The 47,474-nt window shown below is 71.5% G+C and carries 37 protein-coding genes; 23 read left to right on the top strand and 14 right to left on the bottom strand.

Going from position 1 to position 47,474, the window contains the following annotated elements:
- From KUF83_RS28400 to groL, 3 genes are all read left to right on the top strand, one after another.
- Positions 1-596, top strand: a 596-nt coding sequence (locus KUF83_RS28400; protein ID WP_254644518.1) for a polysaccharide deacetylase family protein, incomplete at its 5' end; no start/stop codon positions are given.
- A 264-nt stretch (positions 597-860) separates the two neighbouring features.
- Positions 861-1,169 (top strand): co-chaperone GroES, encoded by a 309-nt coding sequence (gene groES / locus KUF83_RS28405; protein ID WP_037688098.1) that lies wholly within the window; start codon positions 861-863, stop codon positions 1,167-1,169.
- A gap of 120 nt (positions 1,170-1,289) precedes the next feature.
- Positions 1,290-2,915, top strand: a complete 1,626-nt coding sequence (groL, locus tag KUF83_RS28410; protein WP_217457825.1) for a chaperonin GroEL — start codon at positions 1,290-1,292, stop codon at positions 2,913-2,915.
- 98 nt (positions 2,916-3,013) lie between these two features.
- Here the strand turns inward: groL and KUF83_RS28415 are convergent, their stop codons facing one another.
- From KUF83_RS28415 to KUF83_RS28425, 3 genes are all read right to left on the bottom strand, one after another.
- The gene (locus KUF83_RS28415; RefSeq protein ID WP_217457826.1) at positions 3,014-3,721 is read right to left on the bottom strand and encodes an ester cyclase; all 708 of its coding nucleotides are present in this window, start codon (positions 3,719-3,721) and stop codon (positions 3,014-3,016) included.
- Positions 3,722-3,847: 126 nt separating this feature from the next.
- Positions 3,848-4,621, bottom strand: a complete 774-nt coding sequence (locus KUF83_RS28420) for an SDR family oxidoreductase (RefSeq protein ID WP_217457827.1) — start codon at positions 4,619-4,621, stop codon at positions 3,848-3,850.
- A 185-nt stretch (positions 4,622-4,806) separates the two neighbouring features.
- On the bottom strand, positions 4,807-5,499 hold the full coding sequence (locus KUF83_RS28425; protein ID WP_217457828.1) for an MOSC domain-containing protein: 693 nt from the start codon (positions 5,497-5,499) through the stop codon (positions 4,807-4,809).
- A gap of 79 nt (positions 5,500-5,578) precedes the next feature.
- Here KUF83_RS28425 and KUF83_RS28430 point away from each other — a divergent pair, with 79 nt between their 5' ends.
- Positions 5,579-6,475 (top strand): LysR family transcriptional regulator, encoded by an 897-nt coding sequence (locus tag KUF83_RS28430; protein ID WP_217457829.1) that lies wholly within the window; start codon positions 5,579-5,581, stop codon positions 6,473-6,475.
- 133 nt (positions 6,476-6,608) lie between these two features.
- Here KUF83_RS28430 and KUF83_RS28435 read toward each other — a convergent pair whose 3' ends face one another.
- Positions 6,609-6,932: a WhiB family transcriptional regulator gene (locus tag KUF83_RS28435; protein WP_217457830.1), complete on the bottom strand. Its 324-nt coding sequence runs from the start codon at positions 6,930-6,932 to the stop codon at positions 6,609-6,611.
- 380 nt (positions 6,933-7,312) lie between these two features.
- Between KUF83_RS28435 and KUF83_RS28440 the strand changes: the two genes are divergently transcribed.
- The 4 genes from KUF83_RS28440 (at position 7,313) to KUF83_RS28455 (ending at position 12,001) form a co-directional block, all read left to right on the top strand.
- Entirely contained in the window at positions 7,313-7,924 is a 612-nt protein-coding gene (locus tag KUF83_RS28440; protein WP_003948568.1) for a response regulator transcription factor, read from the top strand.
- 271 nt (positions 7,925-8,195) lie between these two features.
- Positions 8,196-8,783 (top strand): sigma-70 family RNA polymerase sigma factor, encoded by a 588-nt coding sequence (locus tag KUF83_RS28445; RefSeq protein ID WP_217457831.1) that lies wholly within the window; start codon positions 8,196-8,198, stop codon positions 8,781-8,783.
- Between the two features lie 461 nt (positions 8,784-9,244).
- Positions 9,245-10,750 carry an IMP dehydrogenase gene (gene guaB / locus KUF83_RS28450; RefSeq protein WP_217457832.1) on the top strand — a complete coding sequence of 502 codons (1,506 nt, stop codon included), beginning with the start codon at positions 9,245-9,247 and terminating at the stop codon, positions 10,748-10,750.
- Between the two features lie 126 nt (positions 10,751-10,876).
- Positions 10,877-12,001: a GuaB3 family IMP dehydrogenase-related protein gene (locus KUF83_RS28455; RefSeq protein ID WP_217457833.1), complete on the top strand. Its 1,125-nt coding sequence runs from the start codon at positions 10,877-10,879 to the stop codon at positions 11,999-12,001.
- Between the two features lie 169 nt (positions 12,002-12,170).
- On the opposite strand, the gene KUF83_RS28460 is transcribed toward KUF83_RS28455, so the two are convergent.
- Positions 12,171-13,376 carry a nucleotide sugar dehydrogenase gene (locus KUF83_RS28460; RefSeq protein ID WP_217457834.1) on the bottom strand — a complete coding sequence of 402 codons (1,206 nt, stop codon included), beginning with the start codon at positions 13,374-13,376 and terminating at the stop codon, positions 12,171-12,173.
- A gap of 272 nt (positions 13,377-13,648) precedes the next feature.
- Here KUF83_RS28460 and KUF83_RS28465 point away from each other — a divergent pair, with 272 nt between their 5' ends.
- Entirely contained in the window at positions 13,649-15,355 is a 1,707-nt protein-coding gene (locus KUF83_RS28465; protein ID WP_217457835.1) for a glycerol-3-phosphate dehydrogenase/oxidase, read from the top strand.
- Between the two features lie 245 nt (positions 15,356-15,600).
- On the opposite strand, the gene KUF83_RS28470 is transcribed toward KUF83_RS28465, so the two are convergent.
- Entirely contained in the window at positions 15,601-16,878 is a 1,278-nt protein-coding gene (locus tag KUF83_RS28470; protein ID WP_217457836.1) for a serine hydrolase, read from the bottom strand.
- 178 nt (positions 16,879-17,056) lie between these two features.
- Between KUF83_RS28470 and KUF83_RS28475 the strand changes: the two genes are divergently transcribed.
- From KUF83_RS28475 to KUF83_RS28495, 5 genes are all read left to right on the top strand, one after another.
- Positions 17,057-19,174 carry a serine/threonine-protein kinase gene (locus KUF83_RS28475; RefSeq protein WP_217457858.1) on the top strand — a complete coding sequence of 706 codons (2,118 nt, stop codon included), beginning with the start codon at positions 17,057-17,059 and terminating at the stop codon, positions 19,172-19,174.
- A 154-nt stretch (positions 19,175-19,328) separates the two neighbouring features.
- Complete coding sequence (locus KUF83_RS28480) at positions 19,329-22,094, top strand: protein kinase (protein ID WP_217457837.1); 2,766 nt, start codon at positions 19,329-19,331, stop codon at positions 22,092-22,094.
- Between the two features lie 297 nt (positions 22,095-22,391).
- Positions 22,392-24,281, top strand: a complete 1,890-nt coding sequence (locus KUF83_RS28485) for a serine/threonine-protein kinase (protein ID WP_217457838.1) — start codon at positions 22,392-22,394, stop codon at positions 24,279-24,281.
- Positions 24,282-24,542: 261 nt separating this feature from the next.
- On the top strand, positions 24,543-26,195 hold the full coding sequence (locus tag KUF83_RS28490; protein WP_217457839.1) for a serine/threonine-protein kinase: 1,653 nt from the start codon (positions 24,543-24,545) through the stop codon (positions 26,193-26,195).
- 121 nt (positions 26,196-26,316) lie between these two features.
- Positions 26,317-28,059 carry a protein kinase gene (locus tag KUF83_RS28495; protein WP_217457840.1) on the top strand — a complete coding sequence of 581 codons (1,743 nt, stop codon included), beginning with the start codon at positions 26,317-26,319 and terminating at the stop codon, positions 28,057-28,059.
- 90 nt (positions 28,060-28,149) lie between these two features.
- Here the strand turns inward: KUF83_RS28495 and KUF83_RS28500 are convergent, their stop codons facing one another.
- Positions 28,150-28,992: a hypothetical protein gene (locus KUF83_RS28500; protein ID WP_217457841.1), complete on the bottom strand. Its 843-nt coding sequence runs from the start codon at positions 28,990-28,992 to the stop codon at positions 28,150-28,152.
- A gap of 121 nt (positions 28,993-29,113) precedes the next feature.
- Between KUF83_RS28500 and KUF83_RS28505 the strand changes: the two genes are divergently transcribed.
- The 3 genes from KUF83_RS28505 to KUF83_RS28515 all read left to right on the top strand — a co-directional run bounded on the left by KUF83_RS28505 (position 29,114) and on the right by KUF83_RS28515 (position 34,318).
- Entirely contained in the window at positions 29,114-30,529 is a 1,416-nt protein-coding gene (locus KUF83_RS28505; RefSeq protein ID WP_217457842.1) for a diacylglycerol kinase family protein, read from the top strand.
- 308 nt (positions 30,530-30,837) lie between these two features.
- On the top strand, positions 30,838-32,463 hold the full coding sequence (locus tag KUF83_RS28510; protein WP_217457843.1) for a succinic semialdehyde dehydrogenase: 1,626 nt from the start codon (positions 30,838-30,840) through the stop codon (positions 32,461-32,463).
- A 76-nt stretch (positions 32,464-32,539) separates the two neighbouring features.
- Positions 32,540-34,318: a GMC family oxidoreductase gene (locus KUF83_RS28515; protein WP_308403176.1), complete on the top strand. Its 1,779-nt coding sequence runs from the start codon at positions 32,540-32,542 to the stop codon at positions 34,316-34,318.
- A 183-nt stretch (positions 34,319-34,501) separates the two neighbouring features.
- On the opposite strand, the gene KUF83_RS28520 is transcribed toward KUF83_RS28515, so the two are convergent.
- Entirely contained in the window at positions 34,502-35,500 is a 999-nt protein-coding gene (locus KUF83_RS28520) for an LAETG motif-containing sortase-dependent surface protein (protein WP_217457845.1), read from the bottom strand.
- Between the two features lie 294 nt (positions 35,501-35,794).
- Here KUF83_RS28520 and KUF83_RS28525 point away from each other — a divergent pair, with 294 nt between their 5' ends.
- Together KUF83_RS28525 and KUF83_RS28530 are read left to right on the top strand one after the other, a co-directional pair.
- On the top strand, positions 35,795-36,964 hold the full coding sequence (locus KUF83_RS28525) for a hypothetical protein (RefSeq protein WP_217457846.1): 1,170 nt from the start codon (positions 35,795-35,797) through the stop codon (positions 36,962-36,964).
- Between the two features lie 26 nt (positions 36,965-36,990).
- Positions 36,991-37,758 carry a hypothetical protein gene (locus tag KUF83_RS28530; RefSeq protein WP_217457847.1) on the top strand — a complete coding sequence of 256 codons (768 nt, stop codon included), beginning with the start codon at positions 36,991-36,993 and terminating at the stop codon, positions 37,756-37,758.
- A gap of 599 nt (positions 37,759-38,357) precedes the next feature.
- Here KUF83_RS28530 and KUF83_RS28535 read toward each other — a convergent pair.
- Positions 38,358-38,663: a chorismate mutase gene (locus tag KUF83_RS28535; RefSeq protein WP_217457848.1), complete on the bottom strand. Its 306-nt coding sequence runs from the start codon at positions 38,661-38,663 to the stop codon at positions 38,358-38,360.
- A 319-nt stretch (positions 38,664-38,982) separates the two neighbouring features.
- On the opposite strand from KUF83_RS28535, the gene guaA reads away from it, so the two are divergent.
- Positions 38,983-40,557 (top strand): glutamine-hydrolyzing GMP synthase, encoded by a 1,575-nt coding sequence (gene guaA / locus KUF83_RS28540; RefSeq protein ID WP_217457849.1) that lies wholly within the window; start codon positions 38,983-38,985, stop codon positions 40,555-40,557.
- Positions 40,558-40,580: 23 nt separating this feature from the next.
- On the opposite strand, the gene KUF83_RS28545 is transcribed toward guaA, so the two are convergent.
- A complete protein-coding gene (locus tag KUF83_RS28545; protein WP_217457850.1) occupies positions 40,581-41,063 on the bottom strand; it encodes a pyridoxamine 5'-phosphate oxidase family protein in 483 nt (160 codons plus the stop codon).
- Positions 41,064-41,122: 59 nt separating this feature from the next.
- Complete coding sequence (locus tag KUF83_RS28550) at positions 41,123-41,671, bottom strand: hypothetical protein (protein ID WP_217457851.1); 549 nt, start codon at positions 41,669-41,671, stop codon at positions 41,123-41,125.
- Positions 41,672-41,917: 246 nt separating this feature from the next.
- Here KUF83_RS28550 and KUF83_RS28555 point away from each other — a divergent pair, with 246 nt between their 5' ends.
- The gene (locus KUF83_RS28555; RefSeq protein ID WP_217457852.1) at positions 41,918-42,712 is read left to right on the top strand and encodes a class II aldolase/adducin family protein; all 795 of its coding nucleotides are present in this window, start codon (positions 41,918-41,920) and stop codon (positions 42,710-42,712) included.
- A 40-nt stretch (positions 42,713-42,752) separates the two neighbouring features.
- Here the strand turns inward: KUF83_RS28555 and KUF83_RS28560 are convergent, their stop codons facing one another.
- Complete coding sequence (locus KUF83_RS28560; RefSeq protein ID WP_217457853.1) at positions 42,753-43,661, bottom strand: DUF4429 domain-containing protein; 909 nt, start codon at positions 43,659-43,661, stop codon at positions 42,753-42,755.
- A 198-nt stretch (positions 43,662-43,859) separates the two neighbouring features.
- On the opposite strand from KUF83_RS28560, the gene KUF83_RS28565 reads away from it, so the two are divergent.
- Together KUF83_RS28565 and KUF83_RS28570 are read left to right on the top strand one after the other, a co-directional pair.
- On the top strand, positions 43,860-45,161 hold the full coding sequence (locus tag KUF83_RS28565) for a hypothetical protein (RefSeq protein WP_217457854.1): 1,302 nt from the start codon (positions 43,860-43,862) through the stop codon (positions 45,159-45,161).
- A gap of 238 nt (positions 45,162-45,399) precedes the next feature.
- Positions 45,400-45,918, top strand: a complete 519-nt coding sequence (locus KUF83_RS28570; protein WP_374106184.1) for a DoxX family protein — start codon at positions 45,400-45,402, stop codon at positions 45,916-45,918.
- Positions 45,919-45,961: 43 nt separating this feature from the next.
- Here KUF83_RS28570 and KUF83_RS28575 read toward each other — a convergent pair whose 3' ends face one another.
- A complete protein-coding gene (locus KUF83_RS28575; RefSeq protein ID WP_217457856.1) occupies positions 45,962-46,204 on the bottom strand; it encodes a hypothetical protein in 243 nt (80 codons plus the stop codon).
- On the bottom strand, positions 46,191-47,456 hold the full coding sequence (locus tag KUF83_RS28580; RefSeq protein WP_217457859.1) for a PspC domain-containing protein: 1,266 nt from the start codon (positions 47,454-47,456) through the stop codon (positions 46,191-46,193). Before KUF83_RS28580 ends, KUF83_RS28575 begins: the two co-directional genes overlap by 14 nt.
- Positions 47,457-47,474 lie beyond the last annotated feature (18 nt).

Below are 47,474 nucleotides of genomic sequence, written 5' to 3' on the forward strand. Positions count from 1 at the left end.
CCGCACCGGGCCCGCCCGGGCGGCGGTCCGCCGCACGTGCGGCCGAACCCGGCCTGCCGCCCGTCGTGGACCGCGTCCCGACCCGCGACAAGGTCGTCTTCCTGACCTTCGACGACGGCGCCGAGAAGGATCCGCGGTTCGTCGACATGGTGCGTGAACTGCGGCTGCCGGTCAGCGTGTTCCTCACGGACAGTGTCGTCGGACCGGGGTACGCGCACTTCGGCCGGCTGCGCGCGGTCGGCGCGAGCGTGCAGAACCACACCCTCGACCATCCGTACCTGCCGAGCCTCCCGTACGCGGGCCAGCGGGCCGAGATCTGCGGCCAGCAGGAGAAGATCAAGCAGCGCTTCGGCATCCGCCCCACGCTCTTCCGCCCGCCCTACGGCGCCTACGACGACGACACCCTGCGCGCGGCGGCCGCCTGCGGAGTCGCCGCGATCGTCCTCTGGCGTGAGGCGGGTCCGCTCCGCCCGGGCGACATCCTCCACTGCCCCGAGGGCCGGGGCGGGGCGAGCCTGACGCGGGCGACGACCGACCTCCTGAAGCGCGTCCAGAGGGCGGGCTTCACCGTGGCGCGCCTGGAGGACTACCTGTAGAGGGCTGCCGGGAGAAGGGCCGGCGGCGCGGTTCTCAGGGGGTGCGCTCCCCGCGTTCCGACCCGCCGAGGACCCCCTGTCCGCCGACGTCGACTGGCACTCCGCTTGACCGAGTGCTAATCGCAGTCATAGTCTCGGCTCTGGCACTCACCACAGGAGAGTGCCAATAGCGACGGGCAGGTCCGGCACCCGCGACGACGGATCCACCTGGTCGCCACCTCAGACAGTTAACCCCGTGAGATCTCCGAAGGGGGAGGTCGGATCGTGACGACCACCAGCTCCAAGGTTGCCATCAAGCCGCTCGAGGACCGCATTGTGGTCCAGCCGCTGGATGCCGAGCAGACCACGGCCTCTGGCCTGGTCATCCCGGACACGGCGAAGGAGAAGCCCCAGGAGGGCGTCGTCCTTGCCGTTGGCCCGGGCCGCTTCGAGAACGGCGAGCGCCTGCCGCTCGACGTGAACACCGGCGACATCGTGCTGTACAGCAAGTACGGCGGCACCGAGGTGAAGTACAACGGCGAGGAGTACCTCGTCCTCTCGGCTCGCGACGTGCTCGCGATCATCGAGAAGTAATTCACCCGGTTTTACCAGCATTGCAGTGAACTGCGCCCCTGGCCCCAGCGAAGCATGAAGCCGGGCGTCGGGGGCGCAGTTCGTTTCACCCACGTTTTCCGAGAGGGCTGAACCGCTCCCATGGCGAAGATCCTGAAGTTCGACGAGGACGCCCGTCGCGCCCTCGAGCGCGGCGTCAACAAGCTTGCCGACACGGTCAAGGTGACGATCGGCCCCAAGGGCCGCAACGTCGTCATCGACAAGAAGTTCGGCGCCCCCACCATCACCAACGACGGTGTCACCATCGCCCGTGAGGTCGAGGTCGACGACCCGTACGAGAACCTCGGCGTCCAGCTGGTGAAGGAGGTGGCGACCAAGACCAACGACGTAGCGGGTGACGGTACGACCACCGCCACCGTGCTGGCCCAGGCGCTCGTACGCGAAGGCCTGAGGAACGTGGCCGCCGGTGCGTCCCCCGCCCTCCTGAAGCGCGGCATCGACGCCGCCGTCGCCGCGGTCTCCGAGGAGCTCCTCGCGACCGCGCGCCCGATCGACGAGAAGTCCGACATCGCCGCCGTCGCCGGTCTGTCCGCCCAGGACAGCCAGGTCGGCGAGCTCATCGCCGAGGCGATGGACAAGGTCGGCAAGGACGGTGTCATCACCGTCGAGGAGTCCAACACCTTCGGTCTGGAGCTGGACTTCACCGAGGGCATGGCCTTCGACAAGGGCTACCTGTCGCCCTACATGGTGTCCGACCAGGAGCGTATGGAGGCCGTCCTCGACGACCCGTACATCCTGATCCACCAGGGCAAGATCGGCTCGATCCAGGACCTGCTGCCTCTCCTCGAGAAGGTCATCCAGTCCAACGCCTCGAAGCCGCTGCTGATCATCGCCGAGGACGTCGAGGGCGAGGCCCTGTCGACCCTGGTCGTGAACAAGATCCGCGGCACGTTCAACGCGGTGGCCGTGAAGGCCCCCGGCTTCGGCGACCGCCGCAAGGCCATGCTCGGTGACATCGCCACCCTCACCGGCGCCACGGTCATCGCTGAGGAGGTCGGCCTCAAGCTCGACCAGGTCGGCCTGGACGTGCTGGGCTCCGCCCGCCGCGTGACGGTCACCAAGGACGACACGACGATCGTCGACGGCGGCGGCAACAGCGCCGACGTGGCCGGCCGTGTCAACCAGATCAAGGCCGAGATCGAGTCCACGGACTCCGACTGGGACCGCGAGAAGCTCCAGGAGCGCCTCGCGAAGCTGGCCGGCGGCGTGTGCGTGATCAAGGTCGGCGCCGCCACCGAGGTGGAGCTGAAGGAGAAGAAGCACCGTCTCGAGGACGCCATCTCCGCGACCCGCGCCGCGGTCGAGGAGGGCATCGTCTCCGGTGGTGGCTCCGCGCTCGTCCACGCCGTGAAGGTCCTCGAGGGCAACCTCGGCAAGACCGGCGACGAGGCCACCGGTGTCGCCGTCGTCCGCAAGGCCGCCGTCGAGCCGCTGCGCTGGATCGCCGAGAACGCCGGCCTGGAGGGTTACGTCATCACCTCCAAGGTCGCCGAGCTCGACAAGGGCCAGGGCTTCAACGCCGCGACCGGCGAGTACGGCGACCTGGTCAAGGCCGGCGTCATCGACCCGGTCAAGGTCACCCGCTCCGCCCTGGAGAACGCCGCCTCCATCGCCTCCCTGCTGCTCACGACCGAGACCCTGGTCGTCGAGAAGCCGGCCGAGGAGGAGCCCGACGCGGGCCACGGCGGCCACGGCCACTCCCACTAGGAGCATTCGCCCGGACGGTACGTCCGGGCAGGCGCCCCGCGAAGGCCCGGCACCCCGTCTCGGGGTGCCGGGCCCTCGTGCTTCCGGGACCCGCCCGCTCAGATCTCCAGCTGGTCCAGCACTCCGAGCTGGGCCATCAGCCCCAGCCGGTCGTACTGCCACCAGCCCTCGGCGATCCTGCCGCTCTCGTCGAACCGGTGGATGTTCGTGCCGGTCATGGTGACCTGTCTGCCGGTGGCCGGAATCCCCATGAAGTCGCCCTTGTGGGTGCCGCTCCAGGTCCAGCGCGTACAGACCCGGTCGCCGTCGGCGATCTGGTCCTCGATGGTGAACGCGAGGTCGAATCCGGCCTGCCACATCTCGACCTGGCGGCGCATGGCGTCCCTGCCGATCACGTCCTGCTCGCTGGACGGATCGTGGTCGTGGTAGTTCTCGGCGACGATCTCGTCCCACGACGGCAGCGCGCCCTTGCCGGAGATCAGCCCGTAGAGATTGCGTACACCGGCCCGGTAGAGCCGCTCGTCGCGTACCACGTCCAGATCGGTGAACGTCGGCATCTCGTCGCAGAGCGCCACCATGTCCCGGAAGATCCTGTCCGTCTCGGGAAGGTTCGAGTTCCGCATCGCGTCCTCGTACGAGGGGAACTCCACGATCTCGATGAAGTGCGACGCGTCCGAGCGGTCCTTGCCGATCACACTGTGCGTCGCGGTCCGCTTGCCCTTGGTCTGCTCGACCCAGGTGTCCATCAGCCGGTTCATCTCGTCGAACCGGCTGGTCTTGCAGTCGATCAGCTGTACGAATGTCATGGCGCCGCCCTCCGACCCCCCATGTCCGGTGGAATACGCCCATATTAGTGAAAATCCCCTCCGCCTGTCGGTCGAAGGGGATTCACCGGAGCCACCGCCGGACAGGGCCTAACGGCACCGCCGGGCTCACTTCGGCCCGTACTTGCGGCCCGTCCTCGAACTGATCCCGCCGAGCAGCCCCCGCGGGGTCACCTTCACCACGCCCATCATGACCTTGTAGCGCGGGTCCGGAACGGACAGCGTCCTGCCCCGCGCCAGGTCGGCGAGCGCGGACGTGACCAGCTTGTCGGCGTCCAGCCACATCCAGTTGGGGATGTTGTCCGTGCCCATCCCGGCCCGCTCGTGGAACTCCGTCCGGACGAACCCGGGGCACAGCGCCATCAGCCGCACACCACTGCCGGCCAGGTCCTTCGCCGCCCCCTGCGTGAACTGCACGACCCACGCCTTGGACGCCCCGTACGTGCCGCGGGGCAGGAACGCGGCCACCGACGCCACGTTGACGACGCCCCCGCGCCCGCGGGCCCGCATGGCATCGGTCGCCGCCGAGGTCAGCCGCAGCACCGCCTCGCAGTGCACCTTGAGCATCTTCAGCTCGTCCGCCATGGGGACGTCCAGATAGACGCCCTTGTTGGCGAAGCCCGCGTTGTTGATCAGCAGGTCGACCGCGTGCTTGCGGTCCGAGAGGCGGGCGGCCACCGCCTCGATGCCGTCGTCCGTCGCCAGATCCGCGGTCAGCACCTCCGCCTCGATGCCGTGCCGGTCGTGCAGTTCCGTCGCCTGCTCGCCGAGCCGCTTGGTGTCACGCGCCACCAGCACGAGGTTGTGGCCGTCGGAGGCCAGCCGCCGCGCGAAGGCGGCACCGATGCCCGCGGTCGATCCCGTAATCAGAGCCGTTGTCATGGCCCAAGGTTAGTGACCTGGCTCATGCTCTCCGTGCGGCGAGTGACCCGAAAGAGCACCCGTCCGTTGTCCCTTCCCCACAACCGCGAACTGCCCTGCGGTCCCCGGCTTTCGGGGCAGGGCACGGGACGGGCGCCGGGGCGAAGCGTCCGGACCGGCCTCGCCGCCGAGGCGGAACACCGGCGTCACCGCCGCCCGTTCACCCCATTCGCCCCGCCGTACTTCTCGACGTACTTCCGCGCCACCTCCCGCGCCTCCGGGTGCAGGGCGTCCCCCGCCGCCAACACCCTTGGCAGCAGCGTCCGTTCGAGTGTGACCGCGCGGAACTGGAAGGCGGCCGTCACCTCGTGGTCCGGCCGGTGCACGATCTCGACCGGATCGCCCGCCCGTATCTCCCCGGGCTCGATGACCCGCAGGTACGCGCCGGACGCGCCCTTCCGCGTGAACCGCCTGACCCACCCCTTCTCGCCCAGGTGGCCCTGGAAGGTGAGGCAGGGGATGCGCCCGGACGTGACTTCGAGCACGACGTCGGAGCCGACCCGCCAGCGCTCCCCGATCTTCGCGCCGGACACGTCGATGCCCTCCGTCGTGAGGTTCTCACCGAACATGCCGCTGGTCAGAGTCCGTCCCAGCTCGCGCTCCCAGTCGTCCAGGTCCTCGCGCGCGAAGGCGTAGACCGCCTGGTCGTTCCCGCCGTGGTGCCGCCGCTCGCACACGGAGTCCCCGGCGAGACCGCTCCCGCCGACGCCCTTGGGTCCGGGCGCCGCCACCCGCACCGGGCCGTCCACCGGCCGCTTGTCGATCCCGGTCACGCCCTCGGCCTGGTCCGTGTAGCCGACGGCCTTGGGTCGGCCCAGGTTCACAGAGAGAAGCTTCATGGCGGCACGCTAGGCGATGCGAGCCAAAGCGTCGATGCAATATTCATCGCCATATCCAAGAATCGCTTATGCTCGAAGGGTGATCGAGGCCCGCCATCTGCGCGTCCTGCGCGCCGTCGCCGCCACCGGCTCCTTCTCGGCGGCGGGGCGCGAACTGGGCTGCACCCAGCCCGCCGTCAGCCAGCAGATGAAGGCTCTCGAAGCCTCCGTCGGCACCCCGCTCCTGATCCGCACCGGCCGCGAGATGCGCCTGACCCAGGCCGGTGAAGCCCTGGTCCGGCATGCCGCGGGCATCATCGCCGGCCTCACCGCCGCGGAGGAGGAGGTCGCCGCGATCGCGGGCCTGCGCGCGGGCCGGGTGCGCCTGGTCTCGTTCCCCAGCGGAAGTTCCACGCTCGTACCGACCGCGCTCGCCGCCCTGCGCGCCGCGCACCCCGGCACGCGCGTCTCCCTGGAGGAGGCCGAGCCGCCGCGCTCCGTCGGGATGCTGCGTGAGGGCGACTGCGACGTGACGCTCGCCTTCCGGTACGAGGGCGCGGCGGGCGCCGAGGAATGGGACGACCTGGTGGTCCGCCCGCTGCTCACCGACCGGCTCGTCGGTCTGGTGCCGGAGGGGCACCGGCTGGCCCGGGCGGGATCGGTCGCCATCGGCGAGCTCGCCGACGAGCCGTGGATCGCCGGCTGCCCCCGCTGCCGGGGCCAGCTGGTGGAGGTCTGCGAGAGCGCGGGCTTCACACCACGCATCGACTTCGCGACCGACGACTATCCGGCGGTGGTCGGTCTGGTCGGCGCCGGTCTCGGGGTCGCCGTCCTGCCGGAGCTGGCCATCGAGTCCGTACGCCCCAAAGGTGCACGCACAGTGACGGTGGAGCCCGCGCTGCGGCGGGAGATCGTCGCGCTCACGCTGCCGGACCTGGCCCAGGTGCCCGCGGTGGCGGCCACTCTGGACCAGCTGGCCAGGGCCGCGGCCCGCTGAGCGCCGTACGGAACCGGCGCGCGGGCGATCGTGCTCCGTCGGGGCTTTCAGGGCCCCTGTGGGGCGAGAGGTATGCCGTGGGGGACGAAAAATAGGCGCACGCGTGCGCGTGCCTGTTCGCAGGAACGTTCCTTCAGTTGTGGGACGGGTCGCCTCCGCTCGACGCCGAGACCAGGCGGTTGCGCGCCCGTCCCATGAGTTCCTCGCGCTCGTCCTCGGTCAGCCCGCCCCACACTCCGTACGGCTCGCGCACCGCCAGGGCGTGGGCCGCGCACTCGGCTCGCACCGGGCACCTCATGCAGACCTCTTTGGCCGAGTTCTCACGAGCGCTCCGTGCCGCACCGCGCTCGCCCTCCGGGTGGAAGAAGAGCGAGCTGTCGACCCCGCGGCAGGCCGCGAGGAGCTGCCAGTCCCACAGATCCGCGTTCGGTCCGGGAAGGCGGGAGAAATCTGCCATTGCGTTGTCCCCTTGTAGCCGTTTTGGTCGGTTACGTGCCCATGACCGTACATCTACGATCTAAGGAGATGAAAATATGACTCATTGCGAATCTAGCCTCAGACACCAGGAAAGGGGAAGAAAAGCGGCTAAATGGGGCATGGCTTGTGATGAAAGCTTGAGGGTCTGTTGTGGGTGTCTGCACCGTGTCCGCCCCCTCACGTAGAGTGCCGAACGTGGCTCGCGGCCCCGTAACTCTTTCGAGTGACCGTCGTTGAGAGTGCGAGGCGGTTGAAAGAACAAGCGCTCGGGCAAACGTCCGAGGCGGTCGACCGCACAGGTGACGATTTCGTACCAGCCTGGAGGCTCAAGGTGACGCGCATCAGCTGCGGAGGACGGCCATGACATCCGTCCTCGTCTGCGACGACTCCCCGCTTGCCCGAGAGGCGCTCCGCCGCGCGGTGGCGACCGTGCCCGGCGTAGAGCGCGTGACCACGGCGGCCAACGGCGAGGAAGTCCTCCGCCGCTGGGGTGCCGACCGTTCGGACCTGATTCTGATGGACGTACGCATGCCCGGTCTGGGCGGCGTGGAGACGGTCCGGCGGCTGCTGTCCGCCGACCCTGGTGCGCGCATCATCATGCTCACCGTCGCCGAGGACCTGGACGGTGTCGCACTCGCGGTCGCCGCCGGTGCCCGCGGCTATCTCCACAAGGACGCCTCCCGCGCGGAGCTGCGTGCCACCGTCACCCAGGCCCTCGCCGACCCGACCTGGCGGCTCGCCCCGCGCAGACTGCGGTCGGCCGAGATGGGCGCGGCGCCGACGCTCACCGCGCGTGAGATCCAGGTCCTGGAGGGCATGAGCCACGGACGGTCGAACGCGGAGATCGGCCGTGAGCTGTTCCTCTCCGAGGACACCGTCAAGACGCACGCCCGGCGGCTCTTCAAGAAACTCGGCGCCTCGGACCGCGCGCACGCGGTGGCGCTCGGGTTCCGATGGGGCCTGGTCCGCTAGGTGAACCGCCGCGGGGGTACGGGTGTCCCCGCCCGCCGGAGGGCGGGCGGGGCCGGGCCCGACGGGAGATCGAACACGGCCTTTCGGGCGTCCGATCCCCGTTTCCCGGCGGATGCCGCATCCTTGAGGTGTGGAGTTCCTCGGGAACGAGTCGGTCGAGCGGGAGGGGAGGGCGCAGGAGATGAGTTCCGGCGCACCTGCTCATAACGCTTCGGTGCACAACTACGGACGCGGTGCCACGGACAGGACGACGCCAAGGCACCATGGACCGATGCGTGACGACGATGCGGCTCATGCCCACGGGGCGATCGGTTCGCTCGTTCATCGCGCGGTCGACGGAGACGAGCAGGCCACGCACGATCTGCTCGCGCATGTCCATCCCCTCGCGCTGCGCTACTGCCGCACCCGGCTGTCCCGACTTCCGGGTGACGCACGGCACTTCGTGGAGGACCTGGCGCAGGAGGTCTGCGTAGCGGTGCTGCTCGCGCTGCCGCGCTACAAGGACACCGGGCGTCCCTTCGAAGCCTTCGTCTTCGCCATCGCCGCACACAAGGTCGCCGATCTGCAGCGTGCCGCGATGCGCCATCCCGGCTCGACGGCCGTGCCGTCGGACGAGATGCCCGAGCGGCCGGACGACTCGCTCGGCCCCGAGGAGCGTGCCCTCCTCAGCAGCGACGCCGAGTGGGCGAAGAAACTCATGGCCAACCTCCCCGAGAACCAGCGGGAACTTCTCCTGCTGAGGATCGCGGTGGGGCTCACGGCCGAGGAGACCGGACAGATGTTGGGAATGTCACCCGGCGCGGTCCGGGTCGCCCAGCACCGGGCCCTCAGCCGTCTCAGGGCGCTGGCCGAGCAGTAGCCGGGTCTCCCTCGCGGATGCCGTTCCCTCGCGGGGCGGTGTTCCGCCGGGGCCCCGGACGAGGCGGCACCCGCCGGACGGCGACGAGCCCGCCGTGGCGCAGCAGTAGCGGCGTCGAAGTCAGCGGTCGCACCACGCCCTGTCGCCGCGCGCTCTCACCCCGCCCTCTCACCTCTGCCGGGACGGCGCGCGATGCACGGGCCGGAGCGTCGGCAGGACATCTTCCGTCAAAGTTTTCCTCACCCGCGGGCGACCTGCGAGAGGCTGGGGGAGGTGGCGGCGGCGGACGGAGAGCCGGTCGCGGCCCCGCCTCCCGGGGCTCGGCGCGGGATGAACGGCGAAGGCCGTCCGCCCGTACGAACCTACGAAGCCCAGGGGTGCCCGTAACCGTGGAATGAGAGAGCCATGCTTCCCGTTAGCATGGACATCCGCACCGATCAAGGCCATTTGGGGAAGGTGTCATGACTGCAAACGTCGACGGAGTGCCCGAGAAGTTCGCGACACTCGGGCTGACCTACGACGACGTGCTGCTGCTGCCGGGCGCATCGGAAGTGCTGCCGGGCGCGGTCGACACCTCGTCGCGCATCTCCCGCAACGTGCGGGTGAACATCCCGCTGCTCTCGGCGGCCATGGACAAGGTCACCGAGTCGCGCATGGCGATCGCCATGGCCCGGCAGGGCGGCGTCGGCGTGCTGCACCGGAACCTGTCCATCGAGGACCAGGTCAACCAGGTCGACCTCGTCAAGCGCTCCGAGTCCGGCATGGTCACCGACCCGATCACGGTCAATCCCGACGCCACGCTCGCGGACGCCGACGCGCTGTGCGCCAAGTTCCGCATCAGCGGCGTCCCCGTCACCGACGGCAACGGCAAGCTCCTCGGCATCGTCACCAACCGCGACATGGCCTTCGAGAGCGACCGCTCCCGCCAGGTGCGCGAGGTCATGACCCCGATGCCGCTGGTCACCGGCAAGGTCGGCATCTCCGGGAACGACGCCATGGAGCTGCTGCGCCGCCACAAGATCGAGAAGCTTCCGCTGGTCGACGACGCGGGCATCCTCAAGGGCCTCATCACGGTCAAGGACTTCGTCAAGGCCGAGAAGTACCCGAACGCGGCGAAGGACGCCGAGGGCCGTCTCCTCGTGGGTGCCGCCGTCGGCGCCAGTCCCGAGGCGCTGGAGCGGGCCCAGGCGCTCGCCGAGGCCGGTGCGGACTTCCTGATCGTCGACACCTCGCACGGGCACAACAGCAACGCCCTCAACTGGATGGCGAAGATCAAGTCGAGCGTCGGCGTCGACGTGATCGGCGGCAACGTGGCCACCCGGGACGGCGCCCAGGCGCTGATCGACGCCGGTGTCGACGGCGTCAAGGTGGGCGTGGGCCCCGGCTCCATCTGTACGACCCGCGTGGTCGCCGGCATCGGTGTCCCGCAGGTCACCGCGATCTACGAAGCCGCCCTCGCGGCTCGTGCCGCCGGCGTCCCGGTGATCGGCGACGGCGGTCTGCAGTACTCCGGGGACATCGGCAAGGCGCTGGCCGCCGGTGCCGACACGGTGATGCTGGGCAGCCTGCTCGCGGGCTGCGAGGAGTCGCCCGGAGAGCTGCTCTTCATCAACGGCAAGCAGTTCAAGTCGTACCGCGGCATGGGTTCCCTCGGGGCCATGCAGTCCCGCGGCCAGGGCCGGTCGTACTCGAAGGACCGCTACTTCCAGGCCGAGGTGGCCTCCGACGACAAGCTCGTGCCCGAGGGCATCGAGGGCCAGGTGCCCTACCGCGGCCCGCTGGGCAACGTGCTGCACCAGCTGGTCGGCGGCCTGCGCCAGACCATGGGCTATGTGGGCGCCGCCTCCATCGAGGAGATGGAGACCAAGGGCCGCTTCGTCCGGATCACCTCCGCGGGCCTCAAGGAGAGCCACCCGCACGACATCCAGATGACGGTCGAGGCACCGAACTACAGCCGAGGCCAGTAGCCGTAAGCGTGCTCCACGCGCGCGTGGAGCACGCCCGAGGGCGGTACCGGAGGCTCCGGGACCGCCCTTGTCGTATGCGTCGGGGATACTGGAACGCGCAGAACCGAAGAGGGAAAGGCCACACACGTGACTGAGATCGAGATCGGGCGCGGCAAGCGCGGCCGCCGGGCGTACGCCTTCGACGACATCGCCGTCGTCCCGAGCCGCCGTACGCGAGACCCGAAGGAGGTCTCGATCGCCTGGCAGATCGACGCCTACCGCTTCGAGCTGCCTTTCCTGGCCGCCCCGATGGACTCCATCGTCTCCCCGCAGACCGCCATCCGTATCGGCGAGCTCGGCGGCCTGGGCGTCCTGAACCTCGAAGGCCTGTGGACGAGGTACGAGGACCCGCAGCCGCTTCTCGACGAGATCGCGGAGCTGGACTCCGAGACCGCGACCCGCCGCCTCCAGGAGATCTACTCGGCTCCCATCAAGGAGGAGCTGATCGGGCAGCGCATCAAGGAGGTGCGCGACTCGGGCGTGGTCACCGCGGCCGCGCTCTCCCCGCAGCGCACCGCCCAGTTCTCCAAGGCCGTCGTGGACGCCGGTGTCGACATCTTCGTCATCCGCGGTACGACGGTCTCGGCGGAGCACGTCTCGGGAGCCTCCGAGCCGCTGAACCTGAAGCAGTTCATCTACGAGCTGGACGTGCCCGTCATCGTCGGCGGCTGCGCCACGTACACGGCCGCCCTGCACCTGATGCGTACGGGCGCGGCCGGTGTCCTGGTGGGCTTCGGCGGCGGCGCCGCCCACACCACGCGCAACGTCCTGGGCATCCAGGTCCCCATGGCCACCGCCGTCGCGGACGTGGCGGCGGCCCGCCGTGACTACATGGACGAGTCCGGCGGTCGGTACGTGCACGTGATCGCGGACGGCGGCGTCGGCTGGTCCGGCGACCTCCCCAAGGCCGTCGCCTGCGGTGCCGACGCCGTGATGATGGGCTCCCCGCTCGCGCGCGCCACCGACGCGCCCGGCAAGGGGCACCACTGGGGCATGGAGGCCGTCAACGACGAGCTGCCGCGCGGCAAGAAGGTCGACCTCGGCACGGTGGGCACCATCGAAGAGGTCCTCGCCGGCCCCTCGCACATCCCCGACGGCTCCATGAACTTCTTCGGCGCCCTGCGCCGCGCGATGGCCACGACCGGCTACAGCGAGCTCAAGGAGTTCCAGCGGGTCGAGGTCACGGTGGCGGACTCGCAGCACAAGCGCTGACACCGCGCTCCGCCCGAGCGGACGAAAAGGGGCCCGGCCACTGGGTGGCCGGGCCCCTTCGCGTGTGCGAGTGGCCCGGTGGGGCGCGCTTCTGGCTCCGTCAGCGGGCGGTGGGCCGCCGAAGGAGACGGCTGTCGCGGGCTCCGGACGGTGAGCGGCCGCCCCTTGTTCACAACCGGTGCGCCGCCCCCGTGGGAGTGACCCCACGTGTGTCCAGGAGGAGCTGGGCCTTCACCGACAGGCCCTGCAGGTCGTAGGTGCGGTGCTGCTGGAGCAGGATCGTCAGGTCCGCGTCGGCCGCCGCCTCGTACAGGGAGTCCACGCGCGGGACCGGGCGGTCGAGGATGCCCCAGGACGGGACGTGCGGGTCGTGGTAGCTGACGGCCGCGCCCAGTTCCATCAGGCGGGTCGCGATCTCCTGGGCGGGTGAGCCCTGTTGGTCGGCGTGGTCGGGCTTGTAGGTGATGCCGAGGAGCAGCACGCGCGCGCCGCGGGCCGACTTGCCGTGTTCGTTGAGGAGGGCGGCCGCGCGCTGGATGACGTACTGGGGCATGTGGCTGTTGACCTGCTGTGCCAGCTCGATCATGCGCAGCGAGCGGGTCCGCGGGCCCGCGAGGTCCCGGGGGACGGCGTGGCCGCCGACGCCCGGGCCGGGGCGGAAGGCCTGGAAGCCGAACGGTTTCGTCTCGGCGCAGCGGATGACGTCCCACAGGTCGACGCCCAGGTCGTGGCAGAGCACCGCCATCTCGTTGACCAGGGCGATGTTGACGTGCCGGTAGTTGGTCTCCAGGAGCTGCACGGTCTCCGCTTCTCGTGGTCCACGCGCGCGTACGACCTTGTCGGTGAGGCGGCCGTAGAAGGCGGCGGCCGACTCGGTGCAGGCGGGGGTGAGACCGCCGATGACCTTCGGGGTGTTGGCGGGACCGTGGTCGCGGTTGCCGGGGTCGACACGGCTGGGCGAGTACGCCAGATGGAAGTCGCGCCCCGCACGGAGCCCCGAACCCTCTTCGAGGAGCGGACGGAGGAATTCCTCGGTCGTACCCGGGTACACGGGGGACTCCAGGATCACCGTGGTGTGCGGGCGCAGGTGTGCGGCCAGGGTGCGGGCGGCCGCGGCCACCTGCCCCAGATCGAGCGCCCCGTCCGCGCCGCGCGGGGTCGGAGCGCAGATGACGGCGGTGCGTACGCGGCCGAGTTCGCCCGGGTCGGTGGCCGGCCGGAAGCCCGTGGAGAGCATCCGGCGCAGGTCGGCGGCGGCCAGTGGAGCGGGGTCGCCGCACTCGTAGCCGAGGGTGGGGATGCCGGTGGTGGCGGCGGCCTGGGCCAGGGGCAGGCCGAGCTGGCCGAGGCCGATGACGGCGAGATCTGCGGGCATGGCGGTGGGCCGTCCTTCCCTGTAGCCGGAGTGGGACGAGGGCGCAAGCCCTGTGGACAGAACGGGCGAGCGCAATGTCAGACTAGGAGTAAATATGACCGATATGCGGGATTGTTCGGTTGTGTTTCTCCGGAAGTCACCGAGAGATATCCACAGGCGGACGGCCGGTGGTGGCCGATGGCGGGCAACGCGGTCAGAATCTGGGCATGGGGGATGTGAGCAGGGCCTCGCCGGACGGGTGAGCCCAGCGCGACGGACAGCGGGAGGCAACGGTGAGGACAGCGACACTGGGACCGGCGGAGCGCGCCGAGTCACTCGCGGGCATGGCCGAGCGCGAGCTGGATGTGCTGGTCGTGGGAGCGGGCGTGGTCGGCGCGGGAACCGCCCTGGACGCCGTGACCCGCGGCCTGTCCACCGGCCTGGTCGAGGCGCGTGACTGGGCGTCGGGCACGTCGAGCCGGTCGAGCAAGCTGATCCACGGCGGCCTGCGCTATCTGGAGATGCTCGATTTCGCGCTCGTACGGGAAGCGCTGAAGGAGCGTGGGCTCCTGCTTGAGCGGCTCGCGCCACACCTCGTGAAGCCCGTCCCTTTCCTGTACCCCCTGCAGCACAAGGGGTGGGAGAGGCTGTACGCCGGCTCGGGCGTCGCGCTCTACGACGCGATGTCGATGGCGCGCGGGCACGGACGCGGCTTGCCCACGCACCGTCACCTGTCACGGCGTCACGCGCTGCGCGTCGCTCCCGCACTGAAGAAGGACGCCCTGGTCGGAGCGCTGCAGTACTACGACGCCCAGATGGACGACGCCCGCTTCGTGGCGACCCTGGTGCGCACGGCGTCGGCGTACGGCGCGAAGGTCGCCAACCGCGCGCGGGTGACCGGGTTCCTGCGCGAGGGCGAGCGTGTGGTCGGCACCAAGGTCCAGGACGCCGACGGAGGCGGGGAGTACGAGATCCGCGCCAGGCAGGTCGTCAACGCCACCGGCGTGTGGACGGACGACACCCAGGCGATGGTCGGTGAGAGGGGACAGTTCCACGTCAGGGCGTCCAAGGGCATCCATCTGGTCGTACCGAAGGACCGGATCCACTCCACGACGGGGCTGATCCTGCGCACCGAGAAGTCCGTGCTGTTCGTCATCCCGTGGGGGCGGCACTGGATCGTGGGCACGACGGACACCGACTGGGACCTCGACAAGGCGCATCCGGCGGCGTCCAGCGCCGACATCGACTACCTGCTGGAACATGTGAATGAAGTGCTCGCGGTGCCGTTGACACGCGACGACGTCCAGGGGGTGTACGCGGGACTGCGGCCGCTGCTCGCCGGGGAGTCGGACGCCACGAGCAAGCTGTCCCGCGAGCACACCGTGGCGCATCCGGTGCCGGGGCTCGTGGTCGTGGCGGGCGGCAAGTACACGACGTACCGGGTGATGGCCAAGGACGCGGTGGACGAGGCGGTGCACGCCCTCGACCAGCGGGTCGCGGAGTGCGTCACCGAGGACGTTCCGCTGATCGGCGCCGAGGGCTACCGGGCGCTGTGGAACGCGCGAGCGAGGATCGCCGCACGGACCGGACTGCACGTGGTGCGCGTGGAGCACCTGCTGAACCGGTACGGGGCACTCGCCGAGGAGGTGCTCGACCTCATCGCCGCGGACGCCTCGCTGGGCGAGCCGTTGCCGGCGGCCGAGGACTATCTGCGCGCCGAGATCGTCTACGCCGCCTCGCACGAGGGGGCGCGGCATCTGGACGACGTGCTGACGCGGCGCACGCGCATCTCGATCGAGACCTTCGACCGGGGCACCCGCAGCGCACGGGAGGCCGCCGAGCTGATGGCGCCGGTCCTGGGCTGGGACAAGGACCAGATCGAGCGCGAGGTCGAGCACTACGAGAAGCGGGTGGAGGCGGAGCGGGAGTCGCAGCGGCAGCCGGACGACCTGACGGCCGACGCCGCCCGGCTGGGCGCGCCGGACATCGTGCCGCTGTAGGGATTGCAGCCGTTGGAGGTGCTCCGGGCGCCGTGGGCGGTGCCGGAGGCAGGGAAGTGCGACAGGGCCCGAGTTCGTGCGAGCGCGACTCGGGCCCTGTCGGCTTCCCCCGGCGAGGGCCCGAGGGCGAGAGACGAGGGGCCAGCGGTGAGTGGTGAGTGGTGAGTGGTGAGGTGAGGGTGAGGGTGAGGGTGAGGGTGAGGGCCGAGGGTTCAGGGGCGACGGCCGGTGCAGACCGGCGGGTGTCACCCGAACGAGTGTCCTGACCTGGGATCTCTGCTCGGAACCCGCTCGTTCCAAGGGGTGCGGGGGCAGAACTCGGCGGCGAGCAGGGCGGGTTCGACGGAGGGGTCTGCAATCGCGTCCGTGTTCACGCGGAAGGTGAGGACGTGGCGGCCGTCGGATGTGGCGGCGGTCCGGACGTAGCTGCCGGTGATGCGGCCGTTGTGTCCCCACACCGTGGCGCCGCACGGAAGCTTCACGGAATAGAGGCCCATGCCGTACGAGCCGTGTGCGGTGCGGGTGTCGAGCATCTCGCGCAGTTGGCGGGGCGGCAGCAGATCGCCGCGGAGCAGGGCCGCGTAGAAGCGGTTCAGGTCGGCGAGCGTGGTGACCAGTTCGCCCGCCGCGCCGGCCACGCGGGGGTCCAGGTCGGTGACATCGGTTCCGTCGGCGGAGTAGGCGCGGCCGTGGGGTTCGGGCAGCGCGTGACGGCTGCCGGGGAAGGAGGTGCCCGTCAGTCGGAGCGGAGTGATGAGGCGCCGCTCGGCCTCGGCGGCGTATGAGCGGCCGGTGACCTGCTCGACGACCATGCCGAGCAGTACGTAGTTGGTGTTCGAGTACGCGAAGCGGCCGCGGTCGGCCGAGGGATGGGTGAGTGCGATGCGTACGGCCTGAGCAGGCGTGAGGGGGACGGCCCCCGCGGTGTCGGCGGTGAAGTCGGCGAGCCCGCTGGTGTGGGTGAGCAGGGCCCGCAGGGTCAGGACGCGACCGTCGTTGCCGGCGCCGCGCACCAGGCCCGGCAGGTGGGCGTCCACCGAGTCGGACAGCGACAGGCGGTGCTCGGCGGCCAGTTGCAGCACGACCGTCGCTATGAACGTCTTGGTGATGCTGCCGGCGCGAAAGTGGTCGGAGCGGTGGAGGGAGGTTGCGGTGGGGGAGCCGGAGACGGGGCGTCCGGTGCGGCGCGGACTCGCGGACGCCGGGCTGTCGGCGGGTGTGTTGCCCGCGGCGCCGTTCGTGCCGCCGTCCTCCACGCCCTCAGCGATGCCGTTCGTGGTGCGGGGTCCGGTGCCGGGGACGGTCCTCGGTGTTCCCGCGTTCGCGAGGGCTTCCGCGTGGGTGAAGCGGGAGTTGGCCCCCTCGTCGGCCAGCAGGGCCGCGGCGGGGACCTTGCCTTCGGTGACGAGCCGGGCGAGTGCGGTGTCCAGAGCAGAGGGCGCGGGCGCCGCCGAGGAGACGGAGTTCAGGCCGAGGAGGGCAAGGGACAGGGAAAGAGCCTGCAGCGTCCTCAGCGATGGCATCGAGATCCCCCTCGTCGCAGCTCATCATGGGGGACGGTCCGGGCCGGGCGGCGGTCGGGGGCCGGATGAAGGGCGGCTCGGGGAAGGAATGCCTCCGCGAAGGGCACCCGGGGCATCGGCCGGTGGCCGGGTGGGGGACAATGGAGGCTCTGTCAGGGCGGGTTGCATGAGGGGACGCATGTCGGAGGCGGAGCGGGCGGGAGCATCCCGTCAGGACGAGAGTGAACGTCTCCTCGCCGGGCGGTACCGGCTGGGAGGAGTCCTCGGCCGCGGCGGCATGGGCACCGTGTGGCGAGCCGAGGACGAGACACTGGGCCGTACGGTCGCCGTGAAGGAACTGCGGTTGCCGCCGCGCATCGACGAGGACGAGAAGCGGCGGCTGATCACCCGCACCTTCCGTGAGGCCAAGGCGATCGCGCGGATCCGGAACAACAGCGCGGTGACCGTCTTCGACGTGGTCGACGAGGACAACCGGCCGTGGATCGTGATGGAGCTCGTCGAGGGCAAGTCCCTCGCCGAGGTGATCCGCGAGGACGGGCTGCTCACGCCGAAGCGCGCGGCCGAAGTGGGGCTGGCCATCCTCGACGTGCTGCGTTCGGCGCACCGCGAGGGCATCCTGCACCGCGACGTGAAGCCGTCGAACGTGCTCATCGCCGAGGACGGCCGGGTCGTGCTCACCGACTTCGGTATCGCCCAGGTCGAGGGCGATCCGTCGATCACCTCGACCGGCATGCTCGTGGGCGCGCCCTCGTACATCTCGCCGGAGCGGGCGCGAGGCCACAAGCCGGGCCCCGCGGCCGACCTGTGGTCCCTGGGCGGCCTGCTGTACGCGTCGGTGGAGGGCGTGCCGCCGTACGACAAGGGGTCCGCCATCGCGACGCTCACCGCGGTGATGACGGAGCCGGTGGAGCAGCCGAAGAACGCGGGGCCGCTGGAGAAGGTCATCTACGGGCTCCTCGTCAAGGACCCCGAGCAGCGGCTCGACGACGCGGGCGCGCGGGCGATGCTCACCGAGGTGATCCACGCGCCCGAGCCCAAGGACGACGAGCCCGAGCCGGCGGACGCGACGAAGGTCGTGCCGTTGCCGGACCTCCCCGTGCCGAGCCCGTCCAAGAAGGCGGGTCCGGGCGGCAGGAAGAGTGAGGAGCCGGGAGACCGGCTGCGTGGGGCGCTGCGCTCCGTGCGGAAGGGGAAGGGCGCCGGGGCGGCCGGCGCTGCCGCGGCGGCCGGTACCGCGAAGGCCGTCGACGGACAGGCGGAGGCGAAGCCCGGCAAGGAGGCCCCGGCGGCGGACGCCTCCGTGGCTTCCGCGTCCCCGGCCGATTCCGGCTCCGGGGATGTCGCTCGGTCCGGTTCCGCCGCGGCCCCGGCGGGGGCCGATGTGCCGGGCTCCGCGAAGGGACGGGACACTGCTGCCTCCGGGGTGAACTCCAGTGCGGTGGTTGGTAGTTCGAGTGCTGGCGGTAGGCCGGGGGGTGCCGGGGAAACGCATCCGCGAACCGTCGCGCCGAGGGCACCGCTCACCGATGTCGTGTCCCGGCGGACGATGCTGATCGTCGCCGTCGTCGTGGCGCTTGCCGTGCTGGGCACGATTCTCACCGTCACGCTGAGTGGCGGTGGCGACTCGGGTACCAAGGACAACAAGGGCGGCGACGACAAGTCGACGTCCAGCGGGGCGGGCGCGGGAAGCGGCACCAAGCAGGACGAGAACAGCGGCACGGAGACGGACGGCGACGAGAAGCCGGACGCCTCCGGCGGGGGCACGGCCAAGGAGAACCCGCCCAGCGCGAGCGCTTCCGGGGAGTCGGACGGATCGGGTGGTTCGAGCGGGTCCGAGGGCGGCTCCGGTGGCGGTTCGGCCGACGGAGTCGTGTCGACGCACAAGGACGGGCAGGGGTTCTCGATCGGGTTGCCCAAGGGCTGGAAGTTCCAGTCGACGAGCGCTGCCGGTGCCCGGTTCTCCGGGCCCGACGGGCAGAAGCTGCTGGTCGGCTGGACCACGACGCCCAAGGACGACCCGGTGGCCGACTGGAAGAACCAGGAGCAGTTCATGCGGCGGCCGCAGTACCAGCGGATCCGAATAGAGAAGGTGGACTACCGCGGCTGGAACACGGCCGACTGGGAATTCACCTACGTGGAGGGCGGCACCAAGTACCGGTCCATAGACCGTGGTTTCGTCGTCGACGACAACCTCGGATATGGCCTCATGTACACCGCGAAGGCCTCGAAATGGGACACCGGTCTTCGTAAAGACACGTGGCGGACGCTGACGAAGTCGTTCGAACCGAAGTCCTGAGGGGCACGAGACAACTGAGATCTCGTATCTCCTCACTGTGGGTTGCCTCCGGCACGTATCGTGAGTGGTTGCGGACCGTACGCAGGCACAACTGCAGCCACAACGGGACGCATGGCGAACGGAATTGACCAACCGGGCGGCCGGGGGAGGCTTCGTGGACGACTATGCGGGACGGGTACTCGCCGACCGTTACCGCCTGCCGCTGCCTCCGTCCGACGAGTTCGAGCTCGCCGAGACGCGCGCCTTCGACACCTACAGCGGGCAGGAAGTCCTGGTCCGTCAAGTGCCGCTGCCCGAGGTCGTCGAGGCGGAGGTGCTCGACGCGGACGGGCTGCCCGACGGGTTCGTGGCGCGGGACGCCGGTGTGCGGCGGCCGGCCGCGCGGACCACACGGCGGCCCACCGAGCCCGCCGTGCGGCGGGCGATCGAGGCCGCGCAGGCCGCGGCGCGCATCCCCGACCACCCCCGGCTCGACCAGGTCTTCGACGTGTTCGCCGAGGGCGGGTCGTTGTGGATAGTGAGCGAGCTGGTGCCCTCGCGGCCGCTCGCGGCGCTGCTCGCCGAGCGCCCGCTGAGCCCGTACCGGGCCGCCGAGGTTGCCTCCGACGTGCTGACGGCCCTGCGCGTGCTGCACGCGCACGGGTGGGTGCACCGGAACATCACCGCGCGCACGGTGCTCGTCTGCGACGACGGGCGGGTGATGCTCACGGGGCTCGCCTCGGGAGCCGCGGAGGAGGCGCTGTGCGGGTACGACCCCGTGCCGGCCGCCGACGGCGAAGGTGACACGGACGGCCCCGGAGCGGCCGGCGGTCCGCCGGACCCGGCAGGGCCAGCAGGTGCGGCAGGCGCGTCCGGGCAGATCGGACGGCATGCCCCGGCCGGCCACTTCGGTCAGGCCGGTGCCGCCGGGCGGTCCGGTGCGCAGGCGGTGCCCGGCGCGCGTGGGCCGGAGGGCGGCGGCCGTGCCGCGGTCGAGGCCGTGCGCGGTGGCGGCGCGTTGCCTGTCACGCAGGCACAGTCGCAGGCCTCGGACATGGCGCAGCGGGCGATGGACGCGGGCGGGGACGTACGGGCCGCGCGGGCCGGTGCCATCGCCGCCTACCGCGCGGGCGCACGGGCGGCGGCCCGCGTACAGGAGGAGCAGCGGGGCGGCCGGAGCCCCGCGCTGCCCGCTCCGCGGTCCGCCGGGAGCGATACGGAGGCCGGGCCGATCACCGGGCAGATCTCCGGACAGGGGATGGAGCACACGTCGCCGCCGGGGCAGATCGCCGACCCGTACAGGGTGGGCCTGCCGGGCGCCTGGCACGGAGCGGCGCCGCGCGGCGGTGCACCCGGGGCCGGAGGCAACGGGCAGGACCGCTCGCCCGCGCTGCCGGGCGGCCGCACCAGCGGCACCGGCGGCACCGGCGGCAACGGAAACGACGTACCGGGCCGCGGCGACACGGGGTTCCAGGGGCGCGGGACGGGCCTGGTCCACGAGGGGAACGGCAACACGACCGGAGGCTGGGCGACGGAGACCGCCGCGCACGGTGCCGGGTACGGGTCGCCGGCCGACGGCACGTCCGCGGACCCGGGCACGGGCACGGGCGAGGCTCCCACCGGGTGGAGCCGGCTCACGCCCGCCCATGCCCCCGCGGCCCGACGAGGACCGGCCACGGCGCTGGCGGCGGAGCGGGCCCGGCAGGCGCGGATGGCCGTCGTGGGGCCCGTCACCGAGCGCTGGGCGCCCGAGCAGGCCGGCCCCGTGCACGAGAACTGGCAGCTGGCGGCACCGATCGGTCCCGCGACCGACCTCTGGGCGTTGGGCGCGCTGCTCTTCCGCGCCGTCCAGGGCCACGCGCCCTACCCCGAGGAGAACACCGCGGAGCTGGTCCAGCTGGTGTGCGCGGAGCCGCCCGCGTTCGCGGAGGAGTGCGGTCCGCTCCGGCCGGTCGTCGAGTCGCTGCTGCGCCAGGACCCCACCGATCGGCTGGACTTCGAGGAGCTCCGGGGCTGGCTGCGTTCGCTGGTGCGGTCGGCGCCCGAGCCGGAGGCCGGCACGTACGTCGTCGCCGCGCCGCCCATGGACCCGACCCGGCTGCCCGTCGTACGCCGTCGGGGCGAGCTCGTCCGCAGGCGCCGCGCCGGGCTGCCGGACACCAGTCCGCACGGCCGTCACAAGCGGGCCAAGCAGGGCAAGGAGGTCAAGCCCCGCCGGCTCGGCCGCACCCTGCTTCTGCTGATCCTGCTCGCCATGGCCGCCGCCGTGGCGTACGCCGTGGCCTTCATGCCCAAGAGCGACTCCGGCGGTGAGCGCACCGGTTCCGCGGGAGACGTCGCCGGCCCCACCCCCGGTCACTCCGCGGACACCGGCACCGGCACGGACGGGAACAAGGGCAAGGACCCGCAGGACGAGAAGTCGCCGAGCAAGGACAGCAGCCCGTCACGCTCGTCCAGTTCGACGACCCAGACGACCGGACCGGAGCTCCCGCAGGGCTTCACGCTGCGCAAGGACACCGAGGGCTTCCGCGTGGCGGTCGCCAACGGCTGGGAGCGCACCGGGAAGAACGGACGCGGTCAGGTCGTCTACTCGCACGGCGACTTCGAGCTGCTGGTCGTACCAGGACGGGACACGACCGGGGAGTACGGCACCGATCCGATGGCCTACCAGCGCGAGGAGGAGCGCGAGTTGCAGCCGTTCCGCGACTCGACGTGGGCCACCTCCAGCGGGATGCGGCGGATCGACGTGGGCGGACGGGCCATGGCCGAGGGGCAGTTCACCTGGCAGGACTCCGCGGGCCGCGAGGTCTTCGTACGGAACCTCGCGATGATCGTCGACGGGCGGTACCACGTCGTGCAGGTGCGCGGCCCGGAGGCCGAGCGGGACGAGGTGACGCGCCTGTACGAGCAGGCGTCGTCGACGTACCAGGCCACCGGCTGACGTGCCGTTCGGGTGCGGCCAGTGACTGACGCGTCCGGCTGATGGGTGTCTCTGATGTGACGTCATGACACTGTCCGGCCCTGAAGCTTGTGCCGCCATCACGTCGACTCGGCAGAAGGCACGCAGTGGTCGGGACGCCAGGTCGGCGGTCGACGCCTGATCACCGGGCGGCAACGGCCCGTTCACGTACGCGGCAACCGTCACAGTGCTGTCCCCGTCGGACCCCGCCGGTTCCCTGCGCGTGGACCGGTCCTTAGTCTGACCCTGTCAAGAGCATTGCGGGGAAACGTGAATCAGATGCAGGGCCTGCTTCTGGCGGGCCGCTACCGGCTCGCCGACTCCATCGGCAGTGGCGGCATGGGCCGGGTGTGGCGAGCGCGGGACGAGGTACTGCACCGTGCCGTCGCGATCAAGGAACTGACGGCCGCGCTGTACGTGTCCGAGAGCGAGCGGGCCGTTCTCCTCGCCCGTACCAGGGCCGAGGCCCGGGCGGCGGCACGCATCAACCACTCGGCCGTCGTCACCGTGCACGACGTGCTGGAGCACGACGGCCGGCCGTGGATCGTGATGGAGCTGATCGAGGGGCACTCGCTCGCCGACGCCGTCAAGGAGTCCGGGCGCGTCGAACCGCGGGAGGCGGCGAGGGTCGGGCTGTGGGTGCTGCGGGCGTTGCGGGCCGCGCACTCCGCCGGCGTGCTGCACCGCGACGTCAAGCCGGGCAACGTACTGCTCTGCGAGGACCGGCGCGTGCTCCTCACCGACTTCGGGATCGCGCAGGTCGAGGGGGACACGACCATCACGCGCACCGGTGAGATCGTCGGCTCGGTCGACTATCTGGCGCCGGAGCGTATCCGGGGCCAGGACCCGGGCCCGTCCGCCGACCTGTGGGCGCTGGGCGCGACGCTCTACACGGCGGTGGAGGGGAGGTCGCCGTTCCGGCGGACGACACCCCTGACCACCATGCAGGCCGTGGTCGGCGAGGAGCCCGACGAACTGGAGCACGCCGGCCCGCTCGCCTCCGTCATCACCGCGCTGCTGCGCAAGGATCCCGCCCGGCGGCCCGGCCCGGAGGAGGCCGAGCAGATGCTCGCCGAGGCCGCGGAGGGACGCACGCCGAACTCGGCACAGGCGTATGTGCCGACGCAGCACGTGATCAACCCGCAGGAGCCCTCGGGCGGGCACGGGCAGCAGCCCTCGGGCCAGTTCGGGCAGGAGTCTCCGGGCACGCGCGGGCCGGAGCCCGCGGGCACGTACGGGCAGGGAGTCGGTGCGTACGGGCCGAGTCCCCAGGGTGCCTACGGGCCCGGGCAGGGCGTCGCTTCCGGGCCGCAGGGGGCCGTCCACCCCGGCGCTCATGGTCACCCCGGCGGCTACGGGACCCAGGGAAGCCAGGTTCCGCAGGGTGGCTACGGTGGGCCGGGCGCCCACGACACCTACGGCAGCCATGGCCGGCCCGCCGCCGACCCGGCCGTCGCCACCGCGAGTCAGCCGGCGGCGGTGGGGCAGCCCGCCCGCCGCCGGCTGAACACCCTCGCCGTGGTCGTGCTGCTGGCCGCGCTCGTGGGAGGCGGTGGCGCCGCGGCGATGCTGTACGCGAACGGGTGGGGTGCCGGCACGTCGGCTTCCTCGGACCCCTCCTCGTCCCCCACGACCGGGTCCTCCACGAAACCGACCTCCTCGGCGGAGGGGGACGGGAAGCAGACCGGGGAGGCCCAGGCCGGTGGCGTGCCCGACGGCTGGGAGCGGGTCAACGACGTCAAGGGCTTCAGCCTCGTCCTGCCCAAGGGCTGGAAGCGGCAGGTAGACAACGACCAGATCGACTACTCGCCCGACGGCGGGGAGCACTTCCTGCGCATCGCCGTCGACGACGCCCCGGACTTCGACAGCCCGTACCGGCATCTCGTCGACCTGGAACAGCAGTTGCAGCGGCTGACCGACTACCGGCGGGTCGGCCTGGAGGCCAACACCTTCCGGGACCGGCCGGGGGCGCTGTGGGACTTCACCTGGACCGCGCTGTCCAAGGACACGGAGTTCCCCGGCCCGCGCCGGGCCATCGAGCAGGCGTATCTCGGCCGTGACGGGGTCGAGTACGTGATCTACATGTCCGCGCCCGCCGCGGACTGGGACACCGCGAAGGAACAGTTCGACGCGATCCTGCGCGGGTGGCGGCCGCCGGCCGGGGAGTGACGCCGGGGCCGGCATGACGCCCCGGCCGTTCGGGCTCGACTCCGGCAGGGCGGAGGCAGTTCCCCGCCGACCGCCGACCGCCGACCGCCGACCGCCGACCGCCGACCGCCGACCGCCGACCGCCGACCGCCGACCGCCGACCGCCGACCGCCGACCCGTTCCCGGGGCCCGGGGCCCGGGAGGGGGCGGGTACGTCGCTTGTCGGCCACCCCGGACACGTGGCCCCGGAAGGGTCCCGTCCGGTGCGGCATGATGGGGCGCATGGGGACCGAGGGGGAGAGACCGGAGGACAACGCCCGTGTCATCGCGGGCCGTTACCGCCTGGAGGCCAGACTCGGCCGGGGCGGCATGGGCGTCGTGTGGCGGGCCACGGACCAGTTGCTCGCCCGGCAGGTGGCCGTCAAGGAACTCGCCCTCGACACCTCGCTCTCGGCGGAGGAGTCCCGGTTGCAGCGCGAGCGCACACTGCGCGAGGCACGCGCCATCGCGCAACTGCGGCATCCGCACATCGTCGTCGTGCACGACGTCGTCGAGCAGGACGAACGCCCGTACATCGTCATGGATCTGCTCGAAGGGGGCTCGCTCGCCGAGCGGATCTCCCGGTACGGACCCGTCGGCGCCGTCGAGGCGGCCCGGATGGGGATCGACCTCCTCGGAGCGCTGCGCAAGGCCCACGGCGCGGGGGTCCTGCACCGCGATCTGAAGCCCGCCAACGTACTCCTCACCGAGGAGGGCCGGGTCGTCCTCACCGACTTCGGGATCGCGCAGGTCGCAGGCGCGACGACACTCACCGAGAGCGGGTCGTTCGTGGGCTCGCCCGAGTACACCGCACCCGAGCGGATGTCGGGGGTCCGGACCGGGCCCGAGTCGGACCTGTGGTCGCTCGGCGCACTGCTCTGCACGGCACTGAGCGGTGAATCGCCGTTCCGCCGCGACTCGTTGGGCGGAATCCTGCACGCGGTGGTGGTCGACGAGATACGCCCGCCCGCCGCGGCCGCGCCCCTGCTCCCCGTCGTACGGGGCCTGCTGGAGCGCGATCCCGAACAGCGGCTCGACGCGGTGGAGGCCGAGAGGCTGTTGCGGGCGTTCCTCGACACGGGCCGCACACCGGCCGTCCCGCCCGGATACACGCCGACACAGCGGGACGTACCCCGGCGGGAGCCCGGCGCCCCGGCTCCGACGCCACCGCCCGAACCGGCCGGGACACCTCCGCTGAGGCCCGCCGCGGCCGTGTCCACGTCGATGCGCAACGTGCTGATCGCGGCCGCCCTCGTCGCGGCGATGGCCGGAGCGGGAGTGTCCGCGGCCGCGTTGCTGATGCGGGACGACGAGGGCGACGGGCCTGCTCCGCCGTCGAGTTCGGCCTCCTCACCCCGTACGGCGGCCACGACCACGAGTCCCGCCGCGAGCCCCGCGCCCACGGTCACCGTCACGCGTACCCGGCCCTCGACCTCCACAGGCCGCACCGCGCCCGCGGGATACCGCCTCGCCAAGGACACGGCGGGCTTCTCGCTCGCCGTCCCCGAGGGCTTCACCCGCGAGGAACAGGGCGAGCGGATCTTCTACCTGTCGGCGGGCGAGGTCTTCCGCATCGGCGTCAAGACGTCCGACCCGGAACCGGGCGGCCCGCTCGCGGTGATGGGGCGCGCGGACGCCAGGGGTCCGGACACGAACCCCGGATACCGCGAGGGCCGTGTCACCGAGACCACCCGCTCCGGACGCCCCGCCGCGCTCTGGCAGTTCACCTGGAACGGCTTCAGCGAGGTGGAGGGTGCTCGGCACACGTTCGATCTGTGCTGGGAGGAGGACGGCCGGATGTACGACGTGTGGGTGTCGGCCCCGGTCGGCAGCGCGCGGGAGGCGCGGGAGTACTTCGACGTCGCGGTCGACACGTTCGCCCGCACGGACTCCTGAGGCGTTCGGGTAAAAGGAACATGTCGTAAAAGCCGCATAAGGAACGCCGTGCGTCACGGGTCTGTGACCGGAAAGCGCCCAGGGTGGAGCAGAAGCGCTTGCCACGATAAGGATGGATCCCATGAGCAGCAACGGGGGAGCCCCTTACGGTCCCGACGAACCAACGAGTTTCGGTCTGCAACCGCCGCGCCCGCCGGCCGCCGTGCCGTACCCCGGGAATCCGTACGCCGCACCTGCCCAGGTCGTGCCCGAACAGCAGGCGCCCCAGGAATTCCAGGCACCCCAGGAACGCCAGGAACCCCAAGAGCGCCAGACGCCCCGGGCACCCCGAGAAGGCCAGACACCCCAAGAAGGCCAGACGCCCCAGGAGCCCGGCGGCGGCCGGCTCATCGCTGGGCGGTACCGGCTGCTCGACAAGCTCGGCCACGGCGGCATGGGCACCGTGTGGCGGGCCAAGGACGAGACGGTGGACCGGGAGGTCGCCGTCAAGGAACCCCGCGTACCCGACCATCTTCCCGAACGTGAACGAGCCAATGTCTACGAGCGGATGCGGCGCGAGGCGCGCGCCGCGGCGCGGCTCGACCACCCGGCCGTCGTCAACGTCCACGACGTCGCGGTCGTGGACGGCCGGCCGTGGATCGTGATGGAGCTGGTCCGGGGCCGTTCGCTCGGAGCCGCCCTCCAGGAGGGCACGCTCGGCGCGCGCGAAGCGGCGAGAATCGGCCTCGAGGTGCTCGGCGCGCTGGAGGCCGCGCACACGGCGGGCATCCTGCACCGCGACGTCAAGCCGGACAACGTGCTGCTCGGCACGGGCGACCGGGTCGTCCTCACCGACTTCGGCATCGCCCAGATCGAGGGCGAGACGAATCTGACGGACACGGGCGGTTTCGTCGGCTCGCCCGAGTTCATCGCGCCCGAGCGGGTGTTGGGGCAGCGCCCGGGCCCGGCGTCGGACCTCTGGTCGCTCGGCGTGGTCCTGTACGCGGCCACGGAGGGCGTCTCGCCGTTCCGCCGCAGCAACACGCCCGCGACGCTCCAGTCCGTCCTCAACGCCACGCCGGCGCCGCCCAGCACGGCCACGGGGCCGCTCGCCGAGGCGGTCAACGGTCTCCTCGACAAGGATCCGGCCCGCCGCCCGGACGCCGCGCGGGTACGCGCGCTCCTGGAGCAGACGGCACGGCCGCCGGAGCCCGAGGTCACGCGGGTCGTCCGGTCGGAGCCGCCCGCCAGGAGACAGCTGCGGGTCGGCCGCAAGGGCTGGGCCGGCATCGGCGCCGTGGTCGTCGCGGCGGTGGTGGCAGCGTACGTGGTGCTCGCGGACCCGTTCGCCGGGCCGCTGCCGGACGGCTGGAAGAAGGAGGACGTGAAGGCCCTGGGGGCGACGGTGGCGGTCCCGGCCGGCTACCAGAAGACGGTGCCCAAGGCCGATGCGCCGGCGGAGGAACACTGGGTCACGTTCACCGATCAGAGCGGCACCCTCTGGGTCAGTCTGTCGCTGGCCAGGAAGAGCGAGGACGCCTCGGGCGAGATCGCCGCCTCGGCGCCGGCCGAGATGTACGACGACGATGCCACCTACAAGAAGAGCGGCGCCTACGCCCTCGGCATGGACGCCGATCCGACGCCGAAGAGCACGCCCGACAACGCCACGTACAAGGACCGCAAGGCCGCCCGGAACACCATCGTCTACTCCAGCCTGGACTCCGACGCCCCGCGGCCGCGCGAGATCCAGCTGCTGTACTACAAGACCAGGTCGGGCGACATGTACAAGCTCATGATCGGCTACCCGGGCAGGGGCGACTTCACCGAGCGGGGACGCGAGGTCGCGAGGACGGCCATCGCGAACCTGGACATCGACAAGCTGTGAACCGACGGTGAGGGAACCGGCGCGGGGGCGGGCCGGTGCGCCCGGACCCGCCCCCGCGTCGGTCTCCCGCTGCCGTCAACCGGCGTCCGGTCAGCCGAGCTTGGCCGTCTGGGCCTTGATCAGGGCGGCCGGCACCGCGTAGTCGGAGACCTTCGCGTCGTCGGCGAAGGCAGCCAGGCTGAACGTGAAGTACGTGGCGACCGTGCTCCCGTGCCGCGCGACCTCCGCGTGCACGACCGGGTCACCGTCGGTGTCCGCGGTCGCCGCGAACGCGAGTGACTCGTCGCCGCTGCCGGACGCCTTCTCGCTCGCGATCTTCTTGAACTTCTGGGGCTCGCCCTTCGCCGTCGCCGTGAAGCCGCCGCCACAGCCGTCGATCGCGGCGGAGACCGATGCCATGGTCTCCTTCGCGCCGTCCCCCTCGTACGAGGAGAGCGAGACGATGCTCACCGTCGAACCGAGGGCGTCGGTGATCGAGTTCATCGCTTCGTCGAGCTCCTCCTCGGTCATGTCCTCCATGTCCTTGGTGGGGGACGCGCTCGGCTTGGCCGTGGGGTCCTCCTGGGCCATGCGGTTGACGTAGGAGGCCGAATCGCCCGGCGCGAAACCGGTGAGGACGTACACGAGAGGCGCGCACTTCTCGTCGACGACCTTGATGTCCTTCTTGGAGGAGGCGAACTGCTCGGCCCCGTCGGCCGGACCGACCTTGAAGCCCTTGACGTCCGCCGTGGCGATGATGAGCTTCTCCAGCTCACTGTCGCTCAGGACCTTCGCTGCCGCGGCCGGTTCCTTGGTCCCGGCCTTGTCGCCGGAGCCCGAACCCGAGTCCGACGCGCCGTCGGAGCCGCTGTCGGAGCACCCGGTCACCAGGGCGAGCGAGAGGACCGACACGACGGCGGCGGCGCCGGTACGCGGCAGCGCGAATCTCTTCATTATTCGAATATTCCTTCGGAGTTATCGGGGTGGAGCTGGAGTCTGTGCGGCGGTCAAGGAAACGTCAAGTCGGGTCAGGGAGGGCATACTGCTGCCCCTGACGTGGAGAGAGGCGGCGGGCGTGGGCCTGGATCTTGACGGGCGGGCGCATGCCCGGCAGCGGTGGGCGGCGCGCGGCGCACTGGGCGCCACCGGTCTCGCCGTGCTGCTGCCGCTCGGGTACGCGAGGGCCGCGAGCCTGCTGCTCGTCGCGGTCGGGGTGTTCGGCACGGCGGTCACCGTGGCCGCGCTGTGGTGGGTGCTGACCCTGCGGGGCACGGCCCGGGCGGCGGCCGCGGTCCTCGCCCTCGCGACACCCGCGGCCGTCGTCTGGATCTTCGCCGCCGCGAACCTGCTGTGGGTCGTCGTCGTGTCACTGACGCTGTGGTGTTTCGCCCTCTGGGCCGGGAAGTTCGCGCTCAGCAGCACCAAGTCGCACGCCGTGAGCGTGGCGGAGTACCGGACTCCCGCCCCCACCAGGGCCTTCCTCATCATGAATCCGCGGTCCGGAGGCGGAAAGGTCGAGCGGTTCGGGCTGAAGGAGAAGGCGGAGAGGCTCGGGGCGCGTGTCCATCTCCTCGACGCCGAACGGCAGGAGGACGTGACCGAACTCGCCCGGCGGGCCGTCGCGGACGGGGCCGACCTGCTCGGCGTCGCGGGCGGGGACGGTACGCAGGCGCTCGTCGCCGCCGTCGCCGCGGAGCACGACGTGCCGTTCCTCGTGGTCTGTGCCGGGACGCGGAACCACTTCGCCATGGACCTCGGGCTCGACCGCGACGACCCGGCCGCCTCCCTCGACGCGCTCACCGACGCGGGGGTCGAACTCCGCGTCGACCTCGGCTTCGCCGACACGTACCCCTTCGTCAACAACGCCTCGTTCGGGGCGTACGCCGTCGTCGTGCAGAGCCCCGCGTACCGGGACGACAAGGTCCGTACGACGCTGGAGCTGCTGCCCGAGCTGCTGACGCACGAGCGGGGGCCCCGGCTGACCGCCCGGGTGGAGGAGACGGACGGCGCCGCGGCGGCCGTCGTCGACGCGCCCCAGGCACTCCTCGTGAGCAACAACCCCTACCGCATGGACGATCCGGCGGGGCTCGGCTACCGCGAACGGCTGGAGTCCGGTGTGCTGGGCGTCCTCGGCATCCGGGTCGAGAACGCCGCCGAGGCCGCCGGCCTGCTCCTGGGGCGCCACTCCACCGGGCTCACGGTGCTGACGGCCCGTGAGGTGGTCGTGGACGCCGACCGCCCCGGGATCGAGGTCGGCGTGGACGGCGAGGCCCTCGTCCTGCCCACGCCGGTACGGTGCCGGATCGAGCCCGGGGCTCTGCGTGTGCGCGTGCCCGGGAACCGCCCCGGCGTGCCGGAGGCCAGGCCGCCCATGGACTGGCGCCGGCTGCGCAAGCTCGCGGCGGCGGTGGGACGCACGGCCCTCCCCAAGCACCGGTCGCCGCACGGGAAGGGCCCCCTGCCCGGCGGCCGGACCCCTCCCACGGCCTGACATCGACGGGCCCGGCTCGGGCGGCATGGGATCGCACTGGGGTCGTACGGCGGGCCGCCGACGGACTCGTGGGGGGACGTGGCGGGCAAGGGGCGCGGCTGCCAGGGGACCTGGGGGACGGCCCGTGACCGTCTGCGGATCGTGCCGTGACGATTCGCACCGATTCGTCGGCCCGGCCCTGATCATCGCCGGACAACGCCCTGATCAGGCCATTTGTTGCCAGTGATCACTGGCGCCGTGTGTGTACTCCGTGAATCCCTATTACCGCCGGGTACCCAAAGAGGCCGGGCGGGCATACCCTGCGGCTCATGACGGACTCGCAGGCCCCGGTACAGGCCCCGGCAAAGACCGGCACCAACCCCCTCGCGCCCGCCCCCGAGGGCGCCCGCACGGCAGCTGACGTGGTCACGCCGGAGCTGATCGCACAGCTCACGCGTGGCGTCGCCGGTTCGGGCCGGACCGCCAACCACACGCCGTTCACCGGCGAGAAGCTGGCCGACCTGCCCGAGTCCACCCCGGAGGACGTCGAGAAGGCCTACGAGCGGGCCCGCGCGGCCCAGGCGGTCTGGGCCCAGGTGCCGGTCAGGCAGCGCGCGGCCGTCCTCCTCCGCTTCCACGACCTCGTGCTCGCCCGCCAGGCCGAGGTGCTGGACCTGATCCAGCTGGAGACCGGCAAGGCCCGGCTGCACGCCCACGAGGAGGTCCAGGCGGTCGCCGTCGCGGCCCGCCACTACGGCCGCCGGGCACCCTTCTACCTGCGCCCCAAGCGCCACGCGGGCGCCATGCCGACCCTCACCAAGGTCACCGAGCTGCGCCACCCGCGAGGCGTCGTCGGCCAGATCGCCCCCTGGAACTACCCGCTGGAACTCTCCGTCGGTGACGCGCTGCCCGCCTTCGTCGCGGGCAACGCCGTCGTGATGAAGCCCGACACCGAGACCTGCCTCACCGCCCTGTGGGCCCGTGACCTGCTGATCGAGGCGGGCCTGCCGGCCGACGTCTTCCAGGTCGTCCTCGGCGAGGGCCCCGTCGTCGGCCCGGAGGTCGTCAAGCACGCCGACTACGTCTCCTTCACCGGCTCCACCCGCACGGGCCGCCAGGTCGCCCAGGGCGCGGCCGCCCGGCTGGTCGGCGTCTCCCTCGAACTCGGCGGCAAGAACGCCATGCTGGTCCTGGCGGACGCCGACATCGACAAGGCCGCGGCCGGCGCGGTCCGCGCCTGCTTCTCGTCGGCCGGCCAACTCTGCATCTCCATCGAGCGGTTGTACGTCCACGAGTCGATCGCGGACACCTTCGTGGAGCGGTTCGCCGCGCGGACCAGGGCGATGCGACTCGGCAGGTCCCTCGCGTACGGCGCCGAGATGGGCTCGCTGGTCGGCGAGCGCCAGCTGGAGACCGTGACCCGGCACGTCGAGGAGGCGGTCGCCAAGGGGGCCACGGTCGTCGCGGGCGGTGTCGCGCGCCCCGACATCGGCCCGTACTTCTTCGAGCCCACCATCCTCGACGGCGTCGAGGCGCCGATGGCGGTCTGCGGCGAGGAGACCTTCGGCCCGGTCGTGTCCATCTACCGGTTCAAGGACGAGGACGAGGTGATCGAGGCCGCCAACTCCACGGCGTACGGCCTCAACTCGTCGGTCTGGACGAAGGACGGCCGCCGCGGTGCCAAGGTCGCGGCCCGGCTGCGCACCGGGACGGTCAACGTCAACGAGGGCTACGCGCCCGCGTACGGCAGCGTCCAGTCGCCGATGGGCGGCATGAAGGACTCCGGCCTCGGCCGCCGGCACGGCTCCGAGGGCATCCTCAAGTACACCGAGGCCCAGACGGTCGCCCAGCAGCGCCTGCTGCCGATGGCCCCGTCCCTCGGCATGGACGACGAGAAGTACGCCCAGTTCATGAGCCGCAGCCTGAGGCTGATGAAGGCATTCCGGTTCAGGTAGGCCGGCCCTCGCAGGGCGCGCGGGGAACCGCGCGCCCTGCCACATGACCCGCACGGACACTCGACGAGGAGCACACGTGCCCAAGGACGCTTACGACTACGACGTCATCGTGGTCGGATCGGGCTTCGGCGGCTCGGTGACCGCCCTGCGCCTCACGGAGAAGGGCTACCGCGTGGGCGTCCTGGAGGCGGGCCGCCGCTTCACCCGCGACACGCTGCCCAAGAACTCCTGGGACCTCAGGAACTACCTCTGGGCGCCGAAGCTCGGCATGTACGGCCTCCAGCGCATCCATCTGCTGGGCAACGTCATGGTGCTCGCGGGCGCGGGTGTGGGCGGCGGTTCCCTGAACTACGCCAACACCCTCTACGTACCCCCGAAGCCGTTCTTCGAGGACCCGCAGTGGAAGGACATCACCGACTGGCAGGCGGAGCTGAAGCCGTACTACGACCAGGCGCAGCGCATGCTCGGCGTACGGCTCAACCCGACCATGACCCCCTCGGACGTCCATCTCAAGGCGGCCGCCCAGCGGATGGGCGTGGGCGACACCTTCCACATGGCGCCGGTCGGTGTCTTCTTCGGTGACGGCGAGGACGCCGACGGGACCGCGAAGGCGCGGCCGGGACAGCAGGTCGACGACCCGTACTTCGGCGGCGCGGGCCCGGCCCGCAGCGCGTGCGCCGAGTGCGGCGAGTGCATGACCGGCTGCCGGCACGGCGCGAAGAACACCCTCAACGAGAACTACCTGTACCTCGCCGAGAAAGCGGGCGCGGTCGTCCACCCCCTGACGACCGCCGTGTCCGTCACGGACGACTCGCAGGGCGGGTACGCCGTCGCGACGCTCCCGACGGACCGCGGGCGCAAGGGCGAAGGGCGCGTCTTCACGGCACGACGGGTCGTCCTCGCGGCCGGTACGTACGGCACGCAGACCCTGCTGCACCGCATGAAGGCGGGCGGCCAGCTGCCGTACCTCTCCAAGAGGCTGGGCGAGCTGACCCGTACGAACTCCGAGGCGCTGGTCGGCGCGCAGACCAGCGACCGCCGCTACCGCAAGGTGACCGGCGAGGCGAAGGTCGACTTCACCCGCGGGGTCGCGATCACGTCCTCGATCCATCCGGACGCCAACACCCACATCGAGCCCGTCCGTTACGGCCGGGGGTCGAACTCGATGGGCGGCCTGTCGATCCTCCAGGTCCCCTACACGGAAGGCTCGTCGAGGGTTCTCGGCTGGCTGCTCAACGCGGTGCGGCACCCCGCCCTGGTGGCGCGCTCGCTCTCCAACCGCCGCTGGTCCGAGCGCACGATCATCGGCCTGGTGATGCAGTCCCTCGACAACTCCCTGACGACGTACCTGAAGCCGAAGGGCGCGGGCAAGGGCCTGCTCACGTCACGCCAGGGCCACGGGGCGCCCAACCCGAAGCAGATCAGGGCGGCTTCGGAGGGCGCCTCCGCGATCGCCGCGGAGATCAACGGCTTCGCCGGTTCGAACGTCGGCGAGCTGATGGGCACCCCGCTGACCGCCCACTTCCTGGGCGGCTGCCCGATCGGCGCGTCCGCGGACGAGGGTGTCATCGACCCCTACCACCGGCTGTACGGGCATCCGGGTATCTCCGTGGTCGACGGTGCCGCGATCACGGCGAACCTGGGTGTGAACCCGTCCCTGACCATCACCGCACAGGCCGAGCGCGCGATGTCGTACTGGCCCAACAAGGGCGAGACCGACCCGCGTCCGGCGTCCGGAGCCGCCTACGAGCGGCTGAAGCCGGTCGAGCCGCTCTCGCCCGCCGTGCCCGCGGACGCCTTCGGCGCGCTGCGGCTGCCGTTCCTCGGCATGCCCGCGATGCCCCCGAAGAAGTAACGGCGACGCACCCCGTACCGCCGGGAAACGACGAAGGACCTGCGCCCCCCTCCGAGCGCAGGTCCTTCGTTTCTTGCGTGAAGCGCATTACGCCTTACGCGTCCGCGCCCCAAGGGGCGCGGGGAACTGCGTGACCGGCCCCCCACCGGCCCGCAGACGCATCACACGCTCCGAGCGGAGCGCTTACGCGTCGGCGCCGGACTTGCGGCGACGGGCGACGAACACCGCGCCCGCACCGGCGACGAGGGCGACACCGCCGACGAGACCGATGGTCGGCAGGGCGGAGTTGGAGCCCGTCTCGGCGAGGTTGCCGGTCGGCAGCTCGGAGACGTTGCCCTGCGGCTTCTTCACCGGGTCCTTGTCGCCGTCGCTCGGCTTGGCGGTACCCGGCTTCGGGTTGGTGGAGCCGGCCTTCAGGACCTCGAAGTCGTACTGCGCCCAGCCCTCGGCGATGCAGTCCTGGTCCTTGACGTTGTCCAGGTAGGCACCGGAGCCGAAGGAGTACGAGTCACCGGCCGGAGCACCCTTGTCGACGCTGAAGCGCAGGCCGACCTTCTCGCTCGCCTTCGCCTTCAGGGACTCGACATAGAAGAAGTAGTCACCGGCCCAGTTCTCGTCGCCGATCCGCTCCCACTTGCCGGACTCGGTGTTCTTGAACTCCAGCGTGACGTACGGGCTCAGGAACTTCGCCTCGTCGAGCTCGTAGTTCTCGATCTCGGCGTAGAAGGCGACACCCTTGATGTCGGCCTTCGACTCGTTGGTGACGACCAGGTTGAAGTTGTGGAAGCCGTCGCCCGCGACGATCTTGCCGGGCAGACCCTTGATGTCCGCGGAGACCTTGGCGTCGCCGTAGTTCTCGTCGAGGTCCTCGCAGTACGGGACGTCCGGGTCGGTCGGCTCCTCGCTCGGCCCGGGCGTCGTCGACGGCGTCGTGGTGGCCGTCGTGCTGGTGCTCGGGGTCGGCGTGCCCGAGGGGATCTCGGTGCTCGGCGGCGTCGTGGTGGGCGTCGCGCTGGGCGTCGTGGTCTCGGTGCTGGTCGCCGTCACGGTCGGCGTCGTGGACGCGGTCGACGTCTCGGTGGGCGTGGTCCCGTCGGCGAACGCGGCCGGAGCCGACAGCAGCGCGAGCGGGGCTATGACAGCCGTCGTGGCCGCAGCGGCCATGACACGGCGAAGCTTCATGAAGACCTCGGAAAGTCAGGTGCGCCGCAACGTCGCGGCACGAGATTCGGGAGGCCTCCGCGTGCCGGGCACGGGTATGGCCGTTGGTTCCGCAAGTGAGACCTGTGACTCCTGTGAAGGGTTGTCCTCGTACTCACAGAATTCTTATGTGGGCTGGGTCACACCCGGGATCGACTTGTGAACTGCCCCGCCCACGCCTTAGAACTGACCCTCGTTTGGCTGTCGATCAGGCCGGACAGCAAGTCGTCAGCAAGCCGGCCCCCGGGCCGACGATGGGGGAGAGGCGCGAGCGCCGTGGCCGAGAAGCCGTCCGAGAAGTCACCCGGGGAGCCCGAGGAGTCCGGGGAGTCCATACCGGACGAGATGTGGGAGCGGTTCGTCCAGGACAGCGAGCGGGACATCCGGACCTCCGAGGCACCCAAGGAGCCCTCCGCGCGCGCCCGCATGGTGACCGAGCGGCTGCGTCAGCAGGAGGCGCGCGGCGAGCTGCCCCCGGGCTGGCGTACGGGTCCTGCCTGGCAGGAGATGAACGGGCGTGCCGCCCGGCGCCGCAGGATGTGGGCGATCATCGGCATCCCGCTCGCCGTCGTGGTGGCCGTGGTGGCCATGAAGCCGTCCCTGCTGCCGGGCGACCCCTTCGGCACGGACTCGGACTCGGGCTCGCGGTCCGCGCCCTCGCTGCCCGAGGAGACCGCGCCGGAGACCACCGCCCCGGGTTCCACGCCCGGCACCCCCACCCTGGACAGGCCCTTCGCGGGCTCCCCGGCCCTGCGCTACGCCGACGGCGCCGCCGGGATCGTCCTGCCGGACGCGAAGCCGGTCGGTTCCTTCTCGAAGGACCAGGTCGCCCAGGCCCTGGAGCGGACCAAGTCCCTGCTCGTCGACGCGAACCTGGACCGTAAGACGCTGCTCGGCGGCCGGCCCGAGACCGTGCTCGACAAGGTTCTCGACCCCCAGCAGCCCGAGATGCTCGACGACGCGAAGTCGTGGCTGCGCGAGCCCGGCAAGGACAACGACCCGCTCTGGCTCTTCAGCCGTTTCGACCCGGACGAGGTGCGGCTCGTCGGTGACGTGGTCAAGACCCGCGGCCGGACGACCTTCAAGGCGGCCCGGGACGGATCCGTCGCCATCCACGCCGACTACACCTTCGTCTACGCGCTGGCCCCGGCCGACCCGGACTCCACCGAGGTCACCCGCACCATCGTCCGCCGGGTCCTCGACCTGGAACTCGCGGACCCGGCGAAGTACCGGGCGACCCCGGGCAGGCTCATGGTCATCCGCCACGACCAGGACCTCTCCAACTCCGCCTGCGACATCTACGACGGCTTCCTGCACCCGCAGTTCGACTCGGACTCCACTCCCACGGGCGCCCCGCCGAGCGGGCCCACCACCGACCCGTACGACCGCAGCCGGGACATCGGCGGGTCCGACTCGGAGACGTGTGGGACCGTGTCGCGGACATGATGAACAGGATCGGGATCAGGATCAGGATGCGGACAAGGATCGCGCGGCCCCTGGTGGCCGCTTCGGTCGTGGCCGCCCTCGGCGGCACCGCGGCGTGCGGCGCGGGCGGTACGGCGGGAGACGGGAAGGCCTCGCCCTCGGCGGCGGGCTCACGGACGGCGGACGCGGGCGAGAAGAAGACACCCACCCGGCGCGCCGAGGCCACCCCGGAGGCGGGCGGAGCGGACGGGCCCCTGAGCGAGGCGCAGTTGAAGAAGGCCGCACTCGTGACGGGTGACGTCAAGGACTTCGAGGTCAAGGCGTCGGAGGGCGCGGACCTGCTGGGACAGTCCGTCCCGGCGAAACCGGCGACGTGCCAGGCGGTCGCCGACATGTTCCTCTTCACCACCGACCCCCCGTCGGCCGCCGGAGTCAGCCGCGGCATCATCCCGAAGGACGAGACGAACGCCTCGGTGACCACGCTCACCCTCCTGTCGTACGAGCCCGGCGAGGCCGACGAGGTGATCGCGGGGCTGCGTTCGGCGACCGGGAACTGCACCGCGTACCGGCACACCGGCTACGACTACAAGGACGTGAAGGCGCTGGCGGGCCCGGACCTGGGCGACGAGTCCGTCGCGTTCAGGCTGGTCGCCTCGATCGAGGGGGCTGAGGTGCCCGCCGCGTACACGGTCGTCCGGGACGGGACGACGCTGGTGGCCTTCAGCTCGATGAACATGCTGGACGCGGACGAGGTCGAGGTGCCGGACGAACTCGTCGAGGCGCAACTCGCCAAGCTGGGGAAAGCGGCGGACTGACGGCCCGCCGGGACGGGCGAAGGGCCCCGCGGGACGATCCGCGGGGCCCTTCGTGGTCAGCACCGACGTCAGGGCAGCGCCGGTGCCTTGGAGGCGGCGCCGGGGGGTAGCGCCGCTTGGTCGGCTCGTCCGCCGGTCGGCGCCCCGGCGCACGCGGGGCGCGCACGTGGTGTCGACCAATGGCGGTGGGGCGGTGCGATGCGGTGGGGCGCAGGGACTCGGGTTTGTTCCAGGCATCGTGCTCGACGGGCCGCGGCCTCCGCAACCGTTTCGGCCGCCCTTGTGCAGATTCCGCCGGCCGGCTCCGGGCGTCCCCGGAGCCGGCCGTCTCTTGGGTGACCGGGCTGCTGTCCCCTGCCGACCGGTCACTTCTCTGGGACGAGGTCCCACGGCGTACGTCCGTACGCCTCATCGTCCCAGCGGAGCCACGCGTGGTTCTTCGGGCCCGCCCCTGGCTGACACGGACACCGGACCAACGAAGCCCCGCGCGGGACGGTCACGCGTCGTACGGGTGAGAGGGCATGGGCACGTGCGTGCACCGGACGTCCGTCGTACGCGGATGTCGTACCCGGGTGTCGTACGCGCTGCCGTACGCGGCCTCAGACCCGGCCCCGGCACAGCTCCAGCAGGGTCATCGCGAGCGAGGTGCCGGGCTTGCCCAGGGCGTCCCTGTAGTGGCCGAGCACCTCCATCTCGCGCGACAGGTTCACCCGGCGGCCGCCCGACGTCATCCGGGCCTCCTGGATGACGGCCGAGACGGCCATGCGTTCCTGGACCAGGCCGATGATCCGGTCGTCGAGCGCGTCGATGCGTTCGCGGGCGCCGGTGATCACGCCGGCGGCCTCCTCGGTACGGGCGCCGGTCCTGTCCGTCGCGCCGGCCGGGTCCGTGGTGACTGTGCTCATCTCGTGGGCTCCTCTTCGAGTGGGGTGCCCCGGAGCGGCAAGGTCCGGAAAACGCAGGCGCCCCGGGCCTTGTCGGCCCGGGGCGCCTGGGAAGTCGCTTGTCAGTTGCTCAAGCAGCACGACCATGGCAGCCGGTGGGCCGGTTGCCATAGGTAAAGACGAAGGTCTGGTGCGTGAGCATGGGAGCAGTATGCCCGGGCGGACGGCGCGCTCCAACCCGGTTCGGATACTGAGACGCCCTTTTTCACCCGTGGGCGCCCGCCCCGCGACCCCCGTTAGACTCGGAACCACAGCCCGTTGAACCGCCGGAAGGCAGACCGTGCCAGAAGTGTCCCCCGTCGCCCCCGACACCGTGCTGGTCGTCGACTTCGGCGCGCAGTACGCCCAGCTCATCGCCCGCCGAGTCCGTGAGGCCCGGGTCTACAGCGAGATCGTCCCGAGCACCATGCCGGTCGACGAGATCCTCGCCAAGAACCCGGCGGCGATCATCCTCTCCGGCGGCCCCTCGTCGGTGTACGCGGAAGGCGCGCCCCGCCTGGACCGCGCGCTCTTCGAGGCCGGCATCCCCGTCTTCGGCATGTGCTACGGCTTCCAGCTCATGGCGACCACCCTCGGCGGCACGGTCGACAACACGGGCGCCCGCGAGTACGGCCGTACGCCGCTGCACGTCTCCAAGCCGGGCTCGACCCTCTTCGAGGGCACCCCGGACGAGCAGCCCGTCTGGATGTCGCACGGCGACGCGTGCAGCGCCGCCCCCGAGGGCTTCTCGGTGACGGCGTCCACGGACGTCGTCCCGGTCGCCGCCTTCGAGAACGACGAGAAGAAGCTGTACGGGGTCCAGTACCACCCCGAGGTCATGCACTCCACGCACGGCCAGCAGGTGCTCGAACACTTCCTGTACCGGGGCGCGGGCCTGACCCCGTCCTGGACCACCGGGAGCGTCATCGACGAGCAGGTGGCACTGATCCGCGAGCAGGTCGGCGACCGGCGCGCCATCTGCGGCCTGTCCGGCGGAGTGGACTCGGCGGTCGCCGCGGCCCTCGTGCAGAAGGCCATCGGCACCCAGCTGACCTGCGTGTACGTCGACCACGGTCTGATGCGCCAGGGCGAGACCGAGCAGGTCGAGAAGGACTTCGTCGCGGCCACCGGCGTACAGCTGAAGGTCGTCGACGCCGAGGAGCGCTTCCTCACCGCCCTCAAGGGAGTCAGCGACCCCGAGGAGAAGCGGAAGATCATCGGCCGAGAGTTCATCCGGGTCTTCGAGCAGGCCCAGGCGGAGATCATCGCGGACGAGGGCCCGGAGGTGGCGTTCCTCGTCCAGGGCACGCTCTACCCGGACGTCGTCGAGTCCGGTGGCGGCACCGGCACCGCCAACATCAAGTCCCACCACAATGTGGGCGGGCTGCCGGAGGACCTCGAGTTCGAGCTGATCGAGCCGCTCCGCAAGCTCTTCAAGGACGAGGTGCGGATGGTCGGCCAGGAGCTCGGCCTGCCCGAGGAGATCGTCCAGCGCCAGCCGTTCCCCGGTCCGGGTCTCGGCATCCGGATCGTCGGCGAGGTCACCAAGGAGCGGCTCGACCTGCTCCGCGAAGCGGACGCCATCGCCCGCGAGGAGCTGACGGCCGCCGGCCTCGACCGTGACATCTGGCAGTGCCCGGTCGTGCTGCTCGCCGACGTGCGCTCCGTCGGCGTCCAGGGCGACGGCCGCACCTACGGCCACCCGATCGTGCTGCGGCCCGTGTCCTCCGAGGACGCGATGACCGCCGACTGGTCGCGCCTGCCGTACGACGTCCTCGCGAAGATCTCGACGCGCATCACCAACGAGGTCGCGGACGTCAACCGGGTGGTCCTCGACGTGACGTCGAAGCCGCCGGGCACCATCGAGTGGGAGTAGCCCCACCCCATGGCCCGGGGGGCTCAGGTCCGCTTGAGCGTGCGCACCGGCACTCCGGGTTTCCAGATCTCGACGACCAGATACGTGTCGTCCTCGACGTAGGTCCGTACGACCTCCGTCAGCTCGGTGCGGAAGAGGTGGAACGGCTCCGGCGGTTCCGCCTCTTCGGCGTACCGGGCCCGGTCCGCCGGGTCGTGGACCTCGACGGCCCGGCCCGCGATCCGTACGTCGCCGCCACCCATCTCCGTGCCGGGACCCGGGTTCGCCTGCAGGGCGAAGCGCGGGTCGCGGCGCAGGTCCAGCGCCTTGAGGGAGTCCGGCATCATGCCGAGCCACAGCTCCCCCCGCGCGAAACGCACCTCCAGACCGCAGGTGCGGGGCGACCCGTCCTTGCGCAGGGTCGCCACGACGTGGTGGGTGAAGGCCGCGAACCGTTCCTCGACCGTCCTCGCGAGGTCCGGTTCCGCGGTGATGAAGGCTGCCCAGTTCGGCGTCGTCCGAGTCATACGAGGAGTCTGGCGCCGATACCCGACATCCGCTGTCGCCCTTCCGGCGGGAAAGAGCCTCAGATCAGCCCCGCCGACCGCAGGCGCCGGGCGAGCCGGTCCCTCCGTAACACCTCCAGGCGCAGGACGACCGTGAACGCCGCAGCCATGGTGGCGCTCGCGGCTAGAGACGCCCTCCAGCCCGCCGGGATCAGCAACAGAGCCATCAGGGCCGCGCTGGCGGTCATGAAGACGGCCTTGCGACGCCAGTCGAGGTCGTCGGCCAGGGCGTCGAACTCGATACGGGTCCTGAGCAGTCCCACCGCCGGTGCCACGTCCGGCAGGGGCTTGAGCGTGCCCGGCCGCATGCCCGGGGCGCGGCCCGCGGCGAGCCGGCCGAGAGCCGCCGTACTGCGCTCGCGGGCCTCGGGGCGCGGGTCACGGACCAGCCGGACCTGAAGTGTCTGGCCGAGTCTGCTCGTCTCCTCGTACCGGAAGCCGTACTGGACGGCGATGTAGGTGAGTGAGGCGAGGCGGCGGGGGGACCCGCCGGGGTCGTCCAGGACGACCACGTCGCGTGTGGCGACCTGTCGGAGCATGTCCGCGATGAGGCGCTCGGTTCTCTTCATGGGCGGGCGGGGCATGCGGTCGCGGGGCGCGGTCCGCGCAGCGTGTGGGGGTTACTGCGCAAGGGGGTCCTCCAGGGGGCGTCGGTGCAGGTGCCCGACCGATCGGTGTTCCAGTCAGGCAGACCAGTAACCCCGTACAACGGTTGTGCACTCTCTTCTCCTGCATCTCTGTTTTCCTGCGCGGACCGCCGGTAACTTCCCGCCCGTAACCACGTACGGAGTCCGTTCCTCAGGGCTGGAGGACATATGCACGGGCCCACCCCGCCCCTGCCCCTTCCCACCGACCGGCTGCGGTTCGCCATGCCGCCCATGCACGAGTCGCTCGACGACGAGCGCCGGCACCGCAAGGAACGGCTGGCGGGCGCGCTCAGGCTCTTCGGCCGGCTCGGTTTCGAGGACGGGGTCTCCGGCCACATCACCGCACGCGACCCGGAGTACAGCGACTGCTTCTGGGTCAACCCGTTCGGGATGCCGTTCAAGCACGTCACCGTCGGTGATCTCGTGATGGCCAACGGCGAGGGGCAGGTGCTCGAAGGCCGCTACCACGTGAACCAGGCCGCGTTCACCGTGCACGCCCAGGTGCACGCGGCCCGTCCCGACGTCGTCGCGGTCGCCCACTGCCACTCGGTCAACGGGCGCGCGCTGTCCGCGCTCGGCGACCTGCTCGACCCGATCACCCAGGAGAGCTGCGCGTTCTACGAGGACCACGCGCTCTACGACGCGTACTCGGGCGTCGCCGTGGACGCCGAGGAGGGACGGCGGATCGCCGCCGCGCTCGGCTCGTGCAAGGCGCTCGTGCTGCGCAACCACGGGCTGCTGACGGTCGGCGACTCGGTGGACGCGGCGGCCTGGTGGTTCCTGTCGATGGAGCGGTCCTGCCAGGTGCAGCTGACCGCGTGCGCGGCGGGGCGCCCCGTGCTGATCGACCACAAGCAGGCGGTCGCCACCCGGGAGCAGCTCGGCGGGGACCTGGTCGCGTGGATCAACTACCAGCCGCTGTGGCAGGACATCAGCCGCAGCGAGCCGGACCTGCTGTCCTGACGATGCCGTGAACCGCCCCGAGCGAGTGACCGTCCCGGTCCTAGAACCCGCGCAGCACGGCCGCCTTCGTCGTAGCGAACTCCTCGTCGGTGAGCACGCCGTCGCGGTGCAGTTCGCCCAGCTCCCGCAGCCGGCGCAGCAGGACGTCGTGGTCGTCCCGCGGGGACGGCCGGGACCGAGCGGCGTCGCCGGGGGCGGACGGCAGGCGCGGCGGATCACCCTGTGTCTGGTCGCCGGCCCGGGTGGACGGGTGCGGGAGACGGGCCATGACCGCGGTGGCGACGAGGGCGGTGAGCAGGTCGCGCCGCGTGCTGCCCCACAGGTCGAGGGCGAACGGGTCCTTCTCCGGCGGCAGTTTGGAGAACACCGAGTCGTGGGTCACGAACCGCAGGAAACCGTCCTCGTAACCGGAGTTGGGCAGCCACTCCACCCGCACGAGATCCGGCAGGCCGATGATGCGAGGGCCCGTCGCCCGCTTCACCCGGTCCGAGGTGTCGCTCCAGTCGATACGGACCTGGGCGCCGTCGAAGGACACCGTGCCGTCGCTGGAGCGGACCGAGACGGGCACGGGCGGGCCGGGCAGGAGGTACGTCCCGGTGGCTTCCTCGGGGACCTGTTCGAGGAGCAGCGCGTGGCGGATCTCCTCGGCGACGTACTCGGCGACGCCCGAGCGGTCGATGTCCACCGCCAGCCGGTACGGATCGGCCGCGTCGGGCAGCCGGCCTCCGGTCGCCTGGAGCAGCGGGTCGGCGCCCTCGCGCAGCCTCAGACGCAGGCGGCCGCGCTTGCGCTCGGGCTCGTAGACGACCCCCGAGACCGCTTCGAGGGGCACGGCGACCTCCCCGTACGTCTGCCGGAACAGCGGCACGGAACGGTGCAGTCCCGGGGTGATCCGGACCGTGCTGCCGTCGAAGGCCCAGGTCCCGTCGCGCTGGATGATCTCGGCCATGCGGAAATTCTCGCAGCCGGGTCAACACGGGGGTGGGCGGTTCACCCGCGCTGACCAGACCTGGCGGTTGCGGGGGGTGTGGGGTACGGCACAATGCGCTGTCGTCGCAAGGCAGTTGTGCGGCTGCGCAGATGTGCGGTGGGCGGTTGTACGCCCGATCAGGTTTTCGACGGAGCGGTGCGGAAGGCGGCAACGGGCGTGGCGGTGCAGGAGGCTGGACAGGGCATGGGGCGTGACCCCGGCCGGGGAGCCGGTCGGGGCGCGCACGAGGGCGGCTGCACCTGCGGGGGCTGTCCGCACGGGGCGCGCGAGGGCCATCGGCGGGCCGTCGCCGCGTTCCTCTCCAAGCGCGACGAACTGGCGTCGGGCCACGGGCTGCCCGCCGCGGTCGCGCACTCGGCCGGGGCGTCCCGGCAGTGGGTGTCCGACGCGCTGACCCAGTCCGCGGACCTCGTCGCCGAACGCGGACGGGCCGAGGGAGAGGTGTGGCTCGGCCTCGTGTGGCGGCGGACCGTCATGGCCGTGTGGGGCTTCGTGGGAATCCTGCTGCTCGTGCAGGCACTCACCGCGATCGGGGCGGGCTGGACGTCCGCGCGCACCGCCGGGCTGCTCGCCGCGGTCGTCGTGGGCGGGCTGCTGACCGCGGCCTCGTGGCTGCACCGGGCGCGCGGCGGGGTGCTGGCGCCGGTCATCGGTGAGGACAACCGGCTGTCCACCTCCCGTGTGATGGCCGCGGGCTGGGTCCTGTTCGTCGTCTACGCGGTGCTGGTGCTGGCGGGACGGCTGGCCGGAGCGTCCTCGCACACGGAGCGGGACGCCCTGATCGAAGGGCTCGAACTGGCCCGGGGCGCGGGCATCGTGACCGTCCTCGCCGTCGTGTGCGGGATCGCCGTCCTGGTGCGGCGGGTGGTGGGGCTGAGGGTTCTCGGACAGCGGCTGCAGAAGGTACGGGCCGACCGGCCCCGGGCCGCCGACCTGCTGACCGACGACTCCGGCCGCGGAAGCTTCGCGGACACGCAGTACGTCGTACTGGGCTCCGTCGCGCTGGTGTTCGCGGCGGTACGGCTGGCGCGGCGGCCCGACCAGCTGCCGGACCTCCCGTGGGGTCTCGCGGTGGTGGTACTGGTGTCGGCCGCCACCTATGTCGCCGGGAAGTACGCCGAGGGCGGGCGGCCGGTGATCCTCTCGGTCGTGCGGGCGCGCGAGGCCGGGGACCTGGACGCGCCGATCCGGACCGGGGACGACATCGAGATCAGGGGCGCCGGGTTCGTGCCGCCCGGGGCGCAGAGCGCGGACCGGCTGTCCCGGATGGTGGTGCGGATCGGCGCGGTGCACGTGCATGTACCGCTGGTGCCGGTGCCCGGAGGGTTCAGCAACCCGTCCGACGCGGTGCTCACCGTGCCGGTGCCCGCGGACGTGGAACCGGGGCGGGTCGAGGTGCAGGTCGTCACCGCGGCCGGGGTGGAGACGAACCGGGTGGAGATCGACGTGACGGACTGAGGGCATCTCCCCCGGGCCGCCCGGGACACCCGGTCGGCCCCTCGCCGGGCGACCGGCCGCGTCGGCGGAACCCCCACCGGGCCACCGGGCCATCGAGGCTCAAAAGGGACGTTCGGGCGGACGTGGTGAAAATTTGTGCGTCCCGTCTTGAGCGGGGACTCGCAGTCGTACGTATTGTCTGTTGAGGGGTGAACCGTTCGGCGCGCTCGAGAGGTGGCGGAGGGCTATGGCTCACGGCATGCGGATGGACACACACTCCGGGTACACGGACGACGGCGGCGGCGACTGGCGGGGAACCGCCACCCGGTACGCGCTGCTTCCCCTGCGGGTCTTCCTCGGTGTCACCTTCATCTACGCGGGGCTGGACAAGCTCACCGACAGTGCCTTCATGTCCGACGCCGGGGCGGGCTCGATCGGCGACATGATGCGCGCGGTCCGTGACTCGTCGGCCATTCCCGCCCTCGTCGACCTGTCCCTCAAGAACCCCGTCGGCTTCGGCTACGCCATCGCCCTGGGCGAACTCGCCGTGGGGATCGGCACCCTGATCGGCCTCCTGACCCGCCTCGCCGCGTTCGGCGGGGCGCTGATCTCGCTCAGCCTCTGGCTGACGGTGAGCTGGGCCTCGGACCCGTACTACTACGGCAACGACCTCCCCTACCTGATGGCGTGGCTGCCCCTCGTACTGGCCGGTGCGTCGGTGTTCTCCGTGGACGCCATGATCCGCTCCCGGCGCAGGCACCGGACGGGCGCCTACTAGCCACCCGCCCCCGCCGGGGTACGGCATTCCGCGCGTCCGGGGCTCAGCTCCGGACGCGCTTGTCGTCCCGCCCGGGCAGCTCACGGCGGTCGCCGCGCTGACGCCGCAGTCCGTGCGCAGCGCTGCCCGCCAGGGCCGCCAGGCACAGCCCCGCACTGGTGAGCGGGATCACCGCGAACCACGGGGTCTCCCAGAGGCCGCCCGCGTCGCCGGCGTAGACGACCCCCGTGAGGGTGAGGAAGAGGCCCGCGACGAGCCGGCCGGGCTGGAACTCATGACGTAGCACGGGCCACCTCCGCCTGTCCGATTCCGACTTCGAGCGTGAGGTCGAGCGTGCCGCCGTCCTTGCTCCCGTCCGCGGGCGCGAGGGTCAGCTCCTTGTGCTTGCCGGGAGCCACGTCCACGTCCTGCTTGTCGTCGCCCGGCAACTGGATGTCACCGACACCCACCTCGATGAGCAGCTTCACCGTCGCGTCCTTCGGGACGACCACCTTGAGCTGCCCCATGCCCACCTCGGCGTTCGTCGTCACCGTCTGGCCCTTCTTGAGGTCGATCCGACTGAGATCGAGTGTGCCGACGCCCGTGCCGACGTTGTAGTCGTCCAGCACGGCGGACGCCGTGGCCGGCGCCCAGTCCGTGCGCACCCAATGGGTGCTGATGTCCTTCGGCAGTGCCGCCGAACAGGCCAGCAGGGCCGCCGTGACGATCGCGAGGAAGACCGACCCCGCTCCCGTGCGCCCGAGGAACGCGCTCACCGCTATGCCCAGGCCGATCACGACGAGCGCACAGGCCAGACCGGTCTGCAGGCTGGTGCCGAGCGCGTGGTCCTCCCAGGTCAGGCCCGTACCGAGCCCGCCCGCGACGAGGGCCAGCAGGAACACCCAGCCGCCGATCCAGCGGGAGCCGCGCGGGGTGGCCTCCCGCGACCGCGGATCCCTGCCGGAACCGCCGCCGCGCGCGATGGTGACCGCCGCCGCGATGTCCCGCTCCCGCGCGCCCCGGGGGCCCCACAGATAGCCCGTGCCGCCCTCGTACGTGCCGTCCTTGACGATGGGCTCCCGCCACCAGGAGGGGAAGGAGGCGGGCACGGGCGGGGCCTGGGCCTCCGGCGGGGCGTCGGCGACGGCCTGGGCCGCGAGCGGGTCGGGGTCGTGCGCGCCGCGCTGCCGCGACCAGTAGCCGGCGCCCGCGAGCAGCAGCGCGAGCGTCGCCGCGAAGGTCAGCACGCCGCTGTTGTTCAGCATGGACAGGAACACCCCGCACCCGACCAGGGCGAACAGCACGGCGGCCAGCGCATGGCCGTCCACGCGGCCGGTGAGGAGCTTGCGCACCTCGTTCTCCTCCTCGTCGTCGTACGCGACGAAGAGCCAGGCGAAGCCGTAGAAGATGAGGCCGAGGCCGCCGGTCGCCGAGAGCACCGCGAGCGCGATCCGGAAGATCACCGGGTCCATGTCGCACTGCCGCCCGAGCCCCGCGCACACACCGCCCAGCATCTTGTGCCGCCGGTCGCGCCGGAACCCGCGCGAGACCCCGGGCACCTCCGGGTCCCCGTGCGC

It is taken from the genome of Streptomyces sp. BV286 (genome assembly GCF_019090165.1).
Lineage (GTDB): Bacteria > Actinomycetota > Actinomycetes > Streptomycetales > Streptomycetaceae > Streptomyces.

Coding starts and splice junctions, on each gene's coding strand:
- groL (WP_217457825.1), top strand. CDS start 1,290: ATGGCGAAGATCCTGAAGTTCGACGAGGACGCCCGTCGCGCCCTCGAG.
- KUF83_RS28415 (WP_217457826.1), bottom strand. CDS start 3,721: ATGACATTCGTACAGCTGATCGACTGCAAGACCAGCCGGTTCGACGAG.
- KUF83_RS28420 (WP_217457827.1), bottom strand. CDS start 4,621: ATGACAACGGCTCTGATTACGGGATCGACCGCGGGCATCGGTGCCGCC.
- KUF83_RS28425 (WP_217457828.1), bottom strand. CDS start 5,499: ATGAAGCTTCTCTCTGTGAACCTGGGCCGACCCAAGGCCGTCGGCTAC.
- KUF83_RS28435 (WP_217457830.1), bottom strand. CDS start 6,932: ATGGCAGATTTCTCCCGCCTTCCCGGACCGAACGCGGATCTGTGGGAC.
- KUF83_RS28440 (WP_003948568.1), top strand. CDS start 7,313: ATGACATCCGTCCTCGTCTGCGACGACTCCCCGCTTGCCCGAGAGGCG.
- KUF83_RS28445 (WP_217457831.1), top strand. CDS start 8,196: ATGCGTGACGACGATGCGGCTCATGCCCACGGGGCGATCGGTTCGCTC.
- guaB (WP_217457832.1), top strand. CDS start 9,245: ATGACTGCAAACGTCGACGGAGTGCCCGAGAAGTTCGCGACACTCGGG.
- KUF83_RS28460 (WP_217457834.1), bottom strand. CDS start 13,376: ATGCCCGCAGATCTCGCCGTCATCGGCCTCGGCCAGCTCGGCCTGCCC.
- KUF83_RS28470 (WP_217457836.1), bottom strand. CDS start 16,878: ATGCCATCGCTGAGGACGCTGCAGGCTCTTTCCCTGTCCCTTGCCCTC.
- KUF83_RS28475 (WP_217457858.1), top strand. CDS start 17,057: ATGTCGGAGGCGGAGCGGGCGGGAGCATCCCGTCAGGACGAGAGTGAA.
- KUF83_RS28485 (WP_217457838.1), top strand. CDS start 22,392: ATGCAGGGCCTGCTTCTGGCGGGCCGCTACCGGCTCGCCGACTCCATC.
- KUF83_RS28490 (WP_217457839.1), top strand. CDS start 24,543: ATGGGGACCGAGGGGGAGAGACCGGAGGACAACGCCCGTGTCATCGCG.
- KUF83_RS28495 (WP_217457840.1), top strand. CDS start 26,317: ATGAGCAGCAACGGGGGAGCCCCTTACGGTCCCGACGAACCAACGAGT.
- KUF83_RS28500 (WP_217457841.1), bottom strand. CDS start 28,992: ATGAAGAGATTCGCGCTGCCGCGTACCGGCGCCGCCGCCGTCGTGTCG.
- KUF83_RS28510 (WP_217457843.1), top strand. CDS start 30,838: ATGACGGACTCGCAGGCCCCGGTACAGGCCCCGGCAAAGACCGGCACC.
- KUF83_RS28520 (WP_217457845.1), bottom strand. CDS start 35,500: ATGAAGCTTCGCCGTGTCATGGCCGCTGCGGCCACGACGGCTGTCATA.
- KUF83_RS28530 (WP_217457847.1), top strand. CDS start 36,991: ATGCGGACAAGGATCGCGCGGCCCCTGGTGGCCGCTTCGGTCGTGGCC.
- KUF83_RS28535 (WP_217457848.1), bottom strand. CDS start 38,663: ATGAGCACAGTCACCACGGACCCGGCCGGCGCGACGGACAGGACCGGC.
- KUF83_RS28545 (WP_217457850.1), bottom strand. CDS start 41,063: ATGACTCGGACGACGCCGAACTGGGCAGCCTTCATCACCGCGGAACCG.
- KUF83_RS28550 (WP_217457851.1), bottom strand. CDS start 41,671: ATGAAGAGAACCGAGCGCCTCATCGCGGACATGCTCCGACAGGTCGCC.
- KUF83_RS28555 (WP_217457852.1), top strand. CDS start 41,918: ATGCACGGGCCCACCCCGCCCCTGCCCCTTCCCACCGACCGGCTGCGG.
- KUF83_RS28560 (WP_217457853.1), bottom strand. CDS start 43,661: ATGGCCGAGATCATCCAGCGCGACGGGACCTGGGCCTTCGACGGCAGC.
- KUF83_RS28570 (WP_374106184.1), top strand. CDS start 45,400: ATGCGGATGGACACACACTCCGGGTACACGGACGACGGCGGCGGCGAC.